The 57,199-nt window shown below is 51.7% G+C and carries 56 protein-coding genes (2 of these 56 only partly in view); 37 read left to right on the top strand and 19 right to left on the bottom strand.

Annotation, left to right across the window (positions count from 1 at the left end; all coding sequences use genetic code 11):
* The 11 genes from ssuD to rfaE2 all read left to right on the top strand — a co-directional run.
* A protein-coding gene (gene ssuD, locus ACO0LL_RS07340) for an FMNH2-dependent alkanesulfonate monooxygenase (protein ID WP_422950356.1) crosses the window boundary here: on the top strand, positions 1–1,145 show its 3' portion. 1 nt of this gene lie to the left of the window's left edge; the window shows 1,145 of its 1,146 coding nt (coding positions 2–1,146); its start codon straddles the left edge of the window (only 2 of its three bases are visible, at positions 1–2); its stop codon occupies positions 1,143–1,145.
* 9 nt (positions 1,146–1,154) lie between these two features.
* Positions 1,155–2,039 (top strand): aliphatic sulfonate ABC transporter permease SsuC, encoded by an 885-nt coding sequence (gene ssuC, locus ACO0LL_RS07345; RefSeq protein ID WP_422950234.1) that lies wholly within the window; start codon positions 1,155–1,157, stop codon positions 2,037–2,039.
* Positions 2,036–2,971, top strand: coding sequence for an ATP-binding cassette domain-containing protein (locus ACO0LL_RS07350; protein ID WP_422950235.1), 936 nt, complete (start codon positions 2,036–2,038; stop codon positions 2,969–2,971). The genes ssuC and ACO0LL_RS07350 overlap by 4 nt, the downstream gene beginning before the upstream one ends.
* Before the next feature lie 26 nt (positions 2,972–2,997).
* A complete protein-coding gene (locus ACO0LL_RS07355; RefSeq protein ID WP_110256421.1) occupies positions 2,998–3,213 on the top strand; it encodes a TOBE domain-containing protein in 216 nt (71 codons plus the stop codon).
* 24 nt (positions 3,214–3,237) lie between these two features.
* Positions 3,238–4,083: an EAL domain-containing protein gene (locus tag ACO0LL_RS07360; protein WP_422950236.1), complete on the top strand. Its 846-nt coding sequence runs from the start codon at positions 3,238–3,240 to the stop codon at positions 4,081–4,083.
* A 271-nt stretch (positions 4,084–4,354) separates the two neighbouring features.
* Positions 4,355–5,209 carry a sulfate ABC transporter permease subunit CysT gene (cysT, locus tag ACO0LL_RS07365; protein WP_422950237.1) on the top strand — a complete coding sequence of 285 codons (855 nt, stop codon included), beginning with the start codon at positions 4,355–4,357 and terminating at the stop codon, positions 5,207–5,209.
* A gap of 2 nt (positions 5,210–5,211) precedes the next feature.
* Entirely contained in the window at positions 5,212–6,129 is a 918-nt protein-coding gene (cysW, locus tag ACO0LL_RS07370) for a sulfate ABC transporter permease subunit CysW (protein ID WP_422950238.1), read from the top strand.
* Between the two features lie 18 nt (positions 6,130–6,147).
* Entirely contained in the window at positions 6,148–7,212 is a 1,065-nt protein-coding gene (locus tag ACO0LL_RS07375; protein WP_422950239.1) for a sulfate/molybdate ABC transporter ATP-binding protein, read from the top strand.
* A 39-nt stretch (positions 7,213–7,251) separates the two neighbouring features.
* Positions 7,252–8,184 carry a CysB family HTH-type transcriptional regulator gene (locus tag ACO0LL_RS07380; protein ID WP_422950240.1) on the top strand — a complete coding sequence of 311 codons (933 nt, stop codon included), beginning with the start codon at positions 7,252–7,254 and terminating at the stop codon, positions 8,182–8,184.
* 131 nt (positions 8,185–8,315) lie between these two features.
* Positions 8,316–9,179: a ferritin-like domain-containing protein gene (locus ACO0LL_RS07385; RefSeq protein WP_162043560.1), complete on the top strand. Its 864-nt coding sequence runs from the start codon at positions 8,316–8,318 to the stop codon at positions 9,177–9,179.
* A gap of 326 nt (positions 9,180–9,505) precedes the next feature.
* A complete protein-coding gene (gene rfaE2, locus ACO0LL_RS07390; protein ID WP_422950241.1) occupies positions 9,506–9,985 on the top strand; it encodes a D-glycero-beta-D-manno-heptose 1-phosphate adenylyltransferase in 480 nt (159 codons plus the stop codon).
* Here rfaE2 and ACO0LL_RS07395 read toward each other — a convergent pair.
* The 3 genes from ACO0LL_RS07395 to ACO0LL_RS07405 all read right to left on the bottom strand — a co-directional run bounded on the left by ACO0LL_RS07395 (position 9,974) and on the right by ACO0LL_RS07405 (position 13,891).
* Positions 9,974–12,463 carry a sensor domain-containing protein gene (locus tag ACO0LL_RS07395; RefSeq protein WP_422950242.1) on the bottom strand — a complete coding sequence of 830 codons (2,490 nt, stop codon included), beginning with the start codon at positions 12,461–12,463 and terminating at the stop codon, positions 9,974–9,976. The two genes, rfaE2 and ACO0LL_RS07395, sit on opposite strands and share 12 nt — an antisense overlap.
* Before the next feature lie 216 nt (positions 12,464–12,679).
* Entirely contained in the window at positions 12,680–13,150 is a 471-nt protein-coding gene (trmL, locus tag ACO0LL_RS07400; RefSeq protein ID WP_422950243.1) for a tRNA (uridine(34)/cytosine(34)/5-carboxymethylaminomethyluridine(34)-2'-O)-methyltransferase TrmL, read from the bottom strand.
* Between the two features lie 9 nt (positions 13,151–13,159).
* A complete protein-coding gene (locus tag ACO0LL_RS07405; protein ID WP_422950244.1) occupies positions 13,160–13,891 on the bottom strand; it encodes a phosphoribosyltransferase family protein in 732 nt (243 codons plus the stop codon).
* Positions 13,892–13,993: 102 nt separating this feature from the next.
* Between ACO0LL_RS07405 and ACO0LL_RS07410 the strand changes: the two genes are divergently transcribed.
* The 7 genes from ACO0LL_RS07410 to ACO0LL_RS07440 all read left to right on the top strand — a co-directional run bounded on the left by ACO0LL_RS07410 (position 13,994) and on the right by ACO0LL_RS07440 (position 19,823).
* Positions 13,994–14,908: a methyltransferase domain-containing protein gene (locus ACO0LL_RS07410; protein ID WP_422950245.1), complete on the top strand. Its 915-nt coding sequence runs from the start codon at positions 13,994–13,996 to the stop codon at positions 14,906–14,908.
* Between the two features lie 222 nt (positions 14,909–15,130).
* The gene (coxB, locus tag ACO0LL_RS07415; protein ID WP_422950246.1) at positions 15,131–16,318 is read left to right on the top strand and encodes a cytochrome c oxidase subunit II; all 1,188 of its coding nucleotides are present in this window, start codon (positions 15,131–15,133) and stop codon (positions 16,316–16,318) included.
* A 23-nt stretch (positions 16,319–16,341) separates the two neighbouring features.
* Positions 16,342–17,937: a cytochrome c oxidase subunit I gene (gene ctaD / locus ACO0LL_RS07420; protein WP_422950247.1), complete on the top strand. Its 1,596-nt coding sequence runs from the start codon at positions 16,342–16,344 to the stop codon at positions 17,935–17,937.
* A 48-nt stretch (positions 17,938–17,985) separates the two neighbouring features.
* Positions 17,986–18,093, top strand: coding sequence for a cytochrome oxidase small assembly protein (locus ACO0LL_RS07425; protein ID WP_232063105.1), 108 nt, complete (start codon positions 17,986–17,988; stop codon positions 18,091–18,093).
* Between the two features lie 12 nt (positions 18,094–18,105).
* Positions 18,106–18,711, top strand: coding sequence for a cytochrome c oxidase assembly protein (locus ACO0LL_RS07430; protein ID WP_422950248.1), 606 nt, complete (start codon positions 18,106–18,108; stop codon positions 18,709–18,711).
* Positions 18,708–18,923, top strand: a complete 216-nt coding sequence (locus tag ACO0LL_RS07435) for a DUF2970 domain-containing protein (protein ID WP_422950249.1) — start codon at positions 18,708–18,710, stop codon at positions 18,921–18,923. The genes ACO0LL_RS07430 and ACO0LL_RS07435 overlap by 4 nt, the downstream gene beginning before the upstream one ends.
* Positions 18,924–18,962: 39 nt before the next feature.
* Entirely contained in the window at positions 18,963–19,823 is an 861-nt protein-coding gene (locus ACO0LL_RS07440; RefSeq protein WP_422950250.1) for a cytochrome c oxidase subunit 3, read from the top strand.
* 127 nt (positions 19,824–19,950) lie between these two features.
* On the opposite strand, the gene ACO0LL_RS07445 is transcribed toward ACO0LL_RS07440, so the two are convergent.
* Positions 19,951–20,151 carry a twin transmembrane helix small protein gene (locus tag ACO0LL_RS07445; RefSeq protein ID WP_110256438.1) on the bottom strand — a complete coding sequence of 67 codons (201 nt, stop codon included), beginning with the start codon at positions 20,149–20,151 and terminating at the stop codon, positions 19,951–19,953.
* Between the two features lie 62 nt (positions 20,152–20,213).
* Here ACO0LL_RS07445 and ACO0LL_RS07450 point away from each other — a divergent pair, with 62 nt between their 5' ends.
* Genes ACO0LL_RS07450 through ACO0LL_RS07470 form a run of 5 tightly spaced genes read left to right on the top strand, consistent with a single transcriptional unit; the run spans position 20,214 to position 24,091 of the window.
* Positions 20,214–20,927, top strand: a complete 714-nt coding sequence (locus ACO0LL_RS07450) for an SURF1 family protein (protein ID WP_422950251.1) — start codon at positions 20,214–20,216, stop codon at positions 20,925–20,927.
* A gap of 34 nt (positions 20,928–20,961) precedes the next feature.
* Positions 20,962–21,519: an SCO family protein gene (locus ACO0LL_RS07455; protein ID WP_422950357.1), complete on the top strand. Its 558-nt coding sequence runs from the start codon at positions 20,962–20,964 to the stop codon at positions 21,517–21,519.
* Positions 21,520–21,540: 21 nt separating this feature from the next.
* On the top strand, positions 21,541–22,632 hold the full coding sequence (locus ACO0LL_RS07460; protein ID WP_422950252.1) for a COX15/CtaA family protein: 1,092 nt from the start codon (positions 21,541–21,543) through the stop codon (positions 22,630–22,632).
* Positions 22,629–23,513: a heme o synthase gene (gene cyoE, locus ACO0LL_RS07465; protein WP_422950253.1), complete on the top strand. Its 885-nt coding sequence runs from the start codon at positions 22,629–22,631 to the stop codon at positions 23,511–23,513. The genes ACO0LL_RS07460 and cyoE overlap by 4 nt, the downstream gene beginning before the upstream one ends.
* A complete protein-coding gene (locus ACO0LL_RS07470; protein ID WP_422950254.1) occupies positions 23,510–24,091 on the top strand; it encodes an SCO family protein in 582 nt (193 codons plus the stop codon). Before cyoE ends, ACO0LL_RS07470 begins: the two co-directional genes overlap by 4 nt.
* A gap of 175 nt (positions 24,092–24,266) precedes the next feature.
* Here ACO0LL_RS07470 and rpoH read toward each other — a convergent pair whose 3' ends face one another.
* The 4 genes from rpoH to ftsY all read right to left on the bottom strand — a co-directional run bounded on the left by rpoH (position 24,267) and on the right by ftsY (position 28,315).
* Entirely contained in the window at positions 24,267–25,163 is an 897-nt protein-coding gene (gene rpoH, locus ACO0LL_RS07475; RefSeq protein WP_422950255.1) for an RNA polymerase sigma factor RpoH, read from the bottom strand.
* Between the two features lie 400 nt (positions 25,164–25,563).
* On the bottom strand, positions 25,564–26,478 hold the full coding sequence (locus ACO0LL_RS07480; protein WP_422950256.1) for a cell division protein FtsX: 915 nt from the start codon (positions 26,476–26,478) through the stop codon (positions 25,564–25,566).
* Between the two features lie 31 nt (positions 26,479–26,509).
* Positions 26,510–27,184, bottom strand: coding sequence for a cell division ATP-binding protein FtsE (locus ACO0LL_RS07485; RefSeq protein ID WP_422950257.1), 675 nt, complete (start codon positions 27,182–27,184; stop codon positions 26,510–26,512).
* Positions 27,185–27,211: 27 nt separating this feature from the next.
* Entirely contained in the window at positions 27,212–28,315 is a 1,104-nt protein-coding gene (ftsY, locus tag ACO0LL_RS07490; protein WP_422950358.1) for a signal recognition particle-docking protein FtsY, read from the bottom strand.
* 106 nt (positions 28,316–28,421) lie between these two features.
* On the opposite strand from ftsY, the gene rsmD reads away from it, so the two are divergent.
* The 3 genes from rsmD to ACO0LL_RS07505 are packed head-to-tail and all read left to right on the top strand — an operon-like array spanning position 28,422 to position 29,986.
* Positions 28,422–29,117, top strand: a complete 696-nt coding sequence (rsmD, locus tag ACO0LL_RS07495) for a 16S rRNA (guanine(966)-N(2))-methyltransferase RsmD (RefSeq protein ID WP_422950258.1) — start codon at positions 28,422–28,424, stop codon at positions 29,115–29,117.
* Between the two features lie 55 nt (positions 29,118–29,172).
* Positions 29,173–29,670: a pantetheine-phosphate adenylyltransferase gene (gene coaD / locus ACO0LL_RS07500; RefSeq protein WP_422950259.1), complete on the top strand. Its 498-nt coding sequence runs from the start codon at positions 29,173–29,175 to the stop codon at positions 29,668–29,670.
* A 49-nt stretch (positions 29,671–29,719) separates the two neighbouring features.
* Positions 29,720–29,986, top strand: coding sequence for a YfhL family 4Fe-4S dicluster ferredoxin (locus tag ACO0LL_RS07505; RefSeq protein ID WP_422950260.1), 267 nt, complete (start codon positions 29,720–29,722; stop codon positions 29,984–29,986).
* A gap of 64 nt (positions 29,987–30,050) precedes the next feature.
* Here ACO0LL_RS07505 and ACO0LL_RS07510 read toward each other — a convergent pair whose 3' ends face one another.
* The 4 genes from ACO0LL_RS07510 to ACO0LL_RS07525 form a co-directional block, all read right to left on the bottom strand.
* A complete protein-coding gene (locus ACO0LL_RS07510) occupies positions 30,051–30,545 on the bottom strand; it encodes a pyridoxamine 5'-phosphate oxidase family protein (RefSeq protein WP_422950261.1) in 495 nt (164 codons plus the stop codon).
* Between the two features lie 217 nt (positions 30,546–30,762).
* A complete protein-coding gene (locus ACO0LL_RS07515; RefSeq protein WP_422950262.1) occupies positions 30,763–31,896 on the bottom strand; it encodes a DUF484 family protein in 1,134 nt (377 codons plus the stop codon).
* A 38-nt stretch (positions 31,897–31,934) separates the two neighbouring features.
* The gene (locus tag ACO0LL_RS07520; protein ID WP_422950263.1) at positions 31,935–32,777 is read right to left on the bottom strand and encodes an MOSC domain-containing protein; all 843 of its coding nucleotides are present in this window, start codon (positions 32,775–32,777) and stop codon (positions 31,935–31,937) included.
* 119 nt (positions 32,778–32,896) lie between these two features.
* Positions 32,897–33,886 carry a GlxA family transcriptional regulator gene (locus ACO0LL_RS07525; protein ID WP_422950264.1) on the bottom strand — a complete coding sequence of 330 codons (990 nt, stop codon included), beginning with the start codon at positions 33,884–33,886 and terminating at the stop codon, positions 32,897–32,899.
* 129 nt (positions 33,887–34,015) lie between these two features.
* On the opposite strand from ACO0LL_RS07525, the gene ACO0LL_RS07530 reads away from it, so the two are divergent.
* From ACO0LL_RS07530 to ACO0LL_RS07555, 6 genes are all read left to right on the top strand, one after another.
* Positions 34,016–34,654, top strand: coding sequence for a cysteine hydrolase family protein (locus ACO0LL_RS07530; RefSeq protein WP_422950265.1), 639 nt, complete (start codon positions 34,016–34,018; stop codon positions 34,652–34,654).
* Between the two features lie 292 nt (positions 34,655–34,946).
* Positions 34,947–36,839, top strand: coding sequence for a glycoside hydrolase family 2 protein (locus ACO0LL_RS07535; protein WP_422950266.1), 1,893 nt, complete (start codon positions 34,947–34,949; stop codon positions 36,837–36,839).
* A gap of 3 nt (positions 36,840–36,842) precedes the next feature.
* Positions 36,843–39,101 carry a beta-glucosidase BglX gene (bglX, locus tag ACO0LL_RS07540; protein WP_422950267.1) on the top strand — a complete coding sequence of 753 codons (2,259 nt, stop codon included), beginning with the start codon at positions 36,843–36,845 and terminating at the stop codon, positions 39,099–39,101.
* Positions 39,102–39,180: 79 nt separating this feature from the next.
* Entirely contained in the window at positions 39,181–40,293 is a 1,113-nt protein-coding gene (locus ACO0LL_RS07545) for a LacI family DNA-binding transcriptional regulator (protein ID WP_422950268.1), read from the top strand.
* Between the two features lie 412 nt (positions 40,294–40,705).
* Positions 40,706–42,088, top strand: coding sequence for an enolase C-terminal domain-like protein (locus ACO0LL_RS07550; RefSeq protein WP_422950269.1), 1,383 nt, complete (start codon positions 40,706–40,708; stop codon positions 42,086–42,088).
* Positions 42,089–42,230: 142 nt separating this feature from the next.
* The gene (locus tag ACO0LL_RS07555) at positions 42,231–44,774 is read left to right on the top strand and encodes a TonB-dependent receptor (RefSeq protein WP_422950270.1); all 2,544 of its coding nucleotides are present in this window, start codon (positions 42,231–42,233) and stop codon (positions 44,772–44,774) included.
* 108 nt (positions 44,775–44,882) lie between these two features.
* Here the strand turns inward: ACO0LL_RS07555 and ACO0LL_RS07560 are convergent, their stop codons facing one another.
* The 4 genes from ACO0LL_RS07560 to ACO0LL_RS07575 form a co-directional block, all read right to left on the bottom strand.
* Entirely contained in the window at positions 44,883–46,067 is a 1,185-nt protein-coding gene (locus tag ACO0LL_RS07560; protein ID WP_422950271.1) for a GGDEF domain-containing protein, read from the bottom strand.
* 182 nt (positions 46,068–46,249) lie between these two features.
* Entirely contained in the window at positions 46,250–47,341 is a 1,092-nt protein-coding gene (ychF, locus tag ACO0LL_RS07565) for a redox-regulated ATPase YchF (RefSeq protein WP_422950272.1), read from the bottom strand.
* Between the two features lie 198 nt (positions 47,342–47,539).
* Complete coding sequence (locus ACO0LL_RS07570) at positions 47,540–48,934, bottom strand: MATE family efflux transporter (protein WP_422950273.1); 1,395 nt, start codon at positions 48,932–48,934, stop codon at positions 47,540–47,542.
* A gap of 175 nt (positions 48,935–49,109) precedes the next feature.
* A complete protein-coding gene (locus ACO0LL_RS07575) occupies positions 49,110–50,795 on the bottom strand; it encodes an SgrR family transcriptional regulator (RefSeq protein WP_422950274.1) in 1,686 nt (561 codons plus the stop codon).
* Between the two features lie 141 nt (positions 50,796–50,936).
* Between ACO0LL_RS07575 and ACO0LL_RS07580 the strand changes: the two genes are divergently transcribed.
* The 5 genes from ACO0LL_RS07580 to ACO0LL_RS07600 all read left to right on the top strand — a co-directional run bounded on the left by ACO0LL_RS07580 (position 50,937) and on the right by ACO0LL_RS07600 (position 54,777).
* Positions 50,937–52,307: an MFS transporter gene (locus ACO0LL_RS07580; protein WP_422950275.1), complete on the top strand. Its 1,371-nt coding sequence runs from the start codon at positions 50,937–50,939 to the stop codon at positions 52,305–52,307.
* 191 nt (positions 52,308–52,498) lie between these two features.
* A complete protein-coding gene (locus tag ACO0LL_RS07585) occupies positions 52,499–53,419 on the top strand; it encodes an SPFH domain-containing protein (RefSeq protein ID WP_422950276.1) in 921 nt (306 codons plus the stop codon).
* 19 nt (positions 53,420–53,438) lie between these two features.
* A complete protein-coding gene (locus ACO0LL_RS07590; protein WP_422950277.1) occupies positions 53,439–53,894 on the top strand; it encodes a hypothetical protein in 456 nt (151 codons plus the stop codon).
* Complete coding sequence (locus tag ACO0LL_RS07595) at positions 53,894–54,097, top strand: hypothetical protein (protein WP_422950278.1); 204 nt, start codon at positions 53,894–53,896, stop codon at positions 54,095–54,097. Before ACO0LL_RS07590 ends, ACO0LL_RS07595 begins: the two co-directional genes overlap by 1 nt.
* A 74-nt stretch (positions 54,098–54,171) precedes the next feature.
* Complete coding sequence (locus ACO0LL_RS07600; RefSeq protein ID WP_422950279.1) at positions 54,172–54,777, top strand: ACP phosphodiesterase; 606 nt, start codon at positions 54,172–54,174, stop codon at positions 54,775–54,777.
* 11 nt (positions 54,778–54,788) lie between these two features.
* Here ACO0LL_RS07600 and ACO0LL_RS07605 read toward each other — a convergent pair whose 3' ends face one another.
* The 3 genes from ACO0LL_RS07605 to uvrA form a co-directional block, all read right to left on the bottom strand.
* Entirely contained in the window at positions 54,789–55,892 is a 1,104-nt protein-coding gene (locus ACO0LL_RS07605) for a patatin-like phospholipase family protein (RefSeq protein WP_422950280.1), read from the bottom strand.
* The gene (gene pth, locus ACO0LL_RS07610) at positions 55,889–56,461 is read right to left on the bottom strand and encodes an aminoacyl-tRNA hydrolase (protein ID WP_162043524.1); all 573 of its coding nucleotides are present in this window, start codon (positions 56,459–56,461) and stop codon (positions 55,889–55,891) included. The genes ACO0LL_RS07605 and pth overlap by 4 nt, the downstream gene beginning before the upstream one ends.
* Before the next feature lie 177 nt (positions 56,462–56,638).
* Positions 56,639–57,199, bottom strand: the 3' end of a protein-coding gene (gene uvrA / locus ACO0LL_RS07615) for an excinuclease ABC subunit UvrA (RefSeq protein WP_422950281.1). The gene runs 2,379 nt beyond the window's last position; only the last 561 of its 2,940 coding nucleotides appear in the window; the start codon falls outside the window, past its right edge; its stop codon occupies positions 56,639–56,641.

Genomic DNA, 57,199 nt, shown 5'->3' on the forward strand with positions numbered 1-57,199 from the left:
TGAATATATTCTGGTTTATTCCCACCCATGGTGATAGTCGCTATCTGGGGACGACGCATGGCGCGCGTGAAGTCAATTATGACTACCTGAAACAGATTGCGGTTGCTGCCGACACCCAGGGTTTTGACGGTGTACTCTTGCCTACGGGCCGCTCTTGCGAAGATGCCTGGGTGGTGGCCTCCAGCCTTATAGGTGCGACCAGCAAACTCAAATTTCTGGTAGCGATACGCCCTGGTTTGAGCAGCCCCGGTCTGGCAGTACGCATGGCCGCGACCTTTGACCGTTTATCCAAGGGGCGTTTGCTGATCAATATCGTCACCGGTGGTGATCAAGGGGAGCTGGAAGCCGATGGCGTATTTGCCGATCATGAAAAGCGTTACGAAATCACTGACGAATTCTTGCGCGTCTGGCGTGCGTCGCTGGCTGGAGAAGGTGGTGACGCCGGTTATGATTTCGAAGGCGAGCACATTACCGTCAAGGGTGCAAAAACCCTGTACCCGGCGATACAAAAACCTTATCCGCCGCTGTATTTCGGTGGATCTTCTGAACCGGCGCATGAACTGGCAGCAGAGCAGGTCGATGTTTACCTGACCTGGGGTGAGCCACCTGCAGCAGTAGCCGCCAAGATCGCCGACATGCGTGAGCGCGCAGCCAAACATGGCAGGACTTTGCGCTTTGGCATACGTCTGCATGTGATCGTGCGTGAGACTAACGATGAAGCCTGGAAAGCTGCAGATGACCTGATCCGCTATGTTGATGATGAAGTCATTGCCCGTGCACAAAAAGCTTTTGCCAAAATGGATTCAGTCGGCCAGCAACGCATGATCGCCCTGCATGGTGGCAAGCGCGACAAGCTGGAAGTGTCGCCTAATCTGTGGGCCGGTGTAGGCCTGGTGCGCGGTGGTGCAGGTACCGCTTTGGTCGGCGATCCTGAAACCGTGGCTGCACGTATCAAGGAATATCAGGCGCTTGGCATCGACACCTTTATTTTCTCGGGCTACCCGCATCTGGAAGAATCTTACCGTTTTTCAGAACTGGTATTCCCGCTGATAGGCAAGACCGTGCCCGGTGTTTCCACCAGCCTGACTGGCCCGTTTGGTGAAGTCATGGCCAATGGCATCGTCCCCAAGGTATCGCAAAGCTAGGGAGGCAATATGGGACCAATGATTACTGAAGTGAGTGAATTTGCTGCTACCTATGCGCAGGGTGGTTCCAGCCATGCAGCACAGTTTACCGCAAAAAAGCCAGATGTCTTTCGCCAGGTCAGCGTGCGTCTGCTGAAACGTGGTTTGCCCTGGCTGGTGCCAGTAACATTGATCCTGTTCTGGCAACTGGCAGCGCAGACTGGCTGGTTGTCCAGCCGTATCTTGCCTGAACCGCTGGCAGTAGTAAAAGCATTCTGGACTCTCGCTGTTTCCGGCGAAATCTGGGTACATGCCAAGACCAGTTTGTGGCGGGCGATATCCGGCTTTGCAGTCGGCGGTGGGCTGGGGCTGTTGCTGGGTTTGCTGACAGGCAGTTTTCGTTTTGCAGAGACCTTGCTAGACACAACGCTGCAAATGGTCAGGAATATTCCTGCGCTGGCTTTGATACCACTGGTGATCTTATGGTTTGGTATCGATGAGATGGCCAAGCTGTTCCTGGTGTCGGTGGGCGTGTTCTTCCCGGTTTATCTGAATACTTTTCATGGCATACGCACCGTCGATAAGGGTTTGATAGAAATGGCGCAAAGCTATGGCTTGTCTGGCTGGGCTTTATATCGCGATGTGATCTTGCCGGGTGCTCTGCCTTCAATACTGGTTGGCGTGCGTTTTTCACTGGGCCTGGTGTGGGTCTTGCTGATCGTTGCAGAAACCATTTCTGCCCAGGCGGGCATAGGTTATATGACCATGAATGCGCGTGAATTTTTACAAACCGATGTGGTGCTGGTCGGCATATTGTTATACGCCTTGCTGGGCAAACTGGCCGATGTGCTGTCGCGTGGGCTTGAACAGTATTGCCTGCGCTGGCATCCGGGCTATCAGGGGAGGGCAGCATGATGCGTCAATTTTCAGAGTTTTCCATCAGTGCCGTTCCAGACATCATCGCCCTGCGCGACGAACTTGATGGTGGCTGGGAGCAGACTGCCAAAGGTGAATGGTCGCCAGGGACTGAAACTGAAACTGCCCAGAACGCAGGGAGTACGTCAGCTAGCAGCGGTACCGCACTCAGTCTGCGCCTCATACAAAAATCGTATCAGGGACGGCAGGTATTGAAGTCATTGAATCTGCAGATTGCTGCAGGTGAGTTTGTCGCCATCATAGGTCGTAGCGGTTGCGGCAAGAGTACCTTGCTGCGCCTGATTGCCGGCCTGGAAAAAGCCGATAGCGGCAGCCTGGAATTTGCTGAGGGAAATGAAAAACCAGATACCAGGGTGATGTTCCAGGATTCTCGCTTGTTGCCGTGGAAGTCTGTTATTGCCAACGTGGCACTGGGTCTGGGTAGTGACAAGACCAGGGCGCGTCAGGCTTTGGAAAAGGTCGCGCTGGCCGAGCGTGCTGACGAGTGGCCATCGGTATTGTCCGGTGGCCAGCGTCAGCGTGTTGCGCTGGCAAGGGCACTGGTGCATGAACCGGCCCTGTTATTACTTGATGAACCTTTGGGCGCACTCGATGCACTGACCCGCATTGAAATGCAAAACCTGATTGAAAGCCTGTGGCAGCAGCGTGGTTTCACTGCTGTGCTGGTGACCCACGATGTACAGGAAGCCATCGCCCTGGCAGACCGTGTGATCCTGATAGAGGATGGGCAAATCACGCTGGATACCCGTATCGACTTACCCCGCCCGAGGGCGCGTGGCAATCCAAAATTTGCCGAGCTGGAAGACCGTATCTTGCAGCGCGTTTTACAAAAACCTTCAGCCGCACCAGACACCGAACTGGGTGATGTGTCGCTGTTGAGGACTGTCAGTCAGGTTGCATGGGCAATCTGATTGTTTCACTAATTTAAGGAGTTATCATGAGCATACAAGCTATCAACGTCCGTAATCAATTTCGCGGCAAAATCAAGGCCATCATCGAAGGTTCTGTCGTGTCTGAAGTCGATGTCGAGACACCCGCAGGCATCGTCACTTCTGTCATTACTACGCGCTCCATCAAAGACTTGAACCTGGTCATTGGTTCAGAAGTCGTGGCGCTGGTAAAAGCGACAGAAGTTTCTATCGCCAAGTTATAGATAGAATTTTAAGCTGAGGCAGGCATGCATTATCCCGCATTGCAAAACTACCTGAGTCGTCTGCAAAGTACGCTGGCCACCACCAATTTGTGGCTGGATGAACAAGGGCGTGCGCGCGGACGTTATTTTAATTCCACTCTGACCAGCGCCTTCCAGGCCATACGCGCTGGTGATGATGGCCGTATCGTAGCTTATGAGGCCTATGCACGCAGCTATGCCAGCGATGACCAGGGGCTGAATATCTGGAAATTGCTGGAAAACGCCGCCAATGATGATGAGTCGGTAGAGCTGGACAGGCTGTGCCGGCTCTTGCATACCCTGAATTTTTACCGGCAGCCAGAAAGTGCCAAGCTGGACTTATACCTGAGTGTGCATAGCCGCTTGCTGGCAGCGGTGGAGGGTAATCATGGCATGGCTTTCCGCCGCATTCTTGATGTGCTGGAATTGCCACATCCAGATATCGTCTTGCAACTGCCTTTGATCACACCCAGCCAGCGCTGGGTCTTGACCCACGTTGCCGAGAATTACCGGCGCAATGGTTTCCGCATAGGCTTGCATGCGGCCAGCCTGGAGCAAGCCGTTGATTTACTGGACCGCATACGGCCTTCATCCATCAAGGTTGATATCAGTCTGGCCAATGATGCAGAGGCGCAAGTGCGTTTGCTGGAGCAGGCTGACCGGGCCCAGTGCCACATTATTTTCCGCCGCATAGAAAACCAGAAGCGTCTGCAGGCATTGCGTGATGCCAACCAGACTGCCAGCCCTTATCTGTTACAGGGTTTCTTGTTTGATTTGCCCAAAGCGGCATTATTAAGCCGTGAAGAAAGCAAGCTGAGCTTCCATTACGAAGAAGAATTCAAACTCGCCTGAGATTTTTCTTCTTACAACTAATGCAGAGATCACCGATGCGATGCTGCAGCGGTGTCTCTGCGTTTTTGCACGTTCTGCATATGCAAAGCTGCAAAATGCCTTGTTCATCGTCAATCCAATGACTTTTGAATAATTTTTTGGCATTTTTGCTCATTAGCGTCTAATCTATATGCGAAAAACGTATGTAAGCATAAGAAAAAATTCGTTTTCTATATAACAAAATACTGGGAAGATTGCTCATCGATAGTCATATCTGTAATAAAGGCTAAGCATGGCGCAGTTTTTAGGATCAAATAAAAAGGCAAGACGGGTGATGCCCGGCTTTCAGCTTTCTCTGGGTTTTACCCTGTTTTATCTGGGCTTGATTGTCCTGATACCGCTTTCTGCCGTGTTTCTGAAAACCTTCACCATGACCTGGGAAGCCTTTTGGAATACCGTCACTTCTGACCGTGTGATGGCATCTTACCGCCTGACTTTTGGTGCGTCCCTGCTAGGTGCGCTGATCAATGTCTTCTTTGGCGGCATCGTCGCTTGGGTTTTGGTGCGCTACAAGTTCCCTGGCAAGCGCCTCATTGATGCTTTGGTTGATTTGCCATTTGCTCTGCCCACCGCTGTTGCGGGCATTACGCTGGCAACCCTGTATGCGCCAAATGGCTGGATAGGCAAATTGCTGACACCGTTGGGCATCAAGGTTGCCTACACGCCTCTCGGTATTTTGATTGCCCTGACATTCATCGGCCTGCCTTTCGTGGTGCGCACAGTTCAGCCTGTACTGGAAGAAGCCGAAAAAGAACTGGAAGAAGCAGCCGTCAGTCTGGGTGCCAGCCACCTGCAAACTTTCTTGCGTGTGATCTTGCCCAGTATCTTGCCTGCCTTGCTGACTGGCTTTGCACTCGCCTTTGCCCGCGCCACCGGTGAATATGGCTCAGTGATTTTTATCGCTGGCAACATGCCCATGATTTCTGAAATTACGCCGCTATTCATGATTACCAAACTCGAACAATATGATTATGCCGGGGCGACGGCAATCGCCGTGGTCATGCTGCTGCTGTCTTTCACCTTGTTGCTGGCGATTAATGCGTTGCAAGCCTGGACGCGCAGCCGCCAAAACGCAGGGAGGGATTGATAATGACGACAGCCGCCATTAATACGCCGGTCAAGACACCCGTCAAGGCGCCCATCACTGCACGCAGGCATGAACCTGTGATTACACCAGCGGCAACGCTGGAACCGTTGTGGGTACGAATAGTTTTGACCGTGACTGCATTGCTGTTCCTGACCCTGTTTTTATTCATTCCACTTGCAGCCGTTTTTGCTGAAGCACTGAAAAAAGGCTGGGAAGTTTACCTGGCAGCGATAGTAGAAGCAGATGCCTTGTCAGCCATTAAACTGACCCTGATAGCTGCAGGCATAGCCGTGCCGTTGAACCTGGTGTTTGGTGTGGCAGCAGCCTGGACTATCGCCAAGTTTGAATTCCGTGGCAAGAATGTCTTGCTGACGTTGATTGATTTGCCGTTTTCAGTGTCTCCCGTGATCTCCGGTCTGATCTATGTGTTGCTGTTTGGTGCACAGGGCTGGTTTGGTGAATGGCTGCGTGATCATGAAATCAAGATTTTGTTTGCCGTACCCGGCATCGTGCTGGCAACCATCTTCGTTACTTTTCCATTCGTCGCCCGTGAATTGATACCGCTGATGCAGGCGCAGGGTAGCGAAGAAGAAGAGGCTGCATTGGTGCTCGGCGCATCTGGCTGGAAGACTTTCTGGTACGTGACTTTGCCGAATATCAAATGGGGTTTGCTGTATGGCGTGATCCTGTGTAATGCACGTGCCATGGGCGAGTTTGGTGCAGTATCGGTAGTGTCTGGCCATATCCGTGGCGAGACCAACACCATGCCGCTACAAGTCGAAATTTTATATAACGAGTACAACTTCACCGCCGCCTTTGCTGTCGCGTCACTGCTGACCTTGCTGGCCTTGTTGACACTCGCGCTGAAAACATTAGTCGAATGGCGTACCAATGAAAACCGCCAGTTGCCACAAGAATAAAGAGAGAAGGGGTTCACCGTGAGTATCGCTGTTAATCAATTACAAAAACGCTTTGGTAGTTTTACCGCACTGGACAATGTCTCGCTGGATTTTCCGAATGGTGAACTGACCGCCTTGCTGGGGCCATCAGGCTGCGGCAAGACTACGCTGCTGCGCATCATCGCCGGTCTGGAATATGCCGACAGTGGCCAGGTTTTGCTCGACGGACAAGATGCCTCTGCCCAGCATGTGCGTGAACGTCAGGTTGGCTTTGTGTTCCAGCACTATGCCTTGTTCAAACATATGACGATTTTTGAAAACATCGCTTTTGGCTTGCGTGTCAAACCGCGTCATCTGCGTCCTTCAGAAAGCGAGATCAAGGAAAAAGTTACCAAGCTGCTTGAGTTAGTGCAACTCGATTGGCTGGCCGACCGTTATCCACCGCAATTGTCAGGTGGCCAGCGTCAGCGCATTGCGCTGGCACGTGCATTGGCAGTAGAACCGCGCGTGCTTTTGCTGGACGAGCCTTTCGGTGCGCTGGATGCCAAGGTGCGCAAGGAATTGCGCCGCTGGTTGCGTCGCCTGCATGATGAATTGCATGTCACCAGTATTTTCGTCACGCATGACCAGGAAGAAGCGCTGGAAGTGGCTGACAAGATTGTTCTGATGAACCATGGCAAGGTCGAGCAGGTTGGTGCACCGGCTGAGGTATATCACCATCCGGCTACGCCTTTTGTATATGGCTTCCTCGGTAATGTGAACTTGTTCCGTGGCCGTATCCATGAAGGCATACTTGATGCCGGTGGTGTGCCTTTTGAAGCCCCTGGCCATGCCGAAACCCGTGACGCTTTTGGTACCGGTTATGTGCGCCCGCATGAACTTGAAATAGACCGTTATTCGCCCGGTGCAGCAGGTCTCAATGTGCAACTGCGCCGCGTCCACAGTATAGGCCCGCTGGCCCAGCTGGAACTGGAAAGAGATGACAACGGCGAACTGGTCGAAGCCATGATTTCTACAGAACGCTATGAACAACTGAAACTCAAAGTCGGTGAAGCTCTGGTAGTGCGCCCTAAACGCCTGCATGTCTTTGTCGATACCCAATAAATAGTAGATACGAAATAATAAATAAAAATAAGGCGCCTTATGAATTTCCAACAATTACGCTCCATCCGTGAAGCTTCACGCCGCGGTTACAACCTGACTGAAGTGGCAAATGTGCTGTTCACTTCCCAGCCCGGCGTCAGCCGCCAGATCCGTGAACTGGAAGAAGAACTCGGCGTCGATATTTTCGAACGCAATGGCAAGCGCCTGACTGGCCTGACAGAGCCGGGCAAGGACATATTGCCCATCATAGAAAGATTGCTGCTGGAAGCAGAAAACCTGCGCCAGGCTGGCGAGGACTATTCTGACCAGTCCAAGGGCACGCTGACGATAGCCACTACCCATACCCAGGCGCGCTATGTGTTGCCCAAGGTGGTGCAAGGTTTCCGCCAGGCTTTCCCGGACGTGCGCATCGCCTTGCAACAAAGTTCACCAGAACATATTGCTGAATGGGTATTGTCTGGCAAGGCGGATATCGGTATTGCTACTGAAGGTCTGTCACAGTTCAAGGACCTGGCCTCTTTCGCCTGCTATGAATGGAATCACGTTGTCGTCGTACCAGAAGGCCATGCTTTGCTGGAGAAGGGTGAACTGACACTGGAAGATCTGGCGAATTATCCACTGATCACCTATGACGTTGGTTTTACTGGCCGTGGTCATATCGACGATGCTTTCCGCCTGGCAGGTTTGCGTACTGACATTGTTCTGACAGCCATGGATTCTGACGTTATCCAGCAATATGTGGCCCTGGGTCTTGGTGTGGGTCTGGTGGCATCGATGGCGATAGAAGTGCAACGTGCCCATGGTTTGAGGACGATTTCTGCCAGTCATTTGTTTGCATCGAATGTGACACGTCTGGCGGTACGCCGTGGTGCTTATCTGCGCGCTTATACCTACGAATTCATACAACAGTTTGCGCCTAACCTGGATAGGGATGAGGTGCGACAAGCAGTCAGTGAAAATGAAGTAGTCTAGTAAATGCATGCTTTTTGTTGCGTGGACGCTTAAATTTTAAGCAATTCAGGCGCTGTCGTGAAGGTGTCACATCTCTCTGGTAAAATTAGGCAAATTATTCTAATTTCCGCAATTTTTATCAGAGGTTGACCATGCTTTACCCTGAATTGTTTAAGTCTTTGGAGCAAGTGCGCTGGAATATGGAGTCAGACATCCCCTGGGATAAATATGACGCCAGCAAACTGACGCCTGAGCAGGCGCAAACCATCAAGATGAATGCCATCACTGAATGGTCTGCGCTGCCAGCGACAGAAATGTTCTTGCGTGATAACCGTGGCGACAGTGATTTTTGCGCCTTTATGTCCATCTGGTTTTTTGAAGAACAAAAACATTCCCTGGTCTTGATGGAATACCTGCGCCGCTTCCATCCTGAACTGGTGCCAACAGAAAAAGAACTCGACAATGTACGTTTCGAGTTTGACCCAGCACCACCGCTGGAAACCCTGATGCTGCACTTTTGCGGTGAAATACGCCTGAACCACTGGTATCGCTGTGCATCTGACTGGCATACCGAACCTGTCATCAAGCATATCTACAAAATCATCAGCCAGGATGAAGCACGCCACGGCGGTGCTTATCTGCGCTACATGAAAAAATCCCTGGCTGAAGTCGGCGATGTGGCCCGTGCCGCGTTTTCCAAGATCGGTGTCCTGATGGCGTCCGCCAGGCGTACAGAAAAACCTTTGCACCCGACCAATTTGCATGTCAACCAGGCATTGTTCCCGAACGACACCATACAGTCGCGCCTGCCTGATCCTGACTGGCTGGAGCGCTGGCTCGATGGCCAGATCAAGTTTGATGGCGTATGGGAAAAGAAAGTCGTTGATCGCATCCTGCACAATATGTCATTGCTGTTCGAGCGTACTTTTGAAACCGTGCAAGATTTAAATCGCTATCGCAAGGAAGTTGCACAGAGGCTGGTTATTTTGCCTGGCAGCTTGCCTAGTGCTGCATAAATCTGGTTTGAGCATGTACAATCGCCGCTAATCATTAGCGGCGTTTTTGTTTATAAATTCAAGACCGTTCAATACAGGGACGCAAAGGGGCATAGAGGAAAATCGCGTGGTTTTCCGTAGGTTGGGCTACGATTTACCAGCCCAACACTGTGCCTTTGATAAACGAATACGTTATTTATATGCCGAGTGTTGGGCTGATGAAACGTAGCCCAACCTACGAATTACAAACATTTGCGTTTATGTACTCTTGTACTTCTCTATGCCTTTCTCAGTGTCCCCGTGCCTCTGTGGTGAGTGGTTTTTCAAAAAAATATTGAACTATTTCTATGCCAGAATTCGAAAAAAAACTCACTACCCGCGAGCAATTGGCGGAACGTGTACGCGAGCTACCCAAACCCGTGGTCATGACCAACGGCGTATTCGATATCCTGCACCGCGGTCACGTCAGCTATCTCGCCGATGCACGCGAATTTGGTGCTTCGCTGGTGGTGGCGGTGAATACTGATGCCTCGGTCAAGCGACTGGGTAAGGGCGATGACCGGCCCGTCAATACCTGTGCAGACCGCATGGCGGTGCTGGCAGCGCTGGAGTCTGTCAGCCTGGTGGTGGAATTTGATGAAGATACCGCTTTGCAGGCAGTGCTGGCAGCGCATCCTGACGTGTATGTCAAAGGCGGCGATTATGATATGACAGCCATACCCGAAGGTCAGGCAGTGCTGGCATATGGTGGTACGGTGGCAGCGATCGATTTTGAGCATGACCGTTCGACCAGCAAATTGCTGGCCAAAGTGCGTTCAGGCAGTTAAATCTTTTTGTTGCTGGAGCAGGGTTTCAAATTCTTCTGGGGGCACGGGTTTCGAGAATAAATAGCCTTGCGCAAAGTCGCAGCCTGCCTGTTTCAGCAAGTCATGCTGTTGTTGCGTCTCCACCCCTTCGGCGATGACCTTCAAGTCCAGCTTGTGCGCCATCATGATGATGGCTTCAGACAGGGCAATATCACTGGCATCTGTTGCCAGGTTACGGATGAAGGACTGGTCTATCTTGAGATAGTCGATATCGAATTTCTTCAGGTAGGATAGTGAAGAATAACCGGTACCAAAATCATCGAGCGCGACCTGTATCCCGGCATCGCGGAACTGCAAGAGTTTGCTGGTGATTTTTTGGCTGGCATCGAGCAATAAGCCTTCGGTAATTTCTACGCTGATTGCCTGACCAGGCAGGTTTTGTAGCGCCAGCTCATGTATCCAGTTGATATAGCGTTCCTGGTCACCCTGGAATTCCATCGGTGACTGGTTGATGCTGATCTGGAAGTCGGGGCGATACAGCTCGCGCCATTTTTTGACCCAGCGCAGCGCCTCGCGGAATACCAGGTCGCCGATGGCAATGATCAGGCCGCTGGTTTCTGCAATGGGGATGAATTCCATAGGGCTGATGAAGCCTTGCTGTGCATGTGGCCAGCGCACCAAGGCTTCGGCTTTTTGTATTTTCCCGCTATGGATATCGACGATGGGCTGGAAATAAACACGCAGGCTGCCATCGGCAATCGCGGCACGCAAATCATTGGTCATGCGCAAACGTGCCAGCGCCGCAGTTTGCAGGCCGGGTGTGAAATAGCTGAAGCGATTCCGGCCCTGCGCCTTGGCAGCATACATAGCCTGGTCGGCATGTTTGATGAGGTCATCCAGATTGTCGGCATCGCGCGGGTAAATGGTGATGCCCACGCTGGCAGACAAATAGATTTCTTCGCCCGCCAGCTGGAAGGGCGTGGACATGCTGCGTATGATGTTTTGCGCTATTGTCTCGGCGCGGTTTTGCTCATGCATCTCCGGTAATGAAACGGTGAATTCATCACCACCGAGGCGGGCCACGGTATCACTCTCCCTGACGCAATGGCGCAGGCGGTGCGCCGCTTCTATCAACAAGGCATCGCCTGTCGCATGGCCCAAGGTATCGTTGACCTCCTTGAAAAAATCCAGGTCAATGAACAGCACGGCCAGCGGCAGTTCATGGCGCTTGCTGAGCTTGATGTCGTGGTCCAGCCTGTCATAAAACATGCGCCGGTTCGGCAGGCCAGTCAGCGTATCGATATTTGCCTGCTGCCAGATCAGGGCCTCGGTTTTTTTCTTTTCGGTGATATCAAGCACCGTGCCCAGCATGCGCTGTGCCCGGCCATCCCTGTTCCATTCCACGACGGCACCGACGGACAATATCCATGCCCATTCGCCACTGGCTTTCTTTTGCCGGAATTCGACGCGATATTCATCGCTTTTGCCTTCCAGATGTTCCCTGAAAGCACGCGCTGCGAGGGGGAAGTCTTCGGGATGCACGCGGGCCGCCCAGTTTTTTTTATTTTCCTGGAAACCCTCATGTGCATGGCCAAGCATCAAGGCATATTCCGGGCTGACGATGGCGTCCCCGGTTTGTACATTCAAATCATATAAACCCTGATGCGTGGCCGATAAAGCCATACGCAGGCGTTCCTCGCTTTCCCGTAAAGCGACTTCAGCCTGCTTTCTTTCAGAAATGTCGGTGTGAGTACCGACCATGCGTGTCGGTCTGCCCTGGCTGTCGCGCTGTATGACAGTGCCGCGTGTCAGTATCCATTTCCAGCGGCCATCCTTGCATTGGACGCGATGCTCATTGATATAAATCGCGGTCTTGCCATCAAAGTGAGCCTGCCTGTCCAGGTACATTTGCTTCAGGTCGTCAGGATGGGTGCGTCTATCCAGTTCTTCAGACAAATCTTCTATTTCATCTTTTTCATAGCCATAGATTTCACGCAGGCGGTCCGACAATATCTCTATACCGGTTTGCGGATACCAGTCCCAGACACCATCACCCGAACCTTCCAGCGCCAGTTGCCAGCGCTCTTCGTGCAGGTGCAATTGCTCTTCGCTTTGCTTGCGCTGGCTGATATCAATAATCATGGCATAGCAGCCCTTGACCCTACCATCATGGTCAAATACAGGAAAGACTTGGGCTGAGATATTGCGGGCACCACCGTGCAGATAGGGCACGGTGGTTTCGTAGGCGACGCTTTCTCCTGACAGCGCAAGCTTTACCTGAGGGAGTACATGTTGAAAAGCTTCTTCCCCTATGACCTCTGCCATGTGCTTGTTAATGACCGCAGAGCGGGGTATGCCAAACCAGTCTATATACACGTGGTTGATGAATTGATAATGGTAATTGGCATCGACATAAGAAATGCAGACGGGCAGGGCATCAATCAAATGCCGCAGTTGCTGAAGATTGTCTTCAAATTGCTCAATTCCCGAATTTTGCACGATCTTGTCCTGGCCTTGGGTCCATGCCCTGGTTGGGGCGCCCAATTATCATTGTCTGGAATCTGCTTTCCTGTAAGCATGCTAAAGGATTCCATGGAAAATGCAGTAAATTTCAAAATGAGTGTGGTAATTTGGATAATTGACCTGCGGCAATAATGTGGCAATAACGCAGCATTAATGGAGTAGTAAAGCAGCAATAACAGTGCTGGTCTAGTATCAACTGCCGCCTGCAAAACCATTTTGACGCCAGGCCTCATATACCACCACTGCTACCGTGTTGGATAAATTCAGGCTGCGGTTATCTGGTCGCATAGGCAGACGTATGCGCTGGCTGGCCGGAAAGGACTCGCGCAATTCAGGTGCCAGGCCACGGGTTTCTGCACCAAATACAAAATAGTCACCGGGCTGGAAGGCCAGATTGGCGAAAGCTGTAGAGCCGTGGGTGGTCATGGCAAACATGCGGCTGCTGTCGGGCTGCTCGCTGGCAAGAAACGCTGCCCAGTTCTTATGCACTTTCATGGTCGCATAATCATGGTAATCAAGACCGGCGCGTTTCATCTTGCTATCGTCCAGAGGGAAGCCCAGTGGCTCTATCAAATGCAGTTGTACCCCTGTGTTGGCGCACAGGCGGATGATGTTGCCAGTATTTGGCGGTATTTCTGGTTCAACCAGGACGACGTGAAACAAGGTGATTCCTTAGTGAATATGGGGAAGGGTGCGGGCAAAAACATAAGCTGTCACTTTGGCGGCACCGTAACGTTTCAGCATTGTAGCGATTTCATGCAGGGTCATGCCAGTAGTCATGACATCATCGACTATACCCACATGTGCGCCGCGCAGACTTTCTTGCTGGCTTTCATCGACACAGAAGGCATTTTTGACATTGCGTGCCCTTGCAGCATTTGGCAAGCTGCTTTGCATCGCAGTGTTCCTGCTGCGTTGCAGGAGATGCATGTTGGCCGCTATGCCCAGATGCTTTGCCAGCGGCCGGGTAATTTCCCAGGCCTGGTTGAAGCCGCGCTCCGCCAGCCTGTCTTTACCCAGTGGCACGGCACACAGCAGATCTGGCAATTCATGGCCTTGCTGTTGCATGATGCTATCCCTGAGCATGCGGGCGAACCAGGGCGCCAGCGCCAGTTGATGGGCGAACTTCAAAGACAGTACCAGCTGATCCTGAGGGGCGGCATAATCGCAGACACTTAATGTCCTGTCAAAAGCCGGTGGATTGCTGAGACAATCTCCACAGCGTGGACTGGCACTGGCGGGCGGCAGGGGCAGGGCACATTGCAGACACCTGGTCTGCCCGGTCTGGAAATAGCGGGCATGGCATGCGCGGCAAACCACATCGCTGCTGTCCAGGCGGCACAGGGCGCAGGAATTTGGTATCAGGGCAGCGATGCCTTTTTTCCAGGTAGTTTGCCATCTCATTTGCCAGCTTCTTTTGAGTTTGTCAGTGATCATGGGCACATCAGTATACAAGCGTGTAAACTGCCAGCTTGAAAAAAAACGTAATTCATTATCATTTTGCCTATGTTGAGTGCTCCTATCAATCTGCAACTGGTGCGCCGCCTGTTTGCCGATGCGACAAAAATCCGCCCTTCCGACTTTTTGCGTCGCGAAATAGCCACGCGCATGCGTGAAAAACTGGAGCTGGTCAAAATCCAGCCCGCAGCCTTGCTGGATGCCGGTTGTGGCGAGTCAGATGATATCGCTGAATTGCAAAAAAACTATCCTGCGGCCCTGGCGTATGGTGTTGATGCATCTTTGTCCATGCTGGAGGCCGGCAGGGACAAGCATCTGGCAGCCAAGAGCGCTGTCGGACGTCTGTTATCAAAATGGACGCCCGCGGCCTTGCGCCAGGAGGCCAGTCAGTATTTGCTGTGCGCAGACTTTGCCCGCCTGCCTATGGCAAATACCAGCGTCGATCTGATCTGGTCGAATCTGGCATTGCACTGGCATCCCCAGCCTGACCTGGTGTTCGCCGAATGGCGCAGGGTCTTGCGCACGGATGGCTTGCTGATGTTTTCCTGCTTTGGCCCGGATACCCTGATGGAATTGCGCCAGGCCTTTGCCGAAGTGGACGATTTGCCACACGTACTCCCCTTTGTTGACATGCATGATTTTGGCGATATGCTGGTAAATGCGGGGTTTTCCACGCCAGTCATGGATATGGAAAAAATCACGCTGACCTATGGCAGTGCCAATAAATTATTGGAGGATGTGCGTGCGCTTGGTGGCAATCCGTTGATGACGCGCAGGCAAGCCTTGCTGGGCCGCAAAGCCCATGCGCGCTTGCTGGCGGCGCTGGACAAGCGCAAAGATGCCGATGGACGCATAGCCGTGACGCTGGAAGTGGTATACGGCCATGCTTTCCGTCCGGTGAACCGCAAAACTGCTGCCGGTGAATCCATAGTCCGTTTTGACTTGCCTAAAAAACCAACTTAATCCAGATCAATAAATCAAGAAAAACTGTAAAATTTCTTCATAAATCGTTGTTACATTTGAGCGAAATCATAGATGGCGCTCATGTATTCTGCTTGATATCACCCTGCTTTACGCCTTATACTCTCGCAGTTGTGGAAGTTGCCGGTACGCATTTGAAAATATTTTGAATTTGTGTCCCTGGCGCTCTGTTAAAAGAATTCTAATCGGGTTTTGGGGAAATTCATGAAACATGCTAAGCGATTAAAGTCGTTCATGCTGGGTGCCTCGCTCTTGGCTGCTAGTCTGCCAACGTGGGCGGTGGTTAATGGTCCAGTAGTGGATATGAAGGGCGGTCCGGCAGTCAAGCAGTTAAACCTGCAGCAACCAGTTACAAGAATTGCCCAAGATATTTACGACATCCATAACCTGATGCTGTATATCTGCCTGGCCATTTTTGTGGCGGTTTTCGGGGTGATGTTTTACTCCATCGTAATGCACCGCAAGTCTGTTGGCCATAAGCCTGCCACTTTCCATGAAAGTACAACAGTAGAAATACTGTGGACTATCGTGCCTTTCATTATCGTTATCGGCATGGCTTTGCCAGCAACAAAAACTGTTGTTGCAATGAAAGACACCTCGAACGCCGACATCACCATTAAAGCTACGGGTATGCAATGGAAATGGGGCTATGACTACCTGAAGGGCGAAGGCGAAGGCATTTCCTTCCTGTCCACACTGGCTACTCCCCGTACCCAGGTTGGTGCGCCTGGCGTAGAACCAACAGAAAAACGCGGCGACAATTACCTCATCGAAGTCGATAATGAAGTCGTGGTTCCGGTCAACAAAAAAGTCCGCATTATTACCACTGCAAATGACGTTATCCATGCCTGGACTATCCCTGCCTTTGGCGTGAAACAGGATGCGATTCCTGGTTTTGTCCGTGATACCTGGTTCAAGGCTGAAAAAATCGGTACTTACCGTGGTCAGTGCGTAGAGCTGTGCGGTAAAGAACATGCTTTCATGCCTATCGTTGTCAATGTCGTTTCTGACGATGACTACAAAAAATGGGTAGATACCAAGAAAAAAGAAATGGCTGCCAAGGCAGACGACCCAAGCAAGGTCTGGACTGTCGATGAGCTGAAACAACGTGGCGAAAAAGTCTATGCAGCAAACTGTGTGGCTTGCCATCAGGCTACCGGCAAGGGTGTACCAGGTGCTTTCCCTGCACTGGATGGTTCCGCTGTCGTGACTGGTCCTAAAGCAGCTCAAATCGGTATTTTGCTGAATGGTAAGGGTGGCATGCCAGCCTGGAAGGCTACTTTGTCTGATACAGAAATTGCTGCGGTAATCACTTACACACGCAATAACTGGTCTAACAAGGCTGCTGAAAACATCGTCCAACCAGCTGAAGTTTTGGCTGCGCGTAAGTAATAACAGGAAGAACAGGAGAAAAGATGAGCACTACTACAGCTGATCACGCTCACGATCACTCTCACGACCACGCGCATGACCATCCTCATGGTTGGCAGCGCTGGTTGTTTGCAACCAACCATAAAGATATCGGTAGCCTGTATCTGTGGTTCGCTTTCACGATGTTGCTGGCCGGTGGCGTCATGGCCCTCGGTATCCGCAGTGAATTATTCCAGCCTGGCCTGCAACTCATGCAACCGGAATTCTTTAACCAGTTGACTACCATGCATGGTCTGGTCATGGTTTTCGGCGCGATCATGCCAGCTTTCGTTGGTTTCGCTAACTGGATGATCCCTCTGCAAATCGGCGCGTCCGATATGGCATTTGCCCGTATGAACAACTTCTCGTTCTGGCTCATGCCTCCGGCAGCCTTGTTGCTGATGGGTTCCTTCCTGGCACCTGGTGGCGCAACTGCTGCTGGCTGGACGCTGTATGCACCATTGTCCACACAAATGGGCCCAGGCATGGACATGGCGATTTTCGCTGTCCACATCATGGGTGCGTCTTCCATCATGGGTTCCATCAACATCATCACCACCATCCTGAACATGCGCGCTCCTGGCATGACATTGATGAAGATGCCGATGTTCTGCTGGACATGGTTGATTACTGCTTACCTGCTGATCGCCGTTATGCCAGTTCTGGCCGGTGCGATCACGATGACACTGACTGACCGTCATTTTGGTACATCCTTCTTTAATGCAGCTGGCGGCGGCGACCCTGTCATGTATCAGCACATTTTCTGGTTCTTCGGACATCCAGAGGTGTACATCATGATTTTGCCAGCCTTCGGTATCGTTTCCCAGATCGTTCCTGCATTTGCCCGCAAGCCTTTGTTTGGTTATGCATCGATGGTGTATGCAACAGCATCCATCGCGATCCTGTCCTTCATCGTCTGGGCGCATCACATGTTCACAACCGGTATGCCAGTGACGGCACAGTTGTTCTTCATGTATGCCACCATGCTGATCTCGGTACCTACCGGCGTGAAAGTGTTTAACTGGGTTGCGACGATGTGGAAAGGCTCGATGACTTTCGAGACGCCTATGTTGTTTGCCGTCGGCTTTATCTTCGTGTTCACCATGGGTGGCTTTACTGGCCTGATCCTGGCGGTGACACCGATTGATATCCAGTTGCAAGATACTTACTACGTGGTTGCCCACTTCCACTATGTGTTGGTGGCTGGTTCTCTGTTTGCCTTGTTCGCCGGTTACTACTACTGGGGTCCAAAATGGACAGGTTTCATGTACAACGAAACACGCGGCAAAATCCACTTCTGGGGTTCGCTGATTTTGTTCAACGTGACCTTCTTCCCTATGCACTTCCTGGGTCTGGCCGGTATGCCACGTCGTTATGCCGACTACCCTGCGCAATTTACTGATTTCAATCAGGTTGCCACTATCGGTGCGTTTGGTTTCGGTTTGATGCAGGTATATTTCATCCTGGCAGTTGTGATCCCGTCCATCAAGGGCGGCATACCAGCAGCAGCGAAACCATGGGATGGTGCTGAAGGCCTGGAATGGACAGTGCCTAGCCCTGCGCCTTTCCATACTTTTGAAGAACCACCAGAATTCAAATAATGTAATGCGGCTGAGGCTTGCTCCGGTTCTGCCGGAGCAAGACAAAAAATGAGTAATCGAAAAAAACCGAATAACTTGCGAACTGCCATCATTTTGTTTTCTGTGGCGCTGGTGTTCTTTGCCGGTGTCTTCATCAAGCAAACCTGGCTACGCTGATAGGATAGCTTCATGTCGCAAGAAGAATCCGGTGTTGCTGGCAAGAACAAGCTGAATGCGAAAATGCTGGGCAAGTTGCTGGTGATTGCCTTGATGATGTTTGGATTTGGTTATGCTTTGGTACCCATCTACAAACAGATTTGTGAATTAACGGGTGTAAATATTTTGACGCCCAAGGATATCTCGGTCAAAGAAATATCCAATTCCCAGATCGACAGAAGCCGTGAAGTGACGGTGGAGTTTGATGCAAATACGCAAGGCCCGTGGCGTTTTCGTCCTACCGTGGCGAGCATGAAAGTGCACCCCGGTGAAATGACACAAATCGTTTATGAAGTAGTCAACAAGCAGTCTTATAAAATGGATGCGCAGGCGATACCAAGCTACGCACCACAACAGGCTGGCAATTACTTTAAAAAGATGGAATGCTTTTGTTTCAAGCAGCAGACTCTGGGGCCAAATGAAGCAAGGCAAATGCCGGTAGTGTTTTATCTGGACCCGGCCTTGCCTAAAGATGTGAAGACGATTACCTTGTCTTATACTTTCTTTGAAGTAGGTGTCAAGCCACAGGCCGCAACTGCTGCATCTGCTGTATCTGGCGAAGGACAGGGCAAGTCATGACAGATTTAAAAGACGCAAGCAAGCGCAAGGCTTCGTTTTTGGCAACGATGAAAGCTGTATTCTGGTCGTTTTTGGGGATACGCAAGAAAACTGATTATGAGCAGGATGCAGCGCAGTTGAATCCTGTTCACGTGATTATTGCCGGCATCATAGGTGCGCTGATCTTTATTTCAGTGCTGATCATGATAGTCAGACATGTAGTCGCAAAATAACAATTCAAGTAGTACATTAAATTGCATCGGGAGATGGAAATGAGTTCTCAACACGCTAATGCGCCATACTATTTTGTGCCTGGCCCATCCAAATGGCCAGTACTGGGTGGCACCACCTTATTGCTGACCATGATAGGTGCTTCTGCCTGGGTTAATGGTCTGGCCTGGGGTTCTTACCTGAACTTTGCCGGTATTATCCTGACACTGGTGGTCTTGTATAAATGGTTTGGTGATGCGATTGCTGAATCTGAAGGTGGTAAATACAGCGCCCGTATCGATGTCTCCTTCCGCTGGAGCATGAGTTGGTTCATCTTCTCTGAAGTGATGTTCTTTGCAGCCTTCTTTGGCGCATTGTTCTATGCACGTACTATCTCAATGCCATGGCTTGCTGATTTTGATCACAAAGTCCTGTGGCCTGATTTTGCTGCGAACTGGGGTAATGTAGGCCCGGCTGGCACAGTTGAAGCCTTCAAGACCATGGGTCCTTTCCCTATCCCTACGATCAATACAGCCTTGTTGCTGACTTCCGGCGTGACGCTGACGATCTCTCACCACGCCCTGCGTGAAGGTCATCGTGCCAAGACGGCCATCTGGTTGTTTGCCACAGTCTTGCTGGGTGCGGTGTTCATGGGCTTCCAGGCTTACGAGTACATGCATGCGTATAGCGAACTGAACCTGAAACTGACTTCCGGTATCTATGGTTCCACTTTCTTCATGCTGACCGGTTTCCACGGCTTCCATGTGACCATGGGTGCGATCATGCTGTCGGTTGTCCTGTATCGTGTCATGAAAGGCCATTTCACACCTGAACACCACTTCGCCTTTGAAGGCGCTGCCTGGTACTGGCACTTTGTCGACGTGGTCTGGCTGGGTCTGTACGTGGTTGTTTACTGGCTGTAAGCAAGCTTTAGTAGCAAAAAATAGCGTAAAAAAAGCCGCACAGTTAGTGCGGCTTTTTTACATATATGGAATTGTCTGAATAGCTGGTGGTACTGAAACAAGTCCGTCACTAAAATTCTGGCTGGATTTACCTGATACCGGTAGGTTGTATCAGGCCAAAATGATTGGCCAGCAGGATCAGCAAAAACAGCGTGATAGAAAAACCTACCCGAAATGCCAGTGCCTTGACCGTGCGATTGCTTTTCCCCTTGTCCTTCATCAGATAAACCAGGGCAGACCCCAGGCTGAACAGGATAAGGAAAAAAGCGATGGCGACAAGAATTTTCATACTCGGTTATTGTTGGTGCTTTTGATTGATCGACTCTTGCATTGTAATGCCTTAATACCTGAATGCCTATTTCCTTCCGTTTCCGCCTGATCCCGTTTATTGCCTGCCTGCTGCTGGCCAGCCTGGGCATCGCTTTGGCGCAATGGCAGACGCGCAGGGCAGAAGAAAAAGAAACGCTGGCAGCGCAAATGGCCGAGCGCCAGCATTTGCCTGCACTGATGCTGAATGCGCAAACGCCGCCCGGACAGTTGCAGGCGTTTCGCAAGCTGCAAGTCAGTGGACAATTCATACGCGAATGGCCCTTGTATTTAGATAACCGCCCACTGCAGGGAAAAGCTGGTTTGTATGTGTTGATGCCTTTCAAGCTGGCCGATAGCAGCAAATATGTCTTGATCGCCCGTGGCTGGCACCCGCGCGATGCACGTGACCGTATGCATATGCCGGATATTCCTGCCGCAGGTGGCCAGGTCGTGCTGGAAGGCATGCTCAGGGACAGGCTGGAGCGGGTAATGCAACTCGGCCAGGCCGAAGTGGTCAAACCGGGCAGCCTCTTGCAAAATATCGATGTGGAAGCATTGGCAAAACAGACGCGCTGGGATTTTTATCCCTTTGTGCTGGAACAAACTTCCTTGGAAAACGATGGCCTCTCGCGTGAATGGCCCATGCCTTCGGCAGGTGCTGGCAAGCACAGGGGCTATGCCTTTCAATGGTATGCGCTGGCTCTGATGGCTTTCTTATTTTTTGTTGTTACTGGATTTCGTCGTGGAAAAAACTGAAAAGCAAAAGTCGCGTGGTCGCTGGAAATTATTGATGGTGCTGGCAGTCTGTGCTGCCCCCATGGTTTTCTCCTATCTGGCCTACTATGTCATCAAACCTGAAGGCCGCACCAATTACGGCACCATTCTTGACCCACGCAACTACCCCATGCCCAAACTGGCCGGGCATCTGCTGGGCGCTGCGGCGACTGATCCCGTGATTGGGCTGGAAGCCTATAAAGGCAAGTGGCTGATGCTGCAGGTAGATAGCGGTGCCTGCGCTGAGGCTTGCCAGAAGAGAATGTATGACATCCGCCAGTTGCGTACCGCCCAGGGCAAGGAAATGGACAGGATAGAACGCGTCTGGCTGATCACCGACGATGCTCCCATCGATACCATGTTGATACGCCAGCATGACGGTGCCCGCATGCTGAAGGTCGATGCTGCCGCCCTCAAGGCCTGGTTGCCGACTGAAAGCGACACACAGATCAGCGATCATATTTACCTGATCGATCCACTCGGCAATCTGATGATGCGGTATCAAAAAAATGCAGATGCAAACAAGATTAAAAAAGACCTCAGCAAATTATTGCGTGCGTCAGCGATAGGTTAAACAATAGGTTAAACAATAATCATGTGGTTGCAGATTGCATTGACAGCACTGATGGTCGCGGTAATACCGGCGGCGATGGTGTTCATGTCCAGGGAAAAGAATAAATATCGCAAGCTCATTGCGGTGACCGTCACCCTGACTTTTGAACTTATCATGTTTGGTGCATTCACCCGCCTGACAGATTCTGGCCTGGGTTGCCCGGACTGGCCGGGTTGCTATGGACAGTCCAATCCCTTGCAATCCCATGCTGCGATCAAGGCGGCAGAAATTGCCATGCCCACTGGCCCCGTGACTTTGCAAAAAGCCTGGATAGAAATGGTGCACCGCTATCTGGCCATGAGTGTGGGCATACTGATTATCGTGCAGATGATTATCGCCTGGGTGCGCCGCCGGCAGCTTGCAAGCAGCCCCTGGCTGGCGACTTTTCTCTTGTTCTTTGTTTGTCTGCAAGGCGCTTTCGGTGCCTGGACCGTTACTCTGAAGCTGCAACCCGTCATAGTGACTACTCACCTCATTTTGGGTATGGGCTTGCTCGCCCTGCTCAGTGCCAGCCTCGAACAGCAAAGCAGCTCGCTGGCGGGCCGCAGCATTGCCGCCGCTGATGGCAAGCGCATGTTATGGCCAGCCACTCTGGCTTTATTGCTGGTGTTTGTGCAAATCAGCCTGGGTGGTTGGGTGAGCACTAACTATGCTGCTCTGGCTTGCCAGGATTATCCCATGTGCAATGGCCAGGTGATACCAGCGATGGATTTTGAACATGGTTTCAGCCTCTGGCGTCAGCTCGGTCTCACGAGGAATGGTGATTACCTGCCTTTTAATGCCCTGGTTGCCATACACTGGGTGCACAGGAACTTTGCTTTGCTGGTGGTGGCAGTCTGCCTGTGGGCTGCACTGAGAGCACGCAAGATTGCCGGGCTGGAAAAACTGAGCCGCCACATCTTGCTCGCGATTGTTGCCCAATTCATCATCGGCATTTCTACCGTCTTTTTTTCCTGGCCCTTGTTGCTGGCAGTTTTGCATAATGGGATGGCTGCCATGCTCGTGCTTTTGCTGACCATGTTAAACTACCGCATAAGGCATGTGAGCCTTGCCGCTGCCAAAGATAGATCATGACCACTTTAAGTTTGCCTTCCAACCGACTGGCTCAGTACTGGGCTTTGACCAAGCCACGTGTGACCCAGCTCGCCGTATTTTGCGCAGTGATCGGCATGTTCCTGGCTACGCCAGACTTGCCGGACTGGCGCGTGGTTGTTGCCGCCACCGTCGGTATCTGGCTGCTGGCTGGTGCGGCTTTTGCCGTAAATTGCCTGGTGGAAAAAGAAATTGATTCTCGCATGGCAAGAACTGCACGCCGCGCCACAGCCCAAGGTGAAATCACTGTGCCGCAAACCCTGGTGTTCTCTGGTGTCATCGGTGGCATGGGCATGTGGGTTTTGTATACTATGGTCAATCCCCTGACCATGTGGCTGACTTTTGCTACCTTTGTTGGCTATGCTGTCATTTACACCATCATCCTGAAACCGGCAACACCGCAGAACATCGTCATCGGTGGTTTGTCAGGTGCCATGCCACCGGCGCTGGGCTGGGCAGCTGTGGCAAACGATGTGCCCATGCAGGCCTGGTTGCTGGTATTGATCATCTTTGTCTGGACGCCACCGCATTTTTGGGCGTTGGCCATGTACAGGCGCGATGATTACGCGCGTTCCGGCCTGCCGATGTTGCCGATTACCCATGGCCTGGAATTTACCCGCTTCCACATCTGGCTGTATACGATAGCGCTGTTTGCCACCACCATGCTGCCCTATGCGGTGCACATGAGCGGCCTGATTTATCTGGTCAGCGCGATTATTCTGGGCCTGATCTTCCTGTGGTATGCATGGCGCATTTACAAGCACTATGATGATGTACTGGCACGCAAGACTTTTGCCTATTCCATTATCTACCTGTCCCTGCTGTTTGCAGCCTTGTTGATTGATCACTATATCAAGCTATGAAAATTCTGAAGCACCTGGCCAGCATGCTGATGGCTCTGAGCCTGCTTGCTTGCGCCCCGGCCCAGGAAAAATTCAATAACACCGATCTGACCGGCCTTGATTACGCCAAAGACTTTGCCCTGACAGATCACAATGGCAAGCCGCGCACCCTGGCAGATTTCAAGGGCAAGGCGGTAGTCATCTTCTTTGGCTATACCCAATGCCCGGATGTCTGCCCGACCACCATGGCAGAAATGGCGAGTGTCATGAAATTACTGGGCCCGGATGCCGACAAGGTGCAAGTCTTGTTTGTGACCCTGGACCCTGAACGCGATACCCAGGCTTTGCTGGCCAACTATGTGCCCAATTTTGATAAGCGCTTCCTGGGTTTGTATGGCGATGCTGCCGCAACGGCCAAAGTTGCCAAAGAATTCAAAGTGTTTTATCAAAAGGTAGAAGGCAAAACACCCGGCAGCTATACCATGGACCATACGGCAGGCAGTTATGTATTTGATCCTCAGGGGCGCATCCGTTTATTCTTGCGCCATGGACAGGGAGCAGAGCCTGTCGCTCATGATTTGAAAATCCTGTTGAAGTAAAGCGGCAGACAATACCAAGCAGACGTCATTCAGGCCACGAAATGAGCGGCGAAATTGGCCACGAAACCGACCACGAATAGTCCCGCGCTTGATCACAAAAATGACCACAAAGCCGCTGGACAAAACAAAAGGCACTCTCGCGAGTGCCTTTTTCTTTTGTTACAGCCTATTTTGATTATGCAAAACTGCTGAGGCTGCCCTTCATTTTTTTCAGCGCTGCGCTTTCGATCTGACGTATGCGTTCGGCAGACACGCCGTATTCATCGGCCAGTTCGTGCAGGGTAGAGCCTGTACCATCATCATTTTTCAACCAGCGTGATTCTATGATATGGCGTGAGCGTGCATCCAGCTTGGACAATGCAGATTCCAGGCCTTCGCTTTGCAGACGGTCATACTGGCGCGTTTCCAGAACACGGGTAGGCTCGTCGGATTCAGTCTTCAGATAAGCGATAGGAGCGAATTTTTCATCGTCATCATCCGTCGGTGCATCCAGAGCAATATCATGGCCGGACAAACGCATTTCCATTTCGATGACTTCTTCGCGTTTGACATCCAGCGTTGATGCCAGGGCATCAATTTGCTTTGGTGTCATCGCGTCCAGGCCTTCTTTATGGCTGCGCAGGTTAAAGAACAGTTTGCGCTGGGCTTTGGTCGTTGCTACTTTGACCAGGCGCCAGTTTTTCAAAATGTACTCATGCATTTCAGCCTTGATCCAGTGCATGGCATAGGACACCAGACGTACGCCCTGGTCAGGGTCAAAGCGTTTAACGGCTTTCATCAGGCCGATATTGCCTTCCTGGATCAGGTCAGCATGGGGCAAGCCATAGCCGAGGTAACCGCGGGCGATGGAGACGACCAGGCGCAAATGTGACATAACCAGTTGCTGCGCAGCAGCCAGATCATTGTCATTACGTAATTTGTTCGCAAAGTCTATCTCTTCCTGATGCGTGAGCATAGGCAGACGATTGACTGCAGAAATATAGGCATCAATATTACCCAGCGTGCCACTAAAACCTAGAGCCAGCGCTGTGCTGTCTGTTGCAGGGATCAATTGTGTAGATGTAGTTGCCATTTTTCCTCCTTATTGCTGCCTTAAGAGTATCAATTACTCCTTTTGGCACTTTCAAGTTCCTATATTAGCACTCTCTTGAGAAGAGTGCTAATACTCAGATTCTATGAAGTTCATCAAATAAATCTATTGAAAAACAAGCATTCATTTGCAACATGTATAGTGCTTAGATAGATGCCCGGGTGGAAAGTTGCAATCAATTCGCTGCAAATTGTAAAAGCCTTTTGCAAAAATCACGATGCGCAGACTGCTGCAATGGTGCACGATCACTAGCGACTATTAGAGATACTAGCGATTACCAATGATCATCGAGTACCAGCAAGCAGTCAGCACTATGAAGACGAAGCAAGAACAGATTTATTGTGCGCTTATTGAGCAAAATTGAGCAAATAGCGCGAAGAACTCAGCTTGCGCGCGCCAATTGCCTTCTTACCGACAGAAAAACACCAACCAGCCCAAGCAACATGCTAACAGCCAGTAGTATGGCGCTCTGTACGATACCCAACGGAGCAAGGTGAAATTCCGATGCATATAATTTAGCAAATTCTGCAATTGCCTTGTTCAAGGGTTGCAGGGACGCCGCGATCAGGCCCAGTGCGAGGCCGCCTGCAAGCAAGCCCAGCAAGGCGCCGGTATAGTAATAAGGCTTGTGGATGAAACTATTGGTCGCCCCCAGCAGGCGCGATACGGCAATTTCTGCCCTGTGCGAAATCACCTGCAGACGGGTGGCATTAAATACCACCACGATCACCACCACACCCAGAGTGGCAGCCAGGAACAACAAACCTAGCTGCATGATTTGCACCAGTGCTGCCAGGCGCTTGACCCAGGCAGAATCGAGTTGCACGACATCGACATCCTGCATTTGCTTTATTTCTTCGACCAGCGCCTCTATCTTGCCAGCATCACTATTCGACATGGACAAGACATAGGCGTCAGGCAGAGGATTGCCGCCGAGGGTAGATAAGACTTCTGCCAGATTGGATGATTGCTCAAGGCTGGCCAGGGCCTTGTCCTTGGGGACGAAGTTCAGGTTGGCCGTGATGTTTTTCTCTTTCAGCAATTTTTTCAGCGGTATCGACAAGGCTGTGGCAGTTGCCCTTGGGGTGTCCGGGCTGACGAAAATGCTGATTTCAGGTTCTATTGATAATTGCGAAGAAATGGGACGTATATTTTCCAGTAAGGTCAGGCCAGCGATGGGCAAGGCCAGCGCGATCGCCACGACCAGCACATTGAACAAGAAATTACCCGGGCTGCCACGCAAATGGCCGAACGCGCTCTTGATGGCGAACAAGTGTTGACGAAACCAGTTGGTCATGAATTCTTCCTTGTTATTCTGTACTGCAGGATCAGGCGGCCAGCGAGGATTTCCAGGTACTGACTACCTGGCCCTGGCTCAGGTAAATCACGCGGCTGGCCTGATCGAGAAATTGTTCATCATGGCTGGAGATAATGCAGGTCACACCGGCGCTCTGGAAAGCCTTCAGTGCTCCCAGCACCTTGTTGGCATTGTCACGGTCCAGAAAGGCGGTAGGTTCATCCGCCAGAATAATCTGTGGCCGGTTGACGATGGCACGGGCTATCGCCACCCGCTGCTGCTCACCACCAGACAGTGCCAGCGGCAGGGAATAAGCCTTGTCTGGCAGGCCAACTTTTTCCAGCGCTATGCGGGCACGGGTCTCAGCTTCAGCGTGTGAAGCGCCGGTGACGATGATGGGCAGCATGACATTCGCCAGTACATGGCGGTCAGTCAGTAATTTCTGGTCTTGCAAAATCAGGCCCAGCTTGCGGCGCAGATAAGGCAGGCTGCTGGTTTTGAGTTTGCCTATGTCCTGGCCATTGACCTTGACATGGCCTGCCGTCGGTTTTTCTATCCCTGCAATCATCTTCAGCAAGGTAGATTTACCGGCACCAGACGGGCCAGTCAGGAAAATCAATTCACCGGCAGCAATTGATAATGAAACATCCTTGAGTGCATAAACATCTTGCGAATACTGTTTGCTGACGTGTTCAAATTCAATCATGATCGCGTTTGGCCTTTTTTTGTGCAATTAACTGAGCAGGGCGTCAACAAATTCCTGGGCGTTAAATGGTTGCAAATCTTCAATCTGCTCGCCTATACCGATGAAATACACAGGCACAGGGCGGTTCTTGGCGATTGCTGCCAGCACGCCACCTTTGGCAGTACCATCGAGCTTGGTGATGACCAGGCCAGTCAGTTGCAGGGCATCGTCAAAGGCCTTGACCTGGGCCAGTGCATTCTGGCCAGTATTGCCGTCGATGATGAGCAAGACTTCTTGCGGCGCGCCATCCATGCCTTTGGCGATAACACGTTTGATCTTCTTCAATTCTTCCATCAGATGCAACTGGGTAGGCAGGCGGCCAGCCGTATCTACCATGACTACATCAGTGCCACGAGCACGGGCAGATGCTACTGCATCAAACGCGACTGCCGCCGGATCGCCGGATTCTTGCGAGATCACCGTGACATTATTGCGCTCGCCCCAGATCGTCAGTTGTTCACGTGCTGCTGCGCGGAAGGTGTCGCCCGCAGCCAGCAAAACCGATTGCTGATGGGTTTGCATATGCTTGGCCAGCTTGCCTATGGTCGTGGTTTTGCCCGCACCATTGACGCCAGTGATCATCATGACCAGGGGTTGATAACGGCCCAGTTCCAGAGGCTTTTGCAAAGGCGTTAGCATTTCCAGCAACAAGACTTTGAGGGCGGCTTTGACTTGTTCGGCATCGGTCAGCTTTTCTTCCTTGACCTTTTTCTTCAAGCCATCCAGCAGGAACTGGGTAGCTTCGACACCGGCATCCGAGGTCAGCAGGGCAGCTTCGAGTTCTTCATACAAATCATCATCAATGCGGGCACCGATGAAGAGGGTGGTAAGATTCGAGGAAGTTTTGGCCAGACCGGCTTTCAGGCGGCTTAGCCATGAGCGTTTTTGCTCAGGTTCAGGAGCTTCAGCGGGAGCAAGCTCTGCCAATGCTGGCTTGACTTCAGCCACGGGCGCAGGAGCGGTAACAGTGGTGGCAATGGCAGGTGTAGCAACAACAGGTGCAGGACTGGCTGGCGCCGTAATAACGGGTGCCGGCTCAGCCACAACAGCCGGTGCCTCTTCTTTGGGCTTCTTTTTGAAAAAACTAAACATCGGGATATTTGGGAGTGCGGGCGGCATATAGCCAGCCCTGATATTAGAATGCTGCCATTTTAACAGACAGCGCAAGATAAACAGATTTAGCCGTAGCAAGCATGCAATGAAAACAAATAGTAATAAAAAAACAAAAAACACGGCTGCAAAAGCAGCACCGGTAAAACGTCAGCACCATCAAGTCCGCATTATAGGCGGCGTGTGGAAGCGCAGCCTGCTCAGCGTGGTCGATGCCGAGGGTTTGCGCCCTACGCCAGACCGCGTCAGGGAAACCCTGTTCAACTGGCTCAATCACTTGCTGCACAATAACTGGACCGGCGTACATTGCCTGGACTTGTTCGCTGGCAGTGGCGCGCTGGGTTTTGAGGCAGCCAGCCGTGGTGCAGCGCAAGTCATTATGGTCGAGGCGCATACGCCAGCTTACAGGCAACTGGAACAAGTCCGCGATAAATTGCAAGCCAGCCAATGCAAATTGCTGAGGGCAGATGCACTCAAGGCAGTCGAGAGCATGGCAAACCAGGCTCAGAAAATGGATGTGATTTTTCTTGATCCTCCTTTTGAGCAGGATTGGCTGGAACGCATCCTGCCAGCCTGCGCACCATTATTGAGCGCTAAAGGCTGTATTTATGTCGAATCAGAATTTTCGCTGGAGCTATCTTCTGGCGATGCAGCGACAGATGAAAAATTAGCTAAATTATTAAGCGGATGGCAAGTTATCCGCGCAGATAAAGCCGGTAGTGTGTACTTCCATATACTGCAACGCAACATTTTGCCGCATGAGGCGCACGAAAATCAGGCATAATGCCTGCTCAACTTGGTGCATATCCTTATGCAGATTGCGAAAAAAGGGAGTGAAGATGGTCACAGCCGTTTATCCGGGAACATTTGATCCGCTGACACGCGGTCATGAAGATCTGGTGCGTCGCGCATCCGGTCTTTTTGATACTTTGGTGGTGGGTGTGGCGGATAGCAAAAGCAAGAATCCATTTTTCTCCCTGGATGAACGCCTGGAAATTGCCAATGAAGTATTGGGACATTATCCGAACGTGAAGGTAGAGAGTTTCTCTGGTTTGCTCAAAGACTTTGTGCGCAAGAATGATGCGCGCGTCATCGTGCGTGGCTTGCGCGCCGTGTCTGACTTTGAATATGAATTCCAGATGGCGGGCATGAACCGTTATTTGTTGCCAGATGTAGAAACCCTGTTCCTGACCCCATCTGATCAGTACCAATTTATTTCAGGTACCATAGTGCGTGAGATCGCCATGTTCGGTGGCGATGTATCAAAATTTGTGTTCCCTTCAGTTGATCGCTGGCTGAAGAAGAAGGTTGCATTGCTGGCCGAGAGCAAGTCTTAAAGCAAGTACTGAAGTACATTCAAGTAGTACATGAAAGTGAAGTGACAACATGGCCCTGATGATTACAGACGATTGCATCAATTGTGATGTCTGCGAACCCGAATGCCCTAATGACGCCATTTACATGGGGCCGGAAATTTATGAGATTGACCCGCATAAATGTACCGAGTGCGTGGGCCATTACACTGAGCCGCAATGTCAGCAGGTTTGCCCGGTCAGTTGCATTCCCTTCAATCCTGAATGGCGCGAAACGCCTGAGCAGTTGCAGGCGAAATACGAACAACTGCAGGAAAAACAAAAGCCACAGCCAGCATAAGCGATTCATCAATCGCTCATGCTGCTCTGCGTTGTACTACCTATTGAAGCGTACTATTGCAAGCTTACGGACGCAAAGTCCCATGCTCACCTATGTTTTTCGGTTGTTCGCCAGTAATGGCTGCCTTGGCCATCGCAAACAATTGCGTCATCTTGCTTGAGCCACTATCCCAATATTCTGCTGCATGTATCTGCACTTTCAATAACATCAGATGTGGGTCATCTACACCTTCAGGAAACCATGGCTTGACCATGACATTCCACAATTCTTCTGCTTTCTGACGATCACGCAAGACTTCTGCACGACCAGAGATGGAGACATACAGGCTGTCATCCACATCAGCAAAACTCACATTGACTTCAGGATGCTGGCGCACCGCATTGAGGTAGTTTGCTTCATCAGAAATAAAGAACCACATATTGCCGGCATCATCCACTTGCTGACTGGTCAGCGGACGGCTGCTCAGGCGATTGTTTTCATCTACGGTAGTGAACATACCAAATTTGACATCTTTGGTCATGTCGCGGATTTTTACCAATGGGTCGTTTTGAGTAGTCATGCTGGCCTCGTCATTTCTTGTCAGTTATGGGGTTTGATAACGAGCTAACAATAAACCGTATCAGCGTGTAACTCTGTACGGTATCGAACGTGGGCAGTCAGAGCAAATTAGTCTGAGCAAATTTGCAGGGTGTGCAGCGCGCACCGCTGTCAGTCAAAACGGTGCGCTCGGCGCACCTGCAAGGTATGGAAGGTCTTTTTGCAGCAGATCAAGTACTTTAAAAGCAGCGAACCTGGTTGCGGCCACCATTCTTGGCCTGGTACAAAGCCCGGTCAGCACGCAATACCAGATCACGGGCAATGCTGGTGGCATTGTCGTAATTGGTATTTTCATCGATGGTGGTCAGGCCTATCGATATCGTGGCCTGGCAAGTGCCCGCTTCACTCAAGATAAAATCCTGCCCAGCAATGCTTTTGCGTATGCGTTCTGCCACCTGTATCGCATCATGCAGATTGGTGTTGACCAGCACCACGACAAATTCTTCGCCGCCAAAGCGGCCCAGGGTGTCACTGAGACGCAATTCATTCTTGATTCTTTTTGCAACCTCCTTCAACACATCATCGCCGCCCTGATGTCCGTAGCGGTCATTGATCTGTTTGAAAAAATCGATGTCCAGATACATGCAGGCAATGCTGTATCTTTGTCGGCGCGCACGGGCAATTTCTTCCAGCATGCGTTGTTCGACATAACGGCGGTTGCTGACATTCGTCAAAGGGTCGGTCAGGCCTATATAAGTCAGGCGCTCATTGTTGATGACGTTTTCGAGGCAGATCGCAATGATGGAACCCAGGCGTTCGATAAAATCAGTCGCCATATTCGGCTGGAAGCGGTCGGCTTTGAAGCTGCCGAGGTTCAGGCAGCCGATCAGGCGGCCTTGCCTGCGCATGGGGATGATGGCGATACTCGCCGGTTTTTTATTGAAGCTGCTGAAGTATGTTGAATAAGCGAGACTCTGGTACAAGCCCAACTGCGGTTTGCGCAGGGCAGTTTCTGGCTGGCTCAGTTCTACTTCATGCCGCAAGAAAACCAGATGTGGAAATTCATTCAGGTCTATCTTCAGGTCGCACAGCATTTGCTGCAAGTCGCCCAATTTGTCGAACAAGACCAGAGACACTACATCGAGTTCTGAGGTGATTGCCAGTGCGCTGAAAATATTTGTGATGAGTTCACGAAAACTGTTGGCGCCAATAATCTTCAAATCAAAACTCTGGTGCCGCGCCATGATGCTTTGATTGCGGTGCGCAAGTTCAAGCAAGCTGTCCAGCCGTGCGCGCAACACCTGATTTTCATGCTGCAATTCCAGCAGCGCAGATGGTGCTTTATCTGGCTCTGTATCGGTATGCGCTGGCATCATGCTTTCCATATTGGTCTGTACTTGGTGGTCTGTAATTAGAATGCGATATTCATATTGATAGCATCACCGACACGCAGCAATTGCCCTAAGCCCTGTTCGACAATGACATTCATGCCAAAGGTGATGCCGCCATCGACCAGGGGATTGGCGCGGTAAGTCTGCAGGATATCCAGCGGGTCAGGGCCAAACTCACCTGTACTCTGGTCTATTGATGGCATGGGGCAGCGCGGACAAGGCTTGACCGGGCGCAGTTGTATCAGGCTGCCAACTTCAAAATTCTCTGCATAATCTTCTTCAAAAGCTTCTATGCCATCCAGCACGATATTCGCACGAAAGCGATTCATGGGCAGCGCACTGCGACCCTGTTTTTCCAGTTTCTGATTGAGGTCATCCAAAGAAGCAGATGCCGTCAGCAAGATGGGATAACCATCAGAGAAGCGGGTAGCGACGAGTTTGTCGCCTGTCCATTTCTGACTCGCATAGCGCTGCGTCTGTGGCGTGCTACGTACCAGGCGGCAGGGCGTATCCAGCGCCTTGCTGAACCAGTCTGCCATGGCCTGCCCGCAATCGAGGGCGGGGAAATTTTCTTCCCAGATCGTGACTGAAGTAGTGCTGGTATCTTCTTGCGGGTTCAGTGACAGCACAGGCATGCCAGGGGCGTGGATGTAAAGCCCGTCACTACGGATTTCTGGCCGTATCAAGGCCATCTTCGGGAATTCCCTTTGCGTCAGAAATTGCCCTTGCTGGTTCGCCAGCATCCATTCGCGGTCATGTATGCCTTCAAAACTGAGGCCGGTTTCAGTCAGTGTGGCCGCTTCCAGTGTGATACCGGCGCAGGACTTGATGGGGTAAATGCTAAGTGACAATATGCTGGGCATGATCTTGATGCAATTAGTAGGCCGGAAAGTATGTAAGCTATTTTAATGGCTAAGCTCTATTCATGCTGGTGTTTAAGGCATATACCATGCCAGATTCCTGATTTGATGATGTTTGGTAATCAATCATTTCCCTGAAAAGCACGTCGGTAAGCCGAAGGTGACAGACCAAATTCACGCGCGAAATAACGGCGCAGTAATAATCCTGTACCAAAACCTGTATCCGCTGCGATGTCATCAATTGCGCGTTTGCTGGTTTCCAGTTGGCGTTGAGCTTGTGCCAGCCTTTGATTCAATAACCATTTGCCCACGGTCGTGCCGGTCTGCTGCTGGAAATGGCGGGTAAAGCTGCGCCTGCTCATCAGGGCTCTTTGCGCCAGTTGATCGAGCTGCTGAGGTTCTGCCAGATTTGCCAGCATCCATTCCAGTACTTTGGCCAGGCGGTCATCGGTGGCCAGCACTGGCACGGGCTGTTCTATGTATTGCGCCTGCCCACCCTGCCTGTGCGGTGCCACCACAAGACGCCGGGCAACATGGGCCGCCACATCAGCCCCATAGGTACTGCGCAGCACATGCAGGCAGCAATCTATGCCCGCGGCAGTGCCCGCTGAAGTGACAACATCACCATGATCGACATACAGTACATTCGGGTCCAGGCTGATTTGTGGATAACGTTCAGTAAAAGCCTTGCTTAAAGCCCAATGTGTGGTGGCACTGCGCTTGTCGAGCAAGCCAGCTTCGGCCAGCACAAAGGCACCCAGACACAAACCTATGATGCGCGCTCCCCGTGCATGCGCCTGACGCAGTGTCTGCAACAGTACAGGCGGGGCAGGGCGCAAGTCATCATGCCAGGATGGGATGACTATCATGTCAGCCTTGCCCAGCGCAGGCAAGCCATGTCGCACATGAATGCCAAAGCCGGAACTGGTGCGCACTTCAGCCTGTGCCCTGCCAGGCAGGGCCAGACAGACTTTGAGATCGAACAAGGGCATGTCCAGCCCGCCATGATGCTCGCCAAATACCATGCAGGGGACAGATAAATGGAAAGGGCTGATGCCATCAAAGGCCAGCACCGCGATATTGATCTTATTGTCAGGGTTGGATATAGACATGGCCTGATTGTATCGAATATTGGCAATCGGGTCACTTATATTCTGAGCCTGCATGGCTGAAAATACATCCCATGAACAGCGCTGCTGTTTTATTCAATCCACCTTGAATTTACCTCAAAAGGAAATGCCATGACTGCCAGCAACCCTGTAAAACGCGCCCTGATCGTTATTGATGTACAAAATGAATATTTCACCGGCAATATGCAAATCAGCTACCCTGATCCACAAGTATCCCTGCAAAACATAGGCCGGGCAATGGATGTGGCCAAGGCTGCGGGTATTCCTGTCCTGGTGGTGCAGCACTCTGCGCCAGAAACTTCACCTATCTTTGCGCGTGGTTCCAAAACTTGGGAGTTGCATGAAGTGGTTGCCAGCCGTCATGCTGATCACCGCATAGAAAAAAACATGGCCAGTGTATTTACTGGCACTGATGTGGCAGCATGGCTCAAAAAGAATGAGATTAATACCCTGAGCATAGTTGGCTACATGACGCACAACTGTAACGCCAGCAGCATACTTGAAGCGGCGCACCTGGGTTATCAGGTTGAAATGCTGAACGATGCAACAGGTTCATTGCCTTATGAAAATGCGGCTGGTTATGCGACTGCGGAAGAAATTCACCGTGCCTTCAGCGTCGTCTTCCATTCCAATTTTGCTGCCGTAGTCAGTACGGATAGCTGGGTCGCGGCAGTCAAGGCAGGTGAGTTGCTGAGTCCGGCCAATGTGTATAGCTCGCATATGGCTGGTCGCCAGCGTGCGGCGGCTTAAGTTCACGACTTCTTTTGCGATTTCTTTTGCAGCTTCTTTTACGACGTCTGTTCAGGACTTTTGATTAGAACTTCCGCCCAGAACTTCGTGTTATTGGAACAGAGCCCGGCTTGCAAGCAGCCGGGCTTTTATTTTTTCTTAGACTTACAGAATTTGGTTTCTGAAAAAAGCATTGACTTCCAAAAATGGTACCGCTACCATAATAAGCAGCATTCGTCATTCACATATTCATCATCAATATTCAAGCGTGCTCACAAGAGCAGCGGCTAGGCAAAATAATAAGGGGCATGAGATGCAGGGTTTAAGAACATGGCTAGGCAGCGCCGTCTGCTACGTCGTATTTGCAGTGTTGAGTCATATGGCAGCCAGTGGTATCGCATTTGCACAAACCAGGCCCACCGCTACAGCAGAGGCACAAACGGTCGCGCCAGCGCTACTACAAAACATCTATGGCCGTTCTCATACCAGCCTCAATGGCCGCTGGAATTACATCATTGATCCCTATGAGATGGGCTATTACGATTATCGCCGCATGCCGTTTGATGAGTCAGCAACTGGCAAGGGCGGCTTTTATGATGACCGCGCGCCCAAGGATAAAAACGACTGGGTCGAATACAATTTCGACCTGTCACCAACAATGAAAATACCAGGTGACTGGAATTCGCAGGCAGAAAAACTGCAACTGTACGAAGGTACGATCTGGCTGCGCCAGGTGTTTGATGCCGAGCCCAAAGCGGGCAAGAATTACTTCCTCTACTTTGGTGCGGTCAACTACGAGGCGCATGTCTATCTGAATGGCAAAAAACTGGGTAGCCATAAAGGCGGCTTCACGCCATTCCAGTTTGATGTGACAGGCAAGCTCAACAAGGGTAAGAATTTTGTCATCGTAAAGGCTGATAACACAAGACACCAGCATGAAATACCTACCGTCAATACCGATTGGTGGAATTACGGTGGCATCACCCGCGATGTCTTGCTGGCAGAGCTGCCAGCCACTTATATCAATGATTATAAAATCCAGCTTGCCAAAGGCAACCTCAAGCGCATAGAAGGTTTTGTGCAATTGGCAGGCGTGCGCAAGCCGGAAGAAATCAAGATCAATATTGCCGAAGCGGGCATCAGCACTACCGTAAAGACTGACGCCAATGGCCGTGCCGCCATCAGCATCCCGGTAGAAAAAATGACATACTGGTCGCCAGAAAATCCCAAGCTGTACAAAGTGGATATTGCCGCTGCTGGTGATAGCGTCAGCGACCGTATCGGTTTTCGCACCATAGAAACACGTGGCCAGGACATACTGCTGAATGGCAAATCCATATTCTTGCGCGGCATTTCCCTGCATGATGAAAACCCTCTCATCGTCGGTCGCCTGCGCGGTCAGGCAGATATGCGCATGATGCTGCAATGGGCCAAAGAATTGAATTCGAATTACGTGCGCCTCGCACATTATCCGCACAGTGAAGAAATGCTGCGTCTGGCAGATGAAATGGGTTTGCTGGTCTGGGCTGAAGTGCCGGTGTATTGGACTATCTCCTGGACTAACCCTGACACCTACCAGAACGCCAGCCAGCAACTGACAGACCTGATGCTCAGAGATAAAAATCGCGCCAGCGTGATCATCTGGTCGATAGGTAATGAAACACCGGTCAGCGATGCGCGCAATGTTTTCATGGGAAAACTGGCGGCGACTGCACGCAACAACGACGACACTCGTCTGGTCGCTGCAGCACTGGAAGTGCATCGCGAAGGCCATGACGTGATAGTCGAAGACCCGCTGGCAGACAAACTCGATCTCGTCAGTTTCAATGAATATGCAGGTTGGTATTGGAGTAATACCAAAGAGATGCTGGATTACCGTTTCAAAATCAAATACAACAAGCCGGTAGTCATTACAGAATTTGGTGCCGATGCTCTGGCTGGTTACCATGCCGATGGTGACACCCGCTGGAGTGAAGAGTATCAGGATGTGCTCTATCAAAAGCAGTTCAAGATGCTGACCGCCATGCCAGGCTTGCGCGGCATGACGCCATGGATACTGGTCGATTTTCGCTCGCCACGCCGCCAGCACCCATACTTTCAGGATTTCTGGAACCGCAAGGGATTGATCTCTGACAGCGGCAAAAAGAAGAAGGCATTTTTCACCTTAAAAAACTTCTATGACGATGTGCAAAAGAAGTATCAATAAAAAATGGCAAAACACGATATGCATGGCAATAAATCCACAGTGCTGACAGCATTGTTTGCTGTCCTGACCCTGGCGGCAAATGCGTCAGCACAAGACTGGCAGATAGAGCAAAAAGTCGATGCGCTGCTAAAGCAGATGACGCTGGAAGAAAAGGTCGGCCAGCTACACCAGCTATCAGGACGTGACCTGACTGGCCCCGCGAATAATAGAAATACCAATATCCTCGCAGAAATCCGCAAGGGGAAAATAGGCTCAATGCTGAACGTCAAAGGCGTCGCAGAAACCCGCGAGGTGCAGGCGGCAGCCTTGCAATCAAGATTGAAGATACCATTGCTGTTCAGCCTCGATGTGATACATGGCTACAAGACCATCTTCCCCATTCCTCTGGCTGAAGCTGCCTCCTGGGATTTGGCGGCGATAGAGCAATCTGCCCACATCGCCGCCAAAGAAGCGGCAGCGTCCGGCATACACTGGACCTTTGCACCCATGGTCGATATCAGTCGTGACCCGCGCTGGGGCAGGGTGATGGAAGGTGCAGGTGAAGATACTTACCTTGGCAGCCAGATAGCCAGAGCGAGGGTGCTCGGCTTTCAAGGAAAAAAACTCGGTGGCACGGATGCAGTCATGGCCACCGCCAAGCATTTTGCCGCCTATGGCGCAGCGATCGCAGGGCGTGATTACAATGCCGTGGATATGAGCGAGCACCAATTGTGGGAAACCTATCTGCCACCATTCAAGGCAGCGGTAGATGCAGGTGTTGCCACCTTCATGAATTCCTTCAATACCCTGAATGGCATCCCGGCAACCGGCAGTAAGTATCTGCAGCGCGACATACTCAAGGGAGCATGGAAGTACCAGGGTTTCGTCGTCAGTGACTGGGCATCGATTGCGGAAATGGTCAAGCATGGCTATGCCTCAGATATCCCGGACGCGGCGCAAAAAGCCATCAATGCAGGCAGCGATATGGACATGGAAGGCTTTTCCTATTCCAGCTCGCTGGTGCAACTGGTCAAAAGCGGCAAAGTAAAAGCAGCTTTGCTCGATGATGCGGTAAAGCGCATTCTGTACAAGAAATTTGAACTGGGCTTGTTTGATGACCCTTATCGCTTTTCTGATGCAAAGCGTGAACAGGAAGTATTGAATGATCCCAGTCATAGATTTATTGCGCGCGATATCGCGCGCAAATCCCTGGTGCTGCTGAAGAACGACAAGCAAGCCTTGCCGTTGAATAAAGCTGGAAAGTCCATCGCCGTGATAGGCCCATTGGCAGATGCATGCCGTGACCTTGAAGGCGGCTGGATTGTCAAATCAGATGCGGGGCAGGTGGTGAGCTTGCTGGATGGCATACGCAACCATGTGGTGAAAGACACTGAAGTGATTTTCGCGCGGGGTTGTGATGTTGCCTGCACCACGACCGATGGTTTTGCAGCAGCACTGGCAGCGGCAGACAAGGCCGATACTGTCTTGCTGGTACTCGGTGAAAGCTGGGATATGAGTGGCGAAGCGAAATCACGCACGGACCTGGGCTTGCCGGGTCTGCAGACACAATTATTTGAGATGCTGAAAGCGAAGGGTAAACCAGTCACAGTCGTGATCATGGCGGGCAGGCCGCTGGTGTTTAATACCGTAGCTGATCAGGCTACTGCGGTTTTATATACATGGTTTGCTGGCAGTGAAGGTGGCAATGCCATTGCCGATGTCTTGTTTGGAGATTACAACCCTTCGGGCAAGCTGCCCATGACTTTCCCGCGCAGTGTGGGCCAGATACCCATTTCATACGATACTTATGAAACCGGCAGGCCTGTGCAGGATGTCAAAAATGTTGTCTATAAATCGGCCTATATTGATTCTCCAAATACCCCGCGTTACGCCTTCGGGCATGGCTTGAGTTACACCGATTTTAGCTATAGCAATCTGAGCTTCAGTAATAAAAACCTGCAGCCCGGCGCTACTGCGACTGTCTCGTTTGATTTGCGCAATACTGGCAAGCGTGACGGTGAAGAAGTGGTGCAATTGTATTTGCGTGACCCTGTCGCCTCAGTAGTGCGCCCTGTCAAGCAACTCAAAGGCTTCCAGAAAATCAAACTGGCAGCGGGTGAACAAAAGCGGGTGACGTTCACGATAGACCAGGCCATGCTGTCGTTTTATGACAGCAAATTGAAATGGGTCGCGGAGCCGGGCAAATTCATCATCATGCTGGGCAGCGCATCGGACGATATCCGCCTCAGTGGCGAGCTCCAGCTTTTGGATAAAGCCAGGTAAGGCTGGCAACAGGATTGTCAGCAGTGGCCAGGCTGTTGGCAAATGGCTATGGGCGAATTTGCAATGCTATAATTTATGGATGAAAAACAAGTCATCCTCCATAGCGGCAGCCAAAGCTGATATTGCAACTGAAACGCCTGTTGCTGAGGTGTCTGCGGCTGATCCTGTGCGCCGCAGCCGTCGCTCCAGTGGCGGCTTTACCTTGCGTGACGTGGCAAAACTGGCCAATGTCGCACCGATTACGGCTTCGCGGGCGTTGAATACCCCCGACGCAGTGTCGCCAGCCATCCTGGCGCGGGTAAGGGAAGCGGTAGAGCGTACTGGCTATGTGCCCAATTTGCTGGCCGGTGGCCTGGCGTCCAAAAAAAGCCGTCTGGTGGCTGCTGTCGTGCCTACCATTACTGGTTCGGTGTTTTTGGAGATGGTGCAATCCCTGACCAAGTCTTTGGCAGATGAAGGTTATCAATTGATGCTGGGCCAGGCTGGTTATGAAAATTCACGCGAAGATGCCTTGCTGGAAGCCATCATAGGGCGCCGTCCAGACGGTGTCGTGCTGACCGGTATCATGCGTTCAGAACTCGGTCGCAAGCGCCTGCTTGCCAGTGGTATTCCGGTAGTGGAAACCTGGGACCTGACGCCTACGCCTATCGATATGCTGGTCGGTTTTTCGCATGAAAAAATTGGCGAGGCCGTGGCCAAATATCTGCATGGCCGTGGGCGCAAGCGCGTGGCGACCATCAGCGCCAATGATGAGCGTGCAGTACGTCGCAACAAGGCATTTTCTGATGCCGCACTGGCTCTGGGCATGGGGCAGGCAGGTGCGAAAGAAGTCGCTACCTGCATAGTCAAGGCACCTACCACTCTGGGTAGTGGCCGTAGTGGCCTGCGTAGCTTGCTGGAAAATGATCCTGCCATTGATGCGATCTTTTGTAGCTCAGACATGATGGCCCTGGGCGTCATCACCGAGGCGCATGCCATGGGTATTGCCATACCTGCACAACTGGCTGTAGTAGGTCTGGGTGACCAGGAGTTTTCAAAAGACCTCAATCCACCATTGACCAGTGTACGCATAGATGGCACCGCCATAGGCACCCAGGCAGCACGTTTCATTATTGAGCGTGTCGATGGCAAGCCTGTGACAGACAAGGTTAAAGACATAGGTTTTTCCATTGTCGAACGTGGCAGCGCATAATTTTTTTTAAGCTGGTGCCTAAGTCCCATCCTCAGGAAGGACAAGGGATTCGCTCATCATTTTGTCCGGCGCATTATTTTGCGCCAAGGGTATGCTGCCTTCAGTTGCGGTATTAGTCCTGATTCAATTCCTGTTGTAAATCACATTTGCAATGGCAGGAATATTCAAACGCCCACAATTCGCTCAAGAAAGTGATTGACTTTCAAAATAGGTACCGCTACCATTAATTCATATTTGGTAGCGGTACCATAAAGGCGATAAACAAAAAAAGAAAATGGCAGTAGCGAGCTTTGTCAGCCTGCAATAGCAACTTCATCAATTCAGCCCACAGGTGAAATGGGCAGGCTTCATGAGCAAGGCCAGTAAAAGAATAATCCAGACCAATAGCGGTATTAATTAACCCCAATCATTTATGCAAACACCTGTTTTTTCCAATGTCAGCAATCCTCGTTTTCAAGTGCAGTCCACTCCCTTTGTGACCAGGCTGCAAGTGATACCTGTAGCTGGTTACGACAGCATGCTGCTCAATCTCAGTGGGGCGCACGGCCCTTACTTCACCCGCAATATCGTGATCCTGACCGATAGTGCAGGCAACCAAGGCGTCGGTGAAGTACCAGGGGGTGCAGAGATAGAAAAAACCCTGAATGACGCACGGCCCCTCATCATTGGTCAGCCCGTAGGCGCCTTTAACAGCGTGCTCAATCAAGTCCGCACTGCCTTTGCGCAGCGTGATGCAAAAGGACGTGGGCACCAGACTTTTGATTTGCGCATCACCGTACATGCGGTGACCGCACTTGAATCTGCCTTGCTGGATTTGCTCGGCAAATTTCTGGGTGTGTCAGTTGCAGCCTTGCTGGGTGAAGGCCAGCAGCGCACCCAGGTCGATGTACTCGGATATTTGTTCTACATCGGCAACCGCCATGACACCAGCTTGCCTTATCCTGATCCCGGCACAGTTGCCGGGCCGGATGATGACTGGGCGATGTTGCGTTGCCAGCCTGCGCTTGATACCAAATCCGTTCTTGCTTTGGCCAAGGCAGCCCATCAGCGTTATGGCTTTCGCGACTTCAAACTCAAGGGTGGTGTGCTGCGTGGCGAAGATGAAATTGAAACCGTCACCGCCCTCGCTGAAGCCTTTCCTGATGCGCGTATCACCCTGGATCCAAATGGCGCATGGTCATTGAAAGACGCCATACGCCTGTGCCGTGACCGTGCCGATGTATTGGCCTATGCAGAAGACCCATGCGGTGCAGAAGATGGCTTTTCTGGCCGTGAAGTGATGGCAGAATTTCGTCGCGAAACCGGCTTGCCAACGGCCACCAATATGGTCGCCACCGACTGGCGCGAGCTCGGCCATGCGGTGCAATTACAGGCTGTTGATATCCCCTTGGCAGACCCGCATTTCTGGACCATGCAGGGTTCGGTCCGCGTGGCACAGATGTGCAAGGAATGGGGCCTGACCTGGGGCTCGCATTCCAACAATCATTTCGATATCTCGCTGGCGATGTTCACCCATGTGGCTGCGGCCGCTCCTGGAAAAGTTACCGCGATTGATACCCACTGGATCTGGCAGGACGGCCAGCGCCTGACTAAAGCGCCACTGTGTATCAGCAATGGCGTGATAGATGTGCCAGACAAACCTGGCCTGGGGGTAGAGCTTGATATGGCTGCAATAGAAGCCGCACACCAGCTGTATCTGAACATGGGGCTGGGCGCGCGCAATGATGCTATAGCCATGCAATTCCTGATCCCGGGATGGACATTTGACAATAAGAAACCATGTCTGGTGCGTTAGATAAAGCAGAGTAATAACAGCAAAGCCATCGACATAATCAGCTTCATAAGGACGGGCAACAACATAGCAACAGAACTGGCAGTAAAAAAAACTAGCAGTGATAAAACTCGCAGTTATAAAATAAACAGCAAGGAGACAAAAAATGTTCCGCAGTACTACAAAAAATAAGCATGCAGGCAAACACCAAAATTCTGGTCGTAATAACAGCAGGCAGCAATATCAGTTAGCCCCTGTCACTGCCGCCGTCGCAGTGGCTATCCTGAGTTTCATGAACACCGCTCAGGCGCAACAAGCCGCCACAGCAACGCCGACAGCATCAACGGCAAATAAAGCGACAGCGGCAACGGCAACGGCAACTGCCGAGGCGGATGAAAAAGGCCTGGCCAAAGTCGTCATCTCCGCCAACAAGCGTGTGGAGAAACTCGAGAATGTACCTATGTCGATCTCGGTCATTGGTGAAGAACAATTACAACGCAATAATGTGCGTGATCTCGATGACGTCATCGACCTTTCGCCGGCACTGACCAAGACCCAGAGTGACAATCCGGCAAACACCGGTTTGAACATGCGCGGCATAGGCACGCAATCGATAGGCATAGGGGTGGAGTCCGATGTTGCCGTGATCGTTGATGATATCCCCATAGGCATGCAGGTGCAGGCTTTCCGTGACCTGGCAGATGTTTCCCGTGTCGAAATCCTCAAAGGTCCGCAGAGTACCTTGTTCGGCAAATCGGCGATTGCCGGTGCCATCAATATTGTTACCAAACCTATTTCCGGCCCCATCGTTTCGCGTGCCAGTATCTTGCTGTCCAGCGACAGGGAATGGCGTCTCGGTGCATCCATAGGCGGTGAATTATCTGAAAAATTCGGTTTTCGCATTGCCGCCAGCAATAATGATTTTCCTGGTAACGTGAATAATCTGACCACTGGTAAAATGACCAATGGCTCTGCCGGTAAAACTTTTCTGGCTAAATTGAACTGGCGTTTGACAGACGATCTAGATATCGATTTTTCACCGCGCTATAACTACACAAAGACTGATTGCTGCGCACTGGTCATCACCAGCCTGACGGGCACTAATCTACAAAACGGCCTGCTGAACAATTCTGCGGCTATGCCCATCTCGCAAGTGCTGGCAGGCATTACACCCGGGCCGGATAACCGTACCATCCGTAATGACACCTTCACAGGGCAGGAATCAACTACGCGTGGTTTTGGCCTCAGAGTGAATTACCAGTTGCCAAATGGTGGGACCCTGACGTCGATCACATCCGGCGACCGTTATCATGCCTATGATTCACGTGACCAGGACTTTACCGATGCACCTGTGATGCTGTACTACCCGGTCACAGGTTCGACCAAATCATCAGGTTTGAGCCAGGGAGCAGAGCAGCACGGTCGCTTTGATGTCATCTCACGTACGCAAGAGATACGTCTGGTGTCGGCAGACACTGGCAACTTCCGTTATGTCGCTGGTCTCTGGTATGGCAAGAATGAACTTTCACGCTATTTCAAACGTGGTGAAAACGGCCTGGTCGCCACCAGCCCTACTGAGTTCTATGGCGACACCTACAATATCAACAAGGCCGTATTTGGCCAGGCAAGCTGGGAATTTATTCCTACTTATACCCTGACTACCGGGATACGTTTTAACAGGCAAGAATCCGGTTATCATTTTTCCGGAACTGGAAACCCTTCCAAATTAGTTTTCGGCAGCCCTTATGTCGCCGTCAATAATTTTTCCAGCGTAGGCAATGTAGAAAATGCCACCACCGGCAAGCTCAGTTTGCAAAAGCAATTCACGCCTACATTGATGGGCTATGTCTCTGCGTCCACCGGTTATAAAGGCCAGGCTTACGATATCACCAGCAGCCTGTCTGCTTTGACCGCATCACAGCAACCTGTCAAATCAGAAACCGCAAAAAGCTTTGAAATCGGCATGAAGGGCAATTTCCTCGATAACCGCCTGACCGTTGCAGCAACGCTGTTCAATAGCAAATTCAAAGACTATCAACAGAACTCTGGCAGCTATATTCCCGATACCTTGATTTACCAGACCCGCCTGAATAGCCTGGAAGGCGTGCAGACCAAGGGCGCAGAACTCGACATCAATGCCTTGGCAAGCAGGGATTTGCTGATCAACGCCAATTTCGCCTACACCGATGCGACCATCACTTCATTCAAGAACTCTACCTGCTATCAAGTGACTGGTAGCCCGAATGGCGGTTTCAACGATACCTGTATCTTGAAGAATCCTTTATATGGCGATCAGAATACCACTGACGTATCAGGCGGGCGCATGCCGTTTTCACCCAAGCGCAAAGCCAGCGTCGGTTTCAAATATGACGTGAAATTGCCTGAGATGAGTTTTGATGCTTATGTCACAGGTAATGTGGTGTATGCGAGCGACATGATCTCCAGTCTTGATCAAAACCCGCTTAACTTTGTACCAGCCACTACTTATGTCCATGGCGGTTTTGGCTTCCGTGAAAAATCTGGCCGCGCTAGCTTGAGCTTCCGGGTCAATAATCTGTTTGACCGCCAATACCGTGCCAACCGTTCTTTCCCATTGGCGAGCTTCAATGCGACAGCGCCTAATCCGTTAGCTACTGTCAACAGCACGACCTGGACACCGACACGTAACGCGTTCCGTTATGTTTCTGTGCGTCTGGATGTGAAATTTTAATCAGTTCTGGATGGAAATAAGCAACAGACAGTGTCCTGCTTGCGAAACGCGGGCAGGACACTAATGCAGAATGATAGCGAGTGAAGGGCGGATATGAAACAGCAAAAATCAGGCGTATTTTGCTGGAGGACTAACTGCAGTATGCAAGGCTATGCAGTTACGTCCTGTTTTTTTCGCACGGTACAAGGCCTGGTCTGCGGCATCGACCAAAGCAGTCAGATTCATGCCATTGTTGAAGGAATCTGCGATACCGGCGCTCAGGGTGCTGTGCAGGACTTCGTTTTTCCAGTTGATCTGTAATTCAGAATACAGCAGGCGCGCGCGTTCAGCCAATTGCGCCGCGCCTTGCTCGCCAGTGCCAGTCAACAAAATACAAAACTCTTCGCCGCCATAGCGTGCCAGGCAATCTTCACTACGGACAATGGTCTGCAACAGCGCCGCCAGGCGGCGCAGCACTTCGTCGCCTGCCTGGTGTCCATGAACATCATTAACGCGCTTGAAAAAATCCACATCGATCATGATGACAGACAAGGGCTCGCCAGTCCGGATAGCCCGCGCCAGCAGGCGTCTTGATTCATCTTCAAAACTGCGGCGGTTCAGCAAGCCTGTAAGGCTGTCGTGCGAAGCCTTTTCGCGCAATTCACTGACGAGACGGAAGGTGATCAACATGACCAGCGACAGTGAGATGGAAAGTTGCGAGAGGCCACCAAGCACCAGAAATACCGGATTGACATCGCCCTGTGCAAAGAGCGAAATCTCTTGTGCAGGCTTGCTCATCATATTCAATGCCCTGAGCAGACTCATCAGGGCAATGAAGGCAAAAGAAACAGTGGCCAGCCTGTAAGCAGTTTTCAGTGGCTGTGCAGCCTTGACCATCAGGTTAAGCGCGCAGGCACCAAAAACGCAACTGAACAAGATAGAGTTGGCAATCACCAGCATGCGGATGTCATCAAGCCACACACCCAGCCACAGGCTCTGCGCCATCATCTGTCCACCTACCCACGCCGTGAACCAGTAATGGCAGCGTTTGCCATTGAAGGCTTCAATGCCATTGTAGATCAGGCCAAAACCACAACCGGTAACCAGAGGTACACTGCCAATAATCCACAAAGGCCATTCAGGAGACATCTGCGTGCTGGTGAAAATACCTATGCACATACAGCAATGCCCCGCCGCCCACTGCCGCGCCCCCTTGATATTGTCCGCATGAAAACTGATCAGCGCCATCATGCCCGCGCCCAGCAGATTAATCCCACTCAACATCAACATGATAGTGCGCACATCAAGTTTCATGAGGCTCTCGCACCGGTGGTGTGGCTGGGGCTCTTGTCAGGCAAATTGACTCCGCGAAGTGAACTAGGTTAAATAATGATGCAACTAAAATATTGTATCTGAAACACAAGGGCGATAAAGGAAACAAAAAAGCCGCGAATGTCGCGGCTTTTGTTGGGTTTTGTGGCCTTGTTAAGTCCTGATCAGACGTTAAACAAGAAATTCAACACATCGCCATCCTTGACCACATATTCCTTGCCCTCGGCGCGCATCTTGCCTGCTTCCTTGGCGCCGGATTCACCCTTGAAGTTGATGTAATCATCAAATGCAATCGTCTGGGCGCGGATGAAGCCGCGTTCGAAGTCGGTGTGGATCACGCCGGCTGCTTGTGGTGCAGTGTCACCTACGTGGATGGTCCAGGCGCGTACTTCCTTGACGCCTGCAGTGAAGTAGGTTTGCAGGCCCAGCAATTTGAAACCGGCGCGTATCAGGCGGTCGAGGCCTGGTTCTTCCATGCCCATGTCGGCCAGGAATTCGGTTTTGTCAGCGTCGTCCAGATCAGCGATTTCAGATTCTATGGAAGCGCAAATGGCCACGATAGGGGCATTTTGTGAATTTGCGTAGGCAGTCAACTGGTCCAGCAATGGGTTGTTAGTGAAGCCGCTGTCAGAGACGTTGGCAACATACATCGCTGGCTTGGCCGTGATCAGGCACAGTGGTTTGATCAGCAGCATTTCTTCTGCATCAAGGCCCAGGGCGCGCACAGGCTTGGCATCGTTCAGGGCGGGCATGATGCGTTCCAGCACAGTGACCAGTTTCAACGCATCTTTATCGCCAGAACGGGCTTTCTTGTTTTCGCGGTGTATGGCTTTTTCTACCGTGCCCATGTCGGCCAGTGCCAGTTCAGTCTGGATAACCTCGATATCGTCGAGCGGGCTGACTTTGCCTGCCACGTGGATCACATTGTCATCTTCAAAACAGCGCACGACGTTGACGATGGCGTCAGTTTCGCGGATGTGGGCGAGGAACTGGTTGCCCAGACCTTCACCTTTGGAGGCACCGGCAACCAGGCCGGCGATATCAACAAATTCAACGATGGCGTTCTGAATGCGTTCAGGCTTGACGATGTCAGCCAGTTGTTTCAGACGCGGATCAGGCACCTCAACCACGCCGACGTTAGGCTCGATAGTGCAGAAAGGATAATTTTCTGCCGGTATGCCTGCTTTGGTCAGCGCATTGAACAGAGTGGATTTGCCGACGTTAGGCAGGCCGACGATGCCGCATTTGAGACTCATGATGTTTTGCCAGTTGGATTTGATTAACCCACTATTTTACCGGAAAGCCTGCCCTTCAGACCGTTTCCGGCCTGAATTGCCAAAAATCTTGCTGATAAATACAGCAGTTATCTGGTAAATAGCAGGTCTTAAGTAGTCAAATTGATAGCTTGAGCTTCGTTTTTATGAATTTTATAATTTTTTCAAAAAAAACTGATGTCAGGCAACAGCGCCAGGCAAGGCAGCTGCCTGCCGTATCCTGCGTTCACTGAGTTTATGCAGCAAGCCTGTCAGCATGATACCGGCAATAGTCAGGCCGAGTACCAGGCCTATCCAGAAACCGCGTGCTGCCATCGGTTCTTCTGGATGCCATGGCAGCCAGGCCGGTGCCAGCCCCAGCACGCAACCTATGGGCAGGGCAAAGCCATAGAATGCCATCAGGTGTATCAGCATCGGTGTGCGCGTGACCTTGTAGCCGCGTATGGCGCAGGATGCCGTGACTTGTGCAGCATCAGACAACTGGAAGATCGCTGCATACAACAGCAACTCGGATGCCATGGCCTGCACCGCCGGATCGGAGGTATAGGCTGCCGCCACCAGGTCGCGGAAGATCATGATGCCCAATGCCGAAATGACGGCAAAGCTGGTCGATAGCGCATAGCCAGTCCAGGAGATAAAGCGTGCCCGTTCCGGGTCGCCTTCACCCAGGGTTTGCCCGACCCGCGTAGTCAGGGCAATGCCCAGGCTTAATGGCACCATGAACACCAGTGATGAAAAATTCAGGGCGATCTGGTTGGCTGATACCGGCACCACGCCAAAGCGGGCAATCAGCAAACCGACAGCGCCAAAGGCCGACACTTCAGCAAAATAGGTAACACCTATAGGCAGGCCCAGGCGCAGGGTAGAGCGTATTTCTGTCCAGTTAGGGCCTTCATAATGGCTGAAGGGAAAAGTCTCTTTATAAGCTTCGGCACGGCGCATCCAGAATATCATCGCACCCAGCATCAGCCACAGGCCCATGCCGGTAGCCATGGCACAGCCGGTAGAACCCAGCTTGGGGAAACCCAGATGGCCGTAAATAAACAGCCAGTTGATGATGATATTAAAAGCCAGACCACCGAGCGCAATCACCATGACTGGCTTGGTCTGGTTCAGGCTGGTGGTGTATCCATACAGGGCGCGGTACATCGCAAAAGCGGGCATGCCCAGGCTGATGACATGGACAAACTCTGAAGCCTTGGCATTGATGGACGGGTCCAGTTGCAGGTAATTGAACACCAGCGTGGCGACATTCAGCAGTACACAGCCAACCAGTCCTACACCCAGGCCCAGCCACAAAGCCTGGCGCACCATGTGCGGCACACGCTCATGGTTTTCTGCGCCGACCTCATGGGCAATCACGGTGTTCACCGCCATCATGATGCCCATCACGCTGACCAGAATAATCACCCAGACATTCGCGCCCAGTGACACTGCAGCCAGGTCGTTCGCACTCAGGTGGCCGGTCATGGCGACGTCGGCCACACTCATACCTACGGTGGCCAATTGTCCTATCAGGACAGGCCAGGCAATGGCCCAGAGGGCGGCGGCTTCAGTGCGGATGCGGGTTTTCATGCTGTACAAACAAAGGGTAGCTGGATCAGCATCTTACCGTAGAAAGCAATTACCCCGCTATGGCCGGATTTTCATATGCACTATATGCACGATGGGTACGATGGGTACGATGGGCACGACAGTCATTACCGGCACTACAGACACTCTCAAAGCCAGCTTAGATTGCTTAGCCCTCTTAGCGCCGCAACCACAGTTCATTGAAGGACACAAAACCAAACGGCGTCATCCTCACGCCCGCCACATGCGGGGCGATACTGACTTGCTGGTTTTCATGCGAAATGGGGATCATCCAGCCTTCTTTGACGAGTCGTCTCCCTATGCGTGCATAAGCCAGCATGCGGCGTTTGCTGTCTGCCAGTTCCTTGATTTTCATCAAGTCTGCATCCAGCGGTTTCAGCGCACTGGCATGCATCCAGCGGCGGAATACGCTGTCGGCAACAAACCATTCATAACAACCAAAATCCTGGTCATCATGCATGACTTCGCGGGTGACGACGAGGTCAGCATCTTTCATCCATTCACGTGCCAGCAGTTGGTCATAGGGCAGGCTGGTCCAGTTGACGGTCATACCACCTGCTTCCAGCCTTTGCTTTACCGCTTGCGCCAGACTCAGCATTTCAGGCGTCTGGCCACTGACCATGCGCAGTTTGCAACCGATCTTGAAATTGCAGCATTTCGTTTTTTTGGCGACACGGTGCTTCCAGATTGCCAGTAGGCCTGAGGCCGGTTTCCTGCTACGTTCTTCTGGATCAAACAGGGTTTCTGGTGCTAGCCAGTCTGCCAGTGCCAGCCTTTGTTCGGCAGTTTTAAAAAAGCTGCGCGAAGAATTACAGATGATGTAAGTACAACCGGATTCTGCCCCGGCGATGGTTTGTTTTTTTGAACAATCCTGGTTTGCATAACCAAACTGCAAATCAAATCCCGATGGGCCGGATGGCGGTGGCAACATCCACAAATCTATTTCATCAAGCAAAGGGCGTTCACGGTAATAATCCTTGAAAGCCTGCAAGGTTAGCTGATAGGTATTGTTGCGTATCACGCGAAACGCACCACTGCCAACCGGGAAGCGCGCAAAGTCAGGTGCACGCTGGCGCGGCACGATGGAAGAGTTGGCCGTGGCCAGGCAATTTGGCCACAACTGGTCAGGATGTTCGAGATAAAAACTCACGCGCTGGCTGGGGCCAGTCTCTACATATTGCAGATGGCGGTACAGCCGCTGATAAATCGCTGACTCATCACGCAGGCGCAAGAAGCTGGCCTTGACATCTTCTGTGCTTAGTTCAGCGCCATCATGAAAACTCAATCCTGGCCGCAGCCAGAAATGCCAGATGCTGCCATTCTTTTCGCTTTCCCAATGATGGGCGATGTCCGGCCGCAAAGCATTTTGCTCATGGTCAAAAGTCGTCAGGCGCGAAAAAATCTGCCGCACCAGATGTGCTTCCAGACGGCCATAGACTTTTAAAGGATCCAGGCTTTCTACCGTGCGGAACAAGGGCATGCGCAAGCTGCGGCAGGCACTGTCAGGCATGCCCAGATAATCAGGCAGGCGCGTTGCCAGTTGCTGGCGCTGGCTGTCGTCAAGGCTGGCAAAAGCCTGTTCCAGATCGCCGCGGGCCAGATACTGCGACAGATGATCAAGCGCCAGGTTATCCGGGGTTTGCAAAAGTTCAAGCTGTGAATGATTGCCGCGCCCGCGTCCCGCCTGCCAATCCAGCCAGCCGCGCTGCTGCATTTTCGCCAACAGGTTACGCATATTGCGCTCGCTGCAATGCATCGCCAGTGCCAACGCTGGCAGGCCGGGTTGTTGTTCATGATGCTGCAAAAAGGCATGCAGTTTGCGGTATTGATCGAGCAGTTTCATGCCAGATAGTGTAAGCCTTCGCCAGGCTCATAAAAGGGGAAAAATTTTTTATTATTATATCCATTTTTCCTTTCTGCTTTTTTTACCATACTGTCAAACATCAGCACCCGCTTGCTTTGGTATGCACAGAAAAGGAAGATGATGACCCGCTTTCCCGCCGCCGTAATCCGGCTTTTATTCAGTTCTTTTGTGTTTGTCATGGGGCGTGCAGTTGCCCTGCCTTTCATGGCCTTGTACCTCTATGAACACCTCGGTATTAACCAGCAAACCATAGGCTGGGTCCTGGGTGGGAGTATTTTTTCTTCAACCTTGTTCAGCTTGTATGCCGGTTATCTGGCAGACCGGCTCAGCAAGAATTTGTTGATGAAACTGGCAGGCATCGTCGTCGCTGTCAGCACGGCCATGCTGACGATAGTACCGAATGCATGGACAGCGCTGTTCGCCCTGATGTGCATAGAGTCAGCACTGACCTTGCGTGGTATTTCCCTGAAAGCCACGCTGGCTGATCTGTTGCCGCCTGATCAAAGACCAAAGGCATTTTCCCTGAACTACACCCTGATCAATGTGGCGTTTGCCCTGGGGCCAGTGCTGGGTGCATGGCTGTTTGCCATCAAGGTGTCCGGACCCTTGTGGATGGCGGCTGCATTTTCGCTGCTGGCTTCACAAGTGCTGGGCAAACCTGCTGTGGCACTCAATACAGGGGAAGCAAGCAGATCCAGCCCTGCCGGTTTCAGGGCAACCATGCGCGTGCTGAGAAGTGACCGCCGCCTCATCCTGTTCTCCATGGGCAGTGTACTCACGTCCTTTGTGTTTGGCCGCTTTGTCTCGGGTTATCTGTCGCAATACCTGATGGTCAGCCAGGGCACGCAGGCGACCGCGCAATTGCTGCCATTTATCCTCATCACCAATGCGGTGACTGTGGTGGCTCTGCAATATCCGGTAGGTAAGCTCATGCAACAAAAATACCTGTTCCGCTGGGTCAGCCTCGGTGCTACTCTGTATGCCGTGGGTTTGCTGGGTTTTATGCATGCTGGCAGTGCCATGAGCTGGGTGCTGGCAACTCTGGTCTTTACCATGGGCGAGGTCATCGTCATTCCCTGTGAATACATGTTCATCGACATGATCGCCCCCGCCGACAAGCGCGGCAGTTATTACGGGGCGCAGAGCCTGGCCATGTTTGGCGCGGCCCTCAATCCTGTGATTTGCGGTTACCTGCTCGCGCATTTCCATAGCGATGTCATGTTCTGGGTCTTGATCTCGGCGGCCATGCTGGGCGTGTTGATGTATTTTGCCGGTACCCGCAGCAAGCCGGTTGAAGAGCATAGTGCTGAGAGCGAGGCGGCTGCAGAGTCTGCACCACAGCCGACAACAGAGCCTTCAACACAACCTGCAACAGAGCCTGCAATACAGCCTGCCACCGTCTCTTGCAAGCCCAGGACTTGCCTGTCAGTGCTGGCGGCGAGCAGGCAACTTGCTGGTAATCGCGTGAAAAACTTGTTTCCTTTGTCCTGAGCTTCAATACTGAGACTGTTCCTGTCAATTTTTACCAAGCTGGAAAGGCTATTCGGAATGAATAGCCTTTTTTGCATTTTGTGCAGGTTTCATGTTGCCAGGTTCATTTTCAATCCGTTCTTGACAATTCCATACCTGCGCACTAAAGTGATATCACTTTGATTTCAAAGTGCCATCTATCAGGAGAAAGTATGAGTACTACCTCAGTGTCGGCGACTGGTAAAAAATTAATACAAGAACGTTCACTTGCGTCGCTGGACGGTTATTTCATGATCATTGTCGGCCTGCTGTTTGTCGCAGGCGGTGCCTATAGTTTTATTGACCTGGTTGGTGCAGGGCAGCCCAGCCTGGCTGGTGTGTTGATGCGGCTGGCTGCCGTAGTGCTGGGTATTTTCATCCTCACCGGCCTGTACATGCTGCAACCGAATGAGGCAGCCTTGCTGTCCTTGTTTGGCCAATACAAGGGCACAGACCGCAGTGAAGGCCTGCGCTGGGTCAATCCCTTTTATTCCAAACGCAAGCTCAGCCTGCGTGCCCGCACCTTGAACACTGCGCCACTGAAGGTGAATGACAAGCGCGGCAATCCTGTGGAAATTGGTGCGGCTATTATTTGGCGCGTGCAGGATACGGCACTGGCGATTTACAATGTCGATGATTTTGAACGGTTTGTGAATATCCAGTCTGAAGCGGCGATACGCCACCTGGCAACCCAGTATGCCTATGACGATGGTGAAGACCTGGCTGAAGGCGAAACCACATTGCGGGCAGGCATGGATGTCGTCGCCGGTGCCATGCGTGACGAATTGCACAAGCGCTTTACCGCAGCCGGCATTGATGTAGAAGACGCCAAGCTCACGCACCTGGCCTATGCCGCAGAAATTGCCCAGGTCATGTTGCGCCGCCAGCAGGCAGAAGCCATCATCAGCGCCCGTAAAAAAATCGTGCACGGTGCAGTCAGCATGGTGGAAGCTGCTTTGCAAGGTCTGTCAGAGCGCAAGATATGCGAGCTCGATGATGAAAGAAAGGCGGCCATGGTCAGTAATCTGCTGGTGGTGCTGTGCTCGGATAAAGAGACCCAGCCCGTCATCAATACCGGCACTTTATACAATTAATTTGTAGCGAGATAAGAAAATGGAACATCCAGTCTATGTGGAAAAACAGTGGATGAAGTTGTTGTGGATTATCCTGCCTGTCAGTACCGTGCTCTTACTCGCGGTGCAAATGATATACCTGGGGCCAGGAATGCCCGGCATCAAACTGGCTTTACCGCTGGTGAGCCTGCTGTTACTGGTTTTACTCGGTGCTTTAACCGTAAGCGTTGATGCAAGTTATCTACGTTGGCATTTTGGTCTGATTGGTTTTCCTTCCTGGAAAATTGCCCTGTCGGATATTGCTTATGTAGAAGCCACCACCACAAGCATGATGGAAGGTTATGGCATCAGATTCACAAGCAAGGGCATGTTATATAACGCCACTGGCAATACCGCCATACTGGTGGTTTTGCGTAATGGCAAGGCACTGCGCCTGGGCACTCAAGACCCGCAGCGCCTGCTCAGTTATATCACTCCACGATTGAATGCCAGCTAATGGCCAGCCGAGGAAAAAAATCCTTCCCCCTGCGTATCGATCCCTTGTTGTGGAACGAGATCGAACGCATGGCGGCACAAGAGCTGCGCAGTGCCAATGCCCAGGTTGAGTATTTGCTCAGGCAGGCACTAAAACAGCAAGGGCGGCATGTACCCACAAGTAAAGCAATGGCTGAAAAAGATGACAGTCAGGCAGAAGAGTAAAGCGAAAGAATAAGGGAAAGGAAATTCGAGCATCGCAGCAGGCAAATGCAAAGCCCGCTATACTTGTTTTACGTATGAATTACCTCGCCCACATCTACCTGGCCCAGCATAGCGATAAAGCCATGCTGGGAGCCTTGCTCGGTGACTTTGTCAAACTTAAGGACACCGCGCTCTATCATCCTGAAATCCAGGCTGATATACAAATCCACAGGCAAGTCGATAGCTATACCGACAGCCATCCCATCGTCTTGCAGGCCAAAGCCTTGTTCCAGGACCAGCACCGCCGTTATGCGGGCATTTTGCTGGATATTTTTTATGACCATGTGCTGAGCCAGCATTGGCCGCAAGGCAGCCCGGCTCCACGCCAGGAATTGATACAGCGTTTTTACAGTGCCCTGCAAGCACAATCAAAAATAGTCTTGCCTGATAATCTGCAGGCAGCCTTGCCGCGCATGCTGAGCCAGGATTGGCTGGGTTCTTATCATGAATTTGATGGCGTCAGAATTGCTGTCGAACGCACTTCGCAAAGATTGTCAAAGAATGGAGATTTGTTGCGTGCGGGCCTGGGGGATTTGCTGAGCAATTACGATGTATTGAGCAAAGGCTTTCTAGAGTTTTTTCCTGAACTTGTTCAATATGTGGCTGAGCAGCGCGAGCAAAAATTATCTTTACCAGCTTAAAAATAAAAAAATTAAAAATTCAGAGCCTGTACCAGATCAAGATTTGGTTTTTCTACAAACGCCGCAAAATCATCACGCATGCGCCCGCTTTCGCTGATCGCCAGCTTCCAGTTCTGGATGCGGAAATCGTGATTCAACCCGTAGTAAAAAAAATCTTTTCTATCCGGCAGCTTGCCGCGTGTCAGCGTCTTCAGGAAAGAAGGTGATGGTGACACCATGATCACATTATCCAGCCATTGACGGTTAACGCCTGTGCCAGCCCTGCGCCAGGGTATGGGCTTGTCCAGCCAGCCGGGCACGATGTGATCGGTAAAGTGTGGATAGAGCACCAGGTCACCATCCTTGCTGCCTGCCACACGTGAATAGGGCAGGGCCAGGTGGTAATCGATGATACCGCCATCCCAGTAAGTGCCCACCGGTGCATGCGGGATATGCGAGACCGGTTCCATGATCAGCGGCAGGGTGCCGGAGGCCAGCAGCGACCAGCCGAGGTTGTCCGTTTTCAGCGGGCAAAAGTGGGTATCAAACCCATCAAATTTCGCCTTCAGCCAGAACAGCGGGTCACGGGTATCGCCAACAATCACGCGGTCCATATGCCTTGCCAGGCGTGAGCGCGACGCCAGATTGGCAAAGGTCGCCGCCACAAAACCAGCCTTGGCCTTGCTCACCGATTGCGGTGCTGTCAGCAAGCCGCGCCCCCGCACTGCCAGCAAATGCAATCTATGCAAAGGCTGGTTAACAACCTCTGCCTCATGACCGCCAATAAAGTCATGCAAGAGATTCTGGATTTCGCGCGTTACATATTGCGCAGAAGGTTTTTCAGGGTAACGCTGCTCGCAATACAAATCACCGAGACGCTGGAAAGCTGCCACCGGGTCAGTATGGCTGGCCGCTGCCATGCGCCAGGCACCGATAGATGCACCGATCAATGTGCGTTCACGCGGTGCAGTTGGCAGCCATTCACCAAATATCCATTGATCCAGAGCCTGCAATATCAAACCCTTGGGGCCACCCGCTGCCGCCGGGATGATGGCCACATCCTGCGCGCGCAAGCCGTGCTCACGCAAGTGAGCGTAGGCTTTGCGGCCAGCATGGATTTGTATTGCTGAACTCATTTTGTTGTATGGAGTTGCATCATCGCTTCAGGGAATTTGCCTTCAACCAGCAAGGGTAGCACAGCCAGGCTATTGGCGATCGCTTCGTCTATCGGTCCCTGTTCTTCCTTGCGTGGCCTGTGCAGGACAAAGTCCGCCACGCCCTGGGTTAAATTCAGGCTGCGCGGGTGGCCTATGCCTATGCGCAAACGCCAGTAATCCTGAGTGCCCAGGGCCGCAGTAATATCCTTGAGGCCATTGTGCCCGCCAGATGAACCACCAAGTTTGAGCTTGGCAATGCCAGGCATGATATCAAGCTCATCATGCACGACCAGCACCTGGTCAGGCGTGATCTTGTAGAAGCGGCAGATCGCGCCTACCGATTGCCCCGAGCGGTTCATAAAGGTCTGTGGCTCGAGCAGCCACACTTCCTGGTTGGCGATGCGCGTCTTGCCGACCAGGGCATTGAAATTCTTGTCCCTTTGCAGGCTGGCTGGTAATTGATCTACCAGCCAGAAACCGGCATTGTGACGGGTTTGTTCATATTCAGGGCCGGGGTTACCCAGGCCAACGATCAGGCGTATTGTCATTGCTAAGCAGGTATCTTGTAGTTATTGCAGAACTGATGTGCTGCGGATTGAGGGCTATTATAACCAAGCCTAAAGTGTCGTCATTAAAATGAGCACTTGGACGTTACCCTTCGCAACACAAATAGAAAAAGGCGCTATTTCCTTTGCAGGAACAGCGCCTCAAATCAGTTCATTCGTTTATTTTGATTTCTTCAGCAGTGGTGCCAGATACTTGCCCGTCACACTCTCAGGATTGGCCGCCACTTCTTCTGGCGTACCTGTAGCAATAATCTTGCCGCCACCAGCACCACCTTCAGGGCCAAGATCAATCAGCCAGTCAGCCGTTTTGATGACATCCAGATTATGCTCGATGATGACTACCGTATTACCCTGGTCACGCAACCTGTGTATGACCTTCAACAGCAGGGCGATATCATGGAAGTGCAAGCCAGTGGTTGGCTCATCCAGGATGTACAGCGTGCGGCCGGTATCGCGCTTGGATAATTCCAGCGACAGCTTGACGCGCTGCGCCTCGCCACCTGACAGGGTAGTGGCACTTTGCCCCAGGCGTATATAACCCAGGCCCACGTCCAGCAGGGTTTGCAATTTGCGTGCAATGATAGGGACAACCTTGAAGAATTCAAATGCATCTTCCACCGTCATGCCCAGCACTTCATTGATGTTCTTGCCCTTGTAATGTACTTCCAGGGTTTCGCGGTTATAACGCTTGCCGTGGCAGACATCGCAAGGCACATACAC

The sequence above is a fragment of the Undibacterium sp. TC4M20W genome, from assembly GCF_049340245.1.
Lineage (GTDB): Bacteria > Pseudomonadota > Gammaproteobacteria > Burkholderiales > Burkholderiaceae_D > Undibacterium.

Bases quoted from the DNA above. Each gene is read 5' to 3' on its own strand.
- ACO0LL_RS07380 (WP_422950240.1), top strand. From the start codon at position 7,252: ATGAATTTCCAACAATTACGCTCCATCCGTGAAGCTTCACGCCGCGGT.
- rpoH (WP_422950255.1), bottom strand. From the start codon at position 25,163: ATGGCAACTACATCTACACAATTGATCCCTGCAACAGACAGCACAGCG.
- ACO0LL_RS07605 (WP_422950280.1), bottom strand. From the start codon at position 55,892: ATGAGTTCAGCAATACAAATCCATGCTGGCCGCAAAGCCTACGCTCAC.
- ACO0LL_RS07360 (WP_422950236.1), top strand. From the start codon at position 3,238: ATGCATTATCCCGCATTGCAAAACTACCTGAGTCGTCTGCAAAGTACG.
- ACO0LL_RS07410 (WP_422950245.1), top strand. From the start codon at position 13,994: ATGTTGAGTGCTCCTATCAATCTGCAACTGGTGCGCCGCCTGTTTGCC.
- ACO0LL_RS07535 (WP_422950266.1), top strand. From the start codon at position 34,947: ATGCAGGGTTTAAGAACATGGCTAGGCAGCGCCGTCTGCTACGTCGTA.
- ACO0LL_RS07520 (WP_422950263.1), bottom strand. From the start codon at position 32,777: ATGCCCAGCATATTGTCACTTAGCATTTACCCCATCAAGTCCTGCGCC.
- ACO0LL_RS07460 (WP_422950252.1), top strand. From the start codon at position 21,541: ATGTGGTTGCAGATTGCATTGACAGCACTGATGGTCGCGGTAATACCG.
- rfaE2 (WP_422950241.1), top strand. From the start codon at position 9,506: ATGCCAGAATTCGAAAAAAAACTCACTACCCGCGAGCAATTGGCGGAA.
- ACO0LL_RS07585 (WP_422950276.1), top strand. From the start codon at position 52,499: ATGAGTACTACCTCAGTGTCGGCGACTGGTAAAAAATTAATACAAGAA.
- rsmD (WP_422950258.1), top strand. From the start codon at position 28,422: ATGAAAACAAATAGTAATAAAAAAACAAAAAACACGGCTGCAAAAGCA.
- ACO0LL_RS07350 (WP_422950235.1), top strand. From the start codon at position 2,036: ATGATGCGTCAATTTTCAGAGTTTTCCATCAGTGCCGTTCCAGACATC.
- ACO0LL_RS07505 (WP_422950260.1), top strand. From the start codon at position 29,720: ATGGCCCTGATGATTACAGACGATTGCATCAATTGTGATGTCTGCGAA.
- ACO0LL_RS07450 (WP_422950251.1), top strand. From the start codon at position 20,214: ATGCCTATTTCCTTCCGTTTCCGCCTGATCCCGTTTATTGCCTGCCTG.
- ACO0LL_RS07515 (WP_422950262.1), bottom strand. From the start codon at position 31,896: ATGCCAGCGCATACCGATACAGAGCCAGATAAAGCACCATCTGCGCTG.
- ACO0LL_RS07440 (WP_422950250.1), top strand. From the start codon at position 18,963: ATGAGTTCTCAACACGCTAATGCGCCATACTATTTTGTGCCTGGCCCA.
- cyoE (WP_422950253.1), top strand. From the start codon at position 22,629: ATGACCACTTTAAGTTTGCCTTCCAACCGACTGGCTCAGTACTGGGCT.
- ACO0LL_RS07590 (WP_422950277.1), top strand. From the start codon at position 53,439: ATGGAACATCCAGTCTATGTGGAAAAACAGTGGATGAAGTTGTTGTGG.
- ACO0LL_RS07455 (WP_422950357.1), top strand. From the start codon at position 20,962: ATGGTGCTGGCAGTCTGTGCTGCCCCCATGGTTTTCTCCTATCTGGCC.
- ACO0LL_RS07575 (WP_422950274.1), bottom strand. From the start codon at position 50,795: ATGAAACTGCTCGATCAATACCGCAAACTGCATGCCTTTTTGCAGCAT.
- ssuC (WP_422950234.1), top strand. From the start codon at position 1,155: ATGGGACCAATGATTACTGAAGTGAGTGAATTTGCTGCTACCTATGCG.
- ACO0LL_RS07425 (WP_232063105.1), top strand. From the start codon at position 17,986: ATGAGTAATCGAAAAAAACCGAATAACTTGCGAACTGCCATCATTTTG.
- ACO0LL_RS07595 (WP_422950278.1), top strand. From the start codon at position 53,894: ATGGCCAGCCGAGGAAAAAAATCCTTCCCCCTGCGTATCGATCCCTTG.
- coaD (WP_422950259.1), top strand. From the start codon at position 29,173: ATGGTCACAGCCGTTTATCCGGGAACATTTGATCCGCTGACACGCGGT.
- ACO0LL_RS07545 (WP_422950268.1), top strand. From the start codon at position 39,181: ATGAAAAACAAGTCATCCTCCATAGCGGCAGCCAAAGCTGATATTGCA.
- ACO0LL_RS07555 (WP_422950270.1), top strand. From the start codon at position 42,231: ATGTTCCGCAGTACTACAAAAAATAAGCATGCAGGCAAACACCAAAAT.
- ACO0LL_RS07560 (WP_422950271.1), bottom strand. From the start codon at position 46,067: ATGAAACTTGATGTGCGCACTATCATGTTGATGTTGAGTGGGATTAAT.
- ACO0LL_RS07405 (WP_422950244.1), bottom strand. From the start codon at position 13,891: ATGAGATGGCAAACTACCTGGAAAAAAGGCATCGCTGCCCTGATACCA.
- ychF (WP_422950272.1), bottom strand. From the start codon at position 47,341: ATGAGTCTCAAATGCGGCATCGTCGGCCTGCCTAACGTCGGCAAATCC.
- pth (WP_162043524.1), bottom strand. From the start codon at position 56,461: ATGACAATACGCCTGATCGTTGGCCTGGGTAACCCCGGCCCTGAATAT.
- ACO0LL_RS07445 (WP_110256438.1), bottom strand. From the start codon at position 20,151: ATGAAAATTCTTGTCGCCATCGCTTTTTTCCTTATCCTGTTCAGCCTG.
- ACO0LL_RS07485 (WP_422950257.1), bottom strand. From the start codon at position 27,184: ATGATTGAATTTGAACACGTCAGCAAACAGTATTCGCAAGATGTTTAT.
- ACO0LL_RS07570 (WP_422950273.1), bottom strand. From the start codon at position 48,934: ATGAAAACCCGCATCCGCACTGAAGCCGCCGCCCTCTGGGCCATTGCC.
- ACO0LL_RS07530 (WP_422950265.1), top strand. From the start codon at position 34,016: ATGACTGCCAGCAACCCTGTAAAACGCGCCCTGATCGTTATTGATGTA.
- bglX (WP_422950267.1), top strand. From the start codon at position 36,843: ATGGCAAAACACGATATGCATGGCAATAAATCCACAGTGCTGACAGCA.
- ACO0LL_RS07430 (WP_422950248.1), top strand. From the start codon at position 18,106: ATGTCGCAAGAAGAATCCGGTGTTGCTGGCAAGAACAAGCTGAATGCG.
- ACO0LL_RS07525 (WP_422950264.1), bottom strand. From the start codon at position 33,886: ATGTCTATATCCAACCCTGACAATAAGATCAATATCGCGGTGCTGGCC.
- ACO0LL_RS07355 (WP_110256421.1), top strand. From the start codon at position 2,998: ATGAGCATACAAGCTATCAACGTCCGTAATCAATTTCGCGGCAAAATC.
- cysW (WP_422950238.1), top strand. From the start codon at position 5,212: ATGACGACAGCCGCCATTAATACGCCGGTCAAGACACCCGTCAAGGCG.
- ACO0LL_RS07470 (WP_422950254.1), top strand. From the start codon at position 23,510: ATGAAAATTCTGAAGCACCTGGCCAGCATGCTGATGGCTCTGAGCCTG.
- ACO0LL_RS07550 (WP_422950269.1), top strand. From the start codon at position 40,706: ATGCAAACACCTGTTTTTTCCAATGTCAGCAATCCTCGTTTTCAAGTG.
- ACO0LL_RS07435 (WP_422950249.1), top strand. From the start codon at position 18,708: ATGACAGATTTAAAAGACGCAAGCAAGCGCAAGGCTTCGTTTTTGGCA.
- ctaD (WP_422950247.1), top strand. From the start codon at position 16,342: ATGAGCACTACTACAGCTGATCACGCTCACGATCACTCTCACGACCAC.
- ACO0LL_RS07385 (WP_162043560.1), top strand. From the start codon at position 8,316: ATGCTTTACCCTGAATTGTTTAAGTCTTTGGAGCAAGTGCGCTGGAAT.
- ftsY (WP_422950358.1), bottom strand. From the start codon at position 28,315: ATGTTTAGTTTTTTCAAAAAGAAGCCCAAAGAAGAGGCACCGGCTGTT.
- ACO0LL_RS07510 (WP_422950261.1), bottom strand. From the start codon at position 30,545: ATGACTACTCAAAACGACCCATTGGTAAAAATCCGCGACATGACCAAA.
- coxB (WP_422950246.1), top strand. From the start codon at position 15,131: ATGAAACATGCTAAGCGATTAAAGTCGTTCATGCTGGGTGCCTCGCTC.
- ACO0LL_RS07480 (WP_422950256.1), bottom strand. From the start codon at position 26,478: ATGACCAACTGGTTTCGTCAACACTTGTTCGCCATCAAGAGCGCGTTC.
- ACO0LL_RS07580 (WP_422950275.1), top strand. From the start codon at position 50,937: ATGACCCGCTTTCCCGCCGCCGTAATCCGGCTTTTATTCAGTTCTTTT.
- ACO0LL_RS07600 (WP_422950279.1), top strand. From the start codon at position 54,172: ATGAATTACCTCGCCCACATCTACCTGGCCCAGCATAGCGATAAAGCC.
- cysT (WP_422950237.1), top strand. From the start codon at position 4,355: ATGGCGCAGTTTTTAGGATCAAATAAAAAGGCAAGACGGGTGATGCCC.